Source organism: Corynebacterium sp. KPL2850 (assembly GCF_040225855.1).
Lineage (GTDB): Bacteria > Actinomycetota > Actinomycetes > Mycobacteriales > Mycobacteriaceae > Corynebacterium.
Window position 1 is genome coordinate 1 of sequence record NZ_JBEHFV010000015.1, and the last position, 57,151, is coordinate 57,151.

Genomic DNA, 57,151 nt, shown 5'->3' on the forward strand with positions numbered 1-57,151 from the left:
GAAGCCGCCGGATCAGCTACACTTACTATCGCATCTTGATTAAATCCCCGTGTCCACTTTCCGGGGTTCGGGCCCCATCAATTCCAAGGTCTTGGGCTACCGCGACAGTAAGCCGACCAATGTTATTTGGCTGGTCAACAACGACAAGGACCTTGTTGTTACCAGAGTAGAAATTCGAAAAGAGCGCGCGTAAAGCCTGCTCGTTTTGATTGATTCGTTTGGACAGGACCTGGGCGCCGTGGCTATCTAAGACGCACGCGTGGTGGAAGTATTTTCCAACATCCATTCCGATGACATAGTCGTAGACCATGTCAGACCTCCTAGCGAGTTGAATGAGTATGAGACTTCTTTCATCGCTGGTGGTCGGACATACTTCACGCTGGCATCCACATTACTTTGAGACCTCACACCGTTGATGTGGGTCAGGTTCCTATTAGCAGTTTGGAGTATGTCACTGCCTTCGGCGGCATCACCCCCCGGATCATTATCAGACAGGGACGAAAATAAGCCATACCGAAGCCAGCGACTAGTTCCACTGCTCCTGAAAAAGAAAAGCAAAAGGAACGCAGACAAACATAACCTGCCCCTGCACAGGGGCAGAGTTACGAATCCTGGGTAACCTCAAGCGGAACTGCTAACAACGTAATGGGTGCCGGTGGCGGAATACCCCGTGCGCCACGGAGAGCGACACGAGGTCGCGGGCGCGCAGGGGAAGGTCAGCGGGGAACATGCGCTGCTGGGGGATGAACCCGACCCGGCAGTTGACGTCGACGCGGCCGCTGGTCAGCGTGCGGGTGCCGAGGATGGTGCCCAGCAGGGTGGACTTGCCCACGCCATTGGGGCCTAAAACGGCGATAAACTCGCCGCGGTCCACGGCGAGATTAAGCTGCGACCACAGCGGGTCTACTGCGGCCTCATGGAATTCAACGAGCACTAGTGCTTCCCCAGCTTGCTCGTGACTTCGTCGTAGTATTCCCAGAACTTCTTGCCATCCGGCGGGGTTTCGCCGATTTCTACGATATCGACGTCGTTGTCCTCTGCGGCGGACTTGATGCGGCCGGCGGTATCGGTTTCGGTCTGGGGGTTGAAGATGAGGAGATCGACCTCGCCATCGTCGATGGCCTTGATGAAGGCGGCGACATCGGCAGTAGCGGGCTCGCCCTCGGAGATGGTGGCCTTGCGGTAGCCCTCGGGGGTGACGTCCTTGCCGTCGGTGTACTTCATGAGGTAATCGGCGATGGGCTCGGTTTGGGCGTAATTCAGGCCATCGGGAAGCTCCTTGAGCTTATCGCGCAGCTGGTCCACGTGGGAGTCGATCTTCTCGGTGGTGGCACCGGCGTCGGAGTACTTCTCGTTGATCTGGTCCGCGATGGATCCGGCGACCTCCTCCAGGGCGGCGGGGTCGTACCAGATGTGCTCGTTGCCCTCGATATTAGTGACCTTGTCCGGGTCATCCTTGGCGGTGGCCTTCGCGGCATCGATGGTCATGACATCGGGGTCCTCGTCCAGCTTGCCGTGGTCCGTCAGCGGCAGGGCGGAAATGATGTTGTCCTGATCGGAGACGGCCTGGTAGATCCAGGCGTCGTAGCCGCCGCCGTTGACCACGAGCATGTCGGCGTCGTTGGCCTTGGCTACATCGGCCGCGGTGGGCTCGAAGTGGTGGGGGTCGGTGTCATTGCCCTCCACGATGGGCTCGACCTCGATGTCGATGCCGGAGGCGGTATCGGCCACGGCCTGGGCAACATCGGCCCAGATGGAGGTAGAGGCGACGATGGAAATCTTCTTATCACCGGAGTCGCCGGAACCAGAGTCGGTTCCGGATCCAGAATCGGAATCTGTAGAGCATGCGGCGGTAAATAGGAGGCCACTTGCTGCGAGTAGGGCTGTTGTTGCGCGTAGTGACGTGTGCATACCCTCCAGTGTGCGTTTGCTGGCAATCATTGTCAATTGAACATGCATTGAAAATCCGGCGCCAGGGCGCAGGGTAAGGTAACAGGCATGGTTAAACGCAGCCCCACCCGGAAGACACTGGCCTCCCTCGCCGCGGAGTTGGGGGTTTCGCGCACAACCGTATCCAATGCCTATAGCCGCCCTGACCAGCTCTCCCCGGCAACGCGGGAGCGCATTTTGGCCGCCGCCAAGGCGCGCGGTTACCCGGGGCCTGATCCCACGGCGCGCAGCCTGCGCACCCGCCGCGCTGGGTCGGTAGGCGTGCTGCTGACCGAGCACCTGTCCTACGCCTTCGAGGACATGGCGTCGGTGGATTTCTTGGCGGGCATGGCGGAGGCATCGGCAGGCGCGCAGACTACGCTGACGCTGATTCCCGCCGGCCCAGAAGGCGAGGCGGAGGCGACCAGCCTGGTGGGTTCGGCCGTGGTCGATGGCTTCGTGGTCTATTCGGTCGCCGCGGGCGATGCCTACCTCGCGGCCGCGCGGGGCCGGGGCCTGCCGCTGGTGGTCTGCGATCAGCCCACGGACGCAGGCCTGCCGTTCGTGGGCATTGATGATCGCGCGGCGATTGCCCCGGCGGCACGTGCGCTTATCGATGCCGGGCATCGCCGCATCGGCATCCTCGCCATCCGCCTGCGCCTGCAGCGCCACGACGGCCCGATTTCCTGGCAGGAAGTCCAGGACGCGGAGATGCACGTGCAGCGCTCGCGGGTGATGGGCGCGCTCGACGTCTTCGCCGAGGCGGGCATCGCGCCCGAATCCGTGCCTGTGGTCACGCAGCACATTAACGATGCCCATACCACCCGCGCCGCCGCCGAGCTCTTGCTCGACGCGCATCCGGAGCTTACGGCCGTGCTGTGCACGACCGACTCCATGGCGCTCGGCGTGCTGGCCTATGCCCGCGAGCGCGGGCTGAGTGTGCCAGAAGACCTATCCGTGACCGGCTTTGACGGCATCGATGCGGCGCAGCGCCTCGACCTAGCTACCGTCATCCAGCCCAATAAGGCCAAGGGAGCCGCGGCCGGGCACATGCTGGAAAAGCTCATCGCTAGCGCGACAAGTGATTCTGCCGGTGCAGGCAGCGCGAAGGTCGGCGCCGAAGGAGCGGAGGAGGTGCCGCGGCGGGTGTTGCAGACGCGGTTCGCGCCGGGAAAGTCGGTTATTGCACCGCGGCCGCGCGGGCGGTAGCGAGCTCGGTGAGGAAGTGGGCGACGGCGTCGACATCGGCAAGCTGCACGGCGGCGATGGAATCGCCCTCGCCCACCTTGACGCCCACGTCCGGCGGCTGATGGAGGGCGCGGAAGCCGTGCTCATCGGTGACGTCATCGCCTAGAAAGACCATGGCGGTGGCGACGGTGCGCTCGCGGAGGGTCTCCAGCCACGTGCCCTTCGTGGCGGTGGTGGCGGAAAACTCGATGACGGACTTGCCGGCGGTGCGCGGGAAACCGGCGGTATCGAGCGCCAGGCCCGCCTCATAGGCGGCCGCGCCCTGCTCCGGGCTGTCCAGCTCCAGCGAGCGCAGGTGCAGCACGCGTTGGAAGGGCTTGACCTCGAGCTCCGCGCCGGGGAAGCGGTCTATGATGCCGCGGATTTCTTCCTCCTTGCGCGCAAGGTGCTCGCGCATGGCGGGGGTGAGCTCGGTCTGCTGCCAGGAGGACTCGGCGCCGTGGGAGCCACCGAAGAGGACGGGCTCGCGCAGGGGACACACGCGCTGCAGACCCTCGAGGTGGCGCCCAGACAGCACCGCGGCCGTGGTGCGCGGCAGGTGGGCCAAGTGGTTGAGGGCGCGGGCGGCATCGGCGTTGATTTCCACGTCATAAATGTCGGCGGCAATCGGGGCCAGCGTACCGTCAAAATCAGAAACCACGGCGAGCTCTTCTGCCGCGGCCAAGGCCTTAATGGTGGTAGAAAGCGTCATGGCATCCCATGCTACGCGCCGGAGACCAGCTTGATGGAGGGCGAATCTACCTCATCGGTATCGAGCTCCAAGATGAGCTGGTTATTGCTATTTACGGTGTAGATAAAATCATTATCCGAGGTAATGAGGTTGCGCAGCAGGTTATCAGCCCACACGGAACTGCCCTCGCAGTCCTCATCGGTGTCGTCGTATTTAACCTCATCGAAGTGCAACTTATTGCCATCGCGGATATTCTCGCGCTCGTCACCGGCGGTGTAGGTCAGCCGAGCCGCAAGCCGAGTGCAGCCGGTGGTGCCCACCATGGTGGACTCGCCGAAGCTAAATTCCGGCGCGTGAGGAATCGATTCCGGGATGGTGGATGCTGCGTCCGGCGCAGTATTGATGGAGACGACCTGCCAGTGTTTGTCCACAATCCGGTCATCACCCGCGGGCCGTGGGGCATCGTCCTCGGAACCGCAGGCAGCAAGCAGCGTGACGGCACCCAGTGTGGCCACGGCTGCGGCATGCCTGCCGATGCCTTTGTTCACAGCGGGTGTACCCGCACCGGCCGCTCCGGCCGTGCGTACGCGGGGGAGGGAAGGAGGCATTAGGAGTCCTTTCCGTGTGAGTCGGGAGCTTGCGAGGCGGTTTCGGTCCGGGTAGTACGCAGGCAGCCCAAAAAAGACTGCGACCACAGCCGCACATCGTGGCTCATGACCTGTTCGTGCATGGTGAGCATGCGCTGGGTCATGGTGAAGGGGGCATCGGCAAGCGCGCGCACGGCGTTGAGTAGGGCGCGTTTGACGGACTCGATGTCGAAGGGGTTGCACAGGTAGGCCTCATCGAGCTCCGCGGCGGCGCCGGCGAATTCCGAGAGTACCAGGGCACCGGAACCGTCATCGTGGCAGGCCACGAACTCCTTGGCCACGAGGTTCATGCCGTCTTTAAAGGGCGTGACCAGCATGATATCGGCCATGCGGTAGTAGCAGCGCAGCACGTCCTTGGGCACGCCGCGGTGCTGGTAGTGCACCACGGGGTGGCCCATGCGGGAAAAGCGGCCATTGATGCGGCCGACGGCCTCTTCCACCTGGGAGCGGGTGGCCTTGTAGTGGTCGAGGCGCTCACGCGAGGGCGTGGCCAGCTGCACCAAGGTGACCTCCTCCGGATCCAGGGCGCCGGTTTCCAAGAGCTCCTCGAAGGCGGTCAGGCGCTGCAGGATGCCCTTGGTGTAATCGAGGCGATCCACGCCCAAAATGATGCGCTTGGGGCTGCCCAAATCCTTGCGCAATTGGGCCACGCGGCGTCTATCCTCGTCGCTAAACTGGCCGAAATCCTGCGCGGCGATGGAAATGGGGAACGCGCCCACGCCCACGGTGCGGCCACCGGGGAGGCGGATATGGGCGGTGACATCGCGGGTGGTGGCCTCGCCACGCACCTCGAGGCCCTGGCGGCGGGCCAATTCCAAGAAATTGCGGGCATTGGCCTCCAAGTGGAAGCCGATCAGGTCTGCCCCCAAGATGCCGCGCACCGTTTCCTCCCGCCAAGGCAGCTGCCGGAAAAGATCGGGGGAGGGGAACGGGATGTGCAGGAAGAACCCAATGGTGAGATCGGGGCGCATTTGCCGCAGGATGCCCGGTAATAATTGCAGCTGATAGTCCTGCACCCAGACCGTCGCGCCTTCTGCGGCCACGTGGGCTACCTCGTCCGCGAAGCGGAGGTTGACCTCGCGGTAGGCATCCCACCAGTCGCGGTCATAGGTCGGGGTGACGATGAGATCGTGGTAGAGCGGCCACAGCGTGGCATTGGAAAAGCCTTCGTAAAAGGCCTCAAAGTCGGACTCGCTAAGCCTGACCGGGTGCAATAACACCCCGGCCTCGGTGCGGAAGGGCTCGGGCGCGGCATCGGCGACGCCGGGCCACCCCACCCAGCAGCCCTGGTGCGCTTCCAGCACCGGTGAGAGCGCGGTGACCAGACCGCCAGGCGAGGGCGTCCACTCCTGACTGCCATCGGCCGCGGTAGTTAAATCTACCGGCAGGCGGTTTGCCACTACTACGAAGTCATTGCCGCGCTCACTCATAGTCCAAGACTAGCTTAAGACTTCTTGGTCGACTTCTTTGTTGCTTTCTTTGTCGACTTCTTGGTGGACTTTTTGGCCGCCTTGGTGGTCTTCTTGGTCGACTTTTTAGTGGACTTTTTCGATGCCTTGGACGTCGACTTCTTGGTGGCCTTCTTCGTGGATTTCTTCGGCGCGGCATCGGCTTGTTCCGCCAGCACCTTCTTGTGCACCAAGCCCTTGGGCTCGACACCCAGCATGGACATCAAGGTCACGCCGTCCAAGAAATCTTGGGAGTAGGTGGCCACCACGCGGCGGGCGGCGCGGGCGGTTTCCTCTGCCAGGGCAATATCTTGTTCTGCCTGTGGGTGCGTGTCTTGGACCTTGGGTGGCACGGCGAGTCCTCCTGAATATTGGGAAAGCTATCAGGCTAAATATTGTACGCTACCGGCGGCGTTTAGGGCTCCTCGGGTTCCTCCCCGTCGGGCTTGGTGTGATCGGATTCCTCCGGCGCGGGTGATTTCTGGCCGGGCACCGTATAGGTGGTGCGCTCAGTTTCTTGCGGCTGGGCCGGCCACTGGGAATCTGCCGGCCACAAATCTTCCGCCGGAGTGGTCCCCGGCGCGTGCTGCTGAGCCTGCGCGTGTCGCGGTGGCTTTGGCCCCAGCGTGGGCGGCAATTCGGGGCGGTTGACGCGTGGGGCAAAGGGGGACATCGGCACACGCGGGATGCGCGGGGCCTTGCGAGCCAGGTGAGTTGCCTTGTGGAAGGAGAACCGGCCGATGCGCTTGAAGGCGGAGTACGGGCGGAAGTACTTCGGGCGGCGCAGGCGGCGCGCGACGCGCTCGCCAAAAACGACGCCGGCTGCTAGCGCGCCGGAGATGGCCAGCGCGGTAGCCAGGTTGGTAAAGCCGGTAATCATCTGCTCGTTGATGGAGGCATACATGCCGCGGTACAGCATGAGGCCTGGCAGCATGGGCGTATAGCCCACGATCATCGTAATGAGCGGCGGGATGCCCCACCGACGCGACATCAAACCGCCGGCTAGGCCCACCACGATGGCGGATAGGCCCGAGGCAATCACCGGGCCGACGCCGAAGGGCACGACCACGAAGTAGTAGAAGACCATACCGGCGGCCGCCGTGAGGCCTGAGAGGGTAATTTCTATCCAATTAGCCCCGCAGGCCAGCGCGAAGGCGGCCGAACCCGTGCCGCCGAGCAGCACCAAGAGGGGAATCTTGTGATAGACCGGCGGCGCCAAGGTACCCATTGGGGGCAGGTCAAAGCCCATGGCGGAGGCCAGCTGGATGCCCACACCCACGCCGGCGATGATCGCGCCCGTTGATAACAGCGCGGAGAAAAAACGCGCGGAAGAGGTTACGGGGGAGCGGGTGATGCCATCGACAAGCGATTGCACCAACGTCAGCCCCGCCACCAGCACGATGATTCCGGACGCAATAATCTGCGCCGGCGACATGCTAATGCCAAAGGCGGCGGCTACGTTATACAAAATCGCTGCTGGGAAGACGGCCAAGAAGCCGCCGACGACGTTTTGATAAAAGGGCGGCAGGCGGTAATTGGCCAACCAATCATTAAGCCCCATAATCAGCGCGGAAACCACGAAGGCAACGAGGCCGACGAGGAGATCGCCGCCGAGCATCATGGAAATCAGGCCACCCATGCCGCCCCAGCCAAGCATCACCGTGGACGGCTTATAGGGCGCTGGCATGCGGTCGATGTCATCCAGGCGCTTTTCCGCCATGGCGGGCGGCACCCTACCGGAGTGGATATCGCGGATGAGGCGGTCTACTTCCGAAAGCTTGGAAAAGTTCACGCCCACATCCGGCACCACGCGAAAGACGTGGAGGTTCTGGCGCTTATCGCCCGTGCCAATCGCGGTGTGGATGGTGATGGTATTCATCAAAATATCCACGTGGCAGTAGTGCAGGCCATACGACGACGCTGCCAGGTGGACCTGCGCGCGGGCATCCGAGTTGGCGGATCCTGCGCTAATGAGCAGCTCGCCGATGCGCGCGGCAATCTCCATCACGCCCGTGACCTGGGCGGCATCGGTCAGATCGACCGGGGCGAGTGGCGATGGTGGGGGTGCGGCTTTGGCCGCGTCAATGATGGCGACTTGGCCTGCAGATGCGCGCAGGCGCTCCCGCATAGCGGACAGTAGTGACACGAAAATAACCCTCGAAAAAGCGGTGGGACACTAGTAATAATTTCAGCCTGAACTCTAACCCTTGTGGGGCGCAAATGCATACAAGGGGGACCAGCTTTCCACTTGGGCGAGGTCCTCGGGTACCATGCAACGAGCGGAAGAAATTCCGCGGTGCTGGAGTGGCGCAATTGGTAGCGCAACGCACTTGTAATGCGTAGGTTGCGAGTTCAAGTCTCGTCTCCAGCTCAAAAAACTACCCCCTAGCTGCATAAACAGTTAGGGGGTAAAAGTTTACAAGTTAGCCAGGTGGCTATTTATCGGCTACTTTGCGCGGGCGCAAACAGTTCCAACACCGCCGTATGGTCACCAGCATCAGCCGCCCGCTTCACATAATACCGCCCCGTAATCGCCGGGGAAGCATGACCCAATTGCCTAGCGGCTTCCTCAACACCGTTCACGTTCTCAATAGCCGTCGCGACAGATGAACGGAAAGATTTAAACTTCACGTGAGAGAACACGTTTCCCCGCGCTTCCCGAAACTTTGTCCGCACATTCACAATGTCTAGGAACCCGCCCTGGTTATTCGGAAAGACAAGCACGCTCTCAGCGTTCACTAGACGCTCTATAAGCATGTCCCTGAACCAATCGGGGAGCGTAACCGTACGAAAGCCGCTATTGGTCTTTGTGTAGCCTTGACGGACTAGTTTGCCGTCTTGCCTGACAATCGCCCCCGAAAGCGTGGCCTTTGCCTTAGGCTTAGCGTCCAGCTCTAAATCTGCCCACTGCAGAGCCAACACCTCAGAGGGGCGGAAACCAGTAGCGATTAAAGCGCCCACTATGCCCACTAAATCGGTTTGCTTGTAGGGCGTTTGCCACGCCTGAACATTCTCCCAAATCTGGGGTTGCCCGCAAATCGTGGACACCTAGTCAAGCTACCTAGTGGTTAGGCAGCTATTTCTTCTTCGTTTCTGGTTTGGGTGGTGTGGTTTTCGAAATCGACGGGGCTGACCATCCCGAGGGCGGAGTGCCGGCGTCGACGGTTGTAGACCACTTCAATCCAGTAGGCAACGGCCTTGCGGGCAGCATCGCGGGTTGGCCAGCGCTTCCGGTCGTAGAACTCGGTTTTCAGCGTCGACCAGAACGACTCGGCCATCGCGTTATCGAAGCACACCCCGGTACGCCCCACAGACTGAACAACACCTAGGTTGCGGCACACCTCCCAGAGCTTCTCACTGGTATATTGCGTCCCCCGGTCAGCGTGAAACACCAGACCATCAGGAACGTCACCACGGAAGCGTGTGCGCCATCCGCAGTGCTCGTTCGACCAAACTTGTATCTTGCACACTATCCATAGCCCAGCCCAGTACCCTGCGGGAATGACCATCGCGAACTGCGCATAAGTACAACCAACCCTCGCCGGTGCGCAGGTAAGTAATATCTGACATCCACACCCGGTTAAGTTCACCGGTATCAAACATGCGCTTGACCAGGTCAGGAAGACTTGACTTACGCTTAGATTGAATCGTTGTCACCGGCACAAAAGCACGCGGTGAAATCCCTTCAATTCCCATCAGACGCATCCGCTTGGCCACAGTCTTACGATTTACACTGATCTGGTAGCGCTCGGCGAGTTCTGCGGTAATCCGCGGGGCACCATAGACCTCATCGGAGTCTTTCCAGATCTGATGAATTTTACGATCAACATCATCGTAAAAAGATATCCGATCATCTTTACCGGATAAGCGTTGCTGCTGCATATGGGCCCATTTGTAGTATCCAGACCGAGACACCTTCAACAAGCGTGCCATGCGCTTGATACTGAAATTCGCCTTCTCCTGCTGCATCAATTCGAACTTTTCTGATCGCGTTGCTGTGCGGCGAAGAAGGCTGTCGCTTTTGACAAAAACTCGTTATCCATCTTGGCTTCTGCCAGCTCACGACGCAGACGAGCATTCTCAGCACGAAGATCCGCCTCGCTTAACCCATCAGAGGATCCTCGGCGTTGACGCTCATTTTTCACCCACCGACCTAAAAGGCCAGGTGCGACACCAATCTCCTTAGCCACATGAGCAATCGGGCGTTCTGACTCGATTACCAGGTTCGCGGCTTCACGCCGGTACTCCGGCGTGTATTTCTGACGTTGTTGACTCACAATGAACATCCTCTCCTACGGACACAAAATCCGCACTAATCGGGTGTCCACCAAACGAGGGTAACCTCAATTATCAAACAGTCCGTGAACTGTATGACCAAGGCAGAAGCCGAAACGCCATCGCTAAAGAGATGGGCACAACTACCTACCAAGTCGATAAAGCCTGCAAAGAGCTAGGCATCTCATGGAACGGCAATATCCCCACCACGGCGGTAAGAGTCCGCTCACAACGCGCCGCCAATGAGCGCGCCGAAGTCGCCGCCAAGTTCCGCGCACTCGCACAACGAGAACTGGACAAGGCACTCAAGTCCGAAGAGCCAGACGCAGACATTCGCCACCACGTCACAAGCGCAGCAATCGCTGTCCAGCGAGACCTTGAAATTGCCACCCACGTCGCCGAAAACGACGAACACGCCGACCGCACACCCCAAGAACGCGAACAGGACAAAAGCCTGAGCGTCCTAGATTCCCTGAACACCTACGCCTAGGAGGAAACCAATGACCACATTCAATTTCAACAACCTAACGCCCCAACTCACGTTTCTCAGTGGTGAGATGGACAAGGCAATCACCTGGTACGCAAAGAACCCTGAATACTCAGACGAGGGCAAACGCAACCAACTCAAGCGAGTGGCTGACTCGCACGGTTACACAGCCGCTATCAGCAAGCTACGAACGGCCGTCGCCGCCCTACCTGAGGCAGTAGCCAAGGAACAGGCGGAGGAATACGCCAGGGTCTACCCACGGGCCAAAGGCTCCACTGAAGCTCTGGCCGCTGAGATGGCAACACAGCGCTACCTGCAGAGGACAGCTCTCACTGACCCCGACGATGACGGCAATCTAGAAGCCATTAGGGCGGTATTCAAAGAGATGGGGCCGTCTCCAGCGCGAACACTGCTATTCGAGGAACTGCAGGCCCGTGGAATCAGCCACAGGGAGATAATTCGAGGCTGTGAGACTGAAGAGAACCCGGCGCTAGAAAATGCAAAGAACACCGCCACGGCCGCCGAAACTACAGCCCGGCTCGTCAATGAGCAATTGGACGATCTGGAAGCCTCCCTGCAAAACCCCAGAATGAATACCGCAGGCGACACCACGAAGCTGGACCAGATTAAGACCTACCTTGCTAACTACTTCAGGGAGGACATGGAAACCGACAGCGTCATTAGGTTCGAAAAGCTACGCCCAGCACCTGCTTTCAATACCCCTGCCCCGACTGAATAGGAAACGTGAGAAAATGCGCACTATTGAACAGCTCGAAGCAATCGTTAAGAATATCCAGACGCAACTGTCTGAGCTAAAAGAAGATAGGTCTAAGGGCGTTGATGTTCCAGATTGGAAAGAAACGCAAGCTCACCGACAGCTAAAGAAATACACCGACGAACTCGAGGAGCGCCGCGAAGAAAAGGCAGCGCTAGATAAGGCTAAGGCCGAGGTCGAAAAGAGCCACGCCGAACAACAGGCCGCTGTCCTAGAGGCTGCAGAAGAAGCCTACACCGTGCTGAAAGAGACTACTGTCAGCGCCGCTGAGGCCCACAAGGCAGCGCTGCAGGGGCTACCTGCCTACCGTGAGGCACGGGCGATTGAGGCTTCGGCATATCGCAATCTACGCGGCCTGGTAGAGCAACTAGACGAACCAGAACATGACGATGACGGCAACGTTATTACCGACCGCATCCCGTTCTACAAGGATACTGTGGGCAATGTCATGCACCATGATGACATTGTCCCCGGTAAATATGGTCGCGCTTTAGACCGTATCTAGTCCGCATTACCGGGCCAAAGGCTCGCTATTCCGTTTTCCTTTTTGCGGAATGGCGGGCCTTTTCCGATCCGAAAAGTAACAGTGACTTAATAGCTCTGACCTGCACTAACTAACCGCGCTGGAGTTTTTAATACAACACAAGGGTGACAGCCCCCATACTTACGAACGCCCCGTGCCACAAGACCGCGAACCGTGCTTTCATCGACCCGGACAAAGTTCCACAACGGTCTATCGACGCAGCGATTCGTATGTGCGAACACTGCCCAATGCGTCAAGAATGCGCCCGTAGTGCGCTACAGGCTGGCAGTATGCTCACGGGGGAGGCGTTACCAGCAGACGGGGTAATCATGGCCGGGGTGGTTACACGTGGCAAGCAAACCGTACAGGCGCTCGAAGCGATAGCCGGAACGACAGCCCCGTGCTATACCGGCCGAGCTAAGAGGCGCGGAAGCGTCACGGGGAAGCCCTGCCTGAATTGCGGTCGAACCTTGCATAGCTGGACACGTGTCCCTGAAGAAATACCGGCCGGTATGGTCATGCACTACAGTCGCCAATTCTGTGTGGACTGCAGAACAGCCTTGTGCAAGTACCTTGCCTCTCTGCCTGAAGAAGAGCGCCGGGTGCGCCGTGGTCTACTGAAAGAAGTTGACCGTAAACGTCACCACAATGGCCGCACAGTCGCGTTGAAGCGCCATCAATATATTTCCACTAAGCGCAGAGAAATAGCCGCTGAGATGGGCGTCCCCGTTGAATACATCGTCCCTCTGAGAGAAGCAGCCGAGAGGCTGGGATGCAGCATCGAAAAGGCTCGAAGAAAAGCAACCGAGAAAGAGGCGCTCTGGAGAATAGACAAGTCCCCCTATTGCAAGACGGCGAACTTACACGTCAATCTAGGAGCGCTAGGGTATGAGTCCCCGCTAGTCCAGGGGCGTGAAGCGAAATCACGTTCTAAGGCCGCTGAGGAACTCTGTTTACCCGTGGCCAAAGTGGTGAATGTCGGGGATCTGGCAAAGAAGTGTGGTGTTCCAGATTCGGAGCTGTTGGCACGGTTGCATCGTCAAGGTGTGGAAGTGGTGAATAAATGGGGCCGCCATTGGCTAGCGGAGGCGGACGCTTCAAAGCTCTAAAAACCGGCGGGGAGGTGGCTATCTATCGGCTACTTTGAAAAAGTGTTCCCTTTTCATAACTGTTCAAAATAGTACAGTTATTGCAGGTGAAGCGGGTAAACTGCACGGAAAAACCAAATGCTACATTCATCGCATAACCAGCACAAACTTGCGACTTGCATAGCGTAGGTTGCGAGTTCAAGTCTCGTCTCCAGCTCAAAAACTACCCCCTAGCTGCGCAAACAGTTAGGGGGGTAAAAGTTTACAAGTCAGCCAGGTGGCTATTTACCCGCTACTTTGCGCAGACAGCGCCCCAGACTTCGGGTTATCGCGGAAGCACCAGGCGGTTAGTACCGCGAAGATGAAGGTGGTGCAGGCAAGCCCGCCGACGGTGAGGAAATACGCGGAATCATACGCCGCCGCGGCGGTGTCGTGCGTGGCGGGTGATAGGAGTGCGTCGGTGCCTTGCGGGGCGAGGGCATCGGGAAGCTTGTGCGTCATCAGTAGCGGTACGAGGGAGCCGGTTATGGCGATGGAAAGCAGCGTGCCGAATTCGTAGGAGACGGCTTCCACGCCAGAGGCCATGCCCGCCCGGTGGGACGGGGCGGCATTGATGATGGCGGTGGAAGAAACAGACATCGAGGAGCCAGCACCTAAGCCGGTAAGGATGAGGCCGGTAATAAATACCGCGAGGTTATCGGCGCGGTCGGCCCAGATGATGCCCAGCATGCCGATGGACATGCTCAGGAAACCGCCGCTGATGATGGGCAAAAAGCCCACGCGGTGCAAGATGGTGCCGCCCACAATGGCGGTGGGGATGGCCGCAACCGCCATGGCGGAGATGAAAAGGCCGGCGTCGAGGGGCGAGAGGGCATCGACAAGCTGGAGCTTTTGGGTGGTAAGCAGTTCAAGCCCCGTAAGGCCAAACATGGCGCCACCGGCGGTAAGCACGCCGCCGGTAAAAGTGGGTGAGTGGAAGATGTCAAAGGTTAAAAGCGGATCATTAAGCCGGCTTTGCCGGTGGGCAAAGGCTGCGGCGCCGAGTAAGAAAGCGGCAATGGAACAGGCCAGCAGCGCGACATTGATCTGGGTGGCCGCTGCGGTCTTAATAGCTAGGACCAGGCTGGACAGGGTGATAAGCGCATAGAACGAGGAGGGGAAATCCCAGTGCTTGTGCGGATTCGGCAGGTTGGGTGGGCTAAGTAGGAAGGTAAGGATGATGGCGAGGGCCACGATGGGCACGTTGATCAAAAAGACGGAGCCCCACCAGAAATGCTCTAGGAGGAATCCGCCCACGGTGGGCCCAGCGGCAGCGCCCACGACGGCGACAGAACTCCAGATACCGATGGCTTTATTGCGCTCTACCTCATTGGGGAAGGTCAGGCGGATAAGTGCCAGGGTAGAAGGCAGCATGATGGCAGCGCCCAAGCCCAATAAAGCCCGGCCGGCGATGAGCAACCAGGCATTGGGCGAATAAGCCGCAACGAGGGAGGCGGTGCCAAAGGTGGCCAGGCCAATGAGGAACATCAGGCGGTGGCCAATGCGATCGCCCAACGTGCCGGTACCGAGGAGCAAGCCCGATAAAACCAGCGTATAGGCATTGATGATCCACAATTGCTGCATGTCTGTCGCGTGCAGCTGCTGCGTTAGCTGAGGCAGTGCCGTATAAAGGATGGAATTATCCAGGCCCACCATGAGCAGCCCCAAGGACACCACGGCAAAGAAGGACCACCGCTGTGCTGGGGTGGAGGGCGCCGCGGCCGCGCGGTGCGGGGGCTTAGTGGCAGTATCAGGTGACTCGATGCTCATCGCTAGAAACCGTAGCGAATCAGTGTGTGATAATTCAGGTTAGTATTGCCTTCCTCACAGATAGGCCGGTGGTGTGAGTATGCAGGAATTGCTGGACTTTCCTGCACGTTTAGTAGCACAGTGGTACTAGAACAGTTAAAGAGTTAAGGATGATGTTTAATGGCACGCAATTACGCAGAACAACTTGTTGAGACGCTAGAAAAGCAGGGCGTCGAGCACATTTATGGCCTCGTGGGAGACTCCCTCAACCCGATCGTGGACGCGGTGCGCCGCTCCTCCATCGAGTGGATCCACGTGCGCAATGAGGAAGCAGCGGCCTTTGCCGCCGAGGCGGACTCGCTGACCACCGGCAAGCTGGCCGTTTGCGCGGCCTCCTGTGGCCCGGGCAATACCCACCTCATCCAGGGCCTTTATGATGCCAACCGCAATGGCGCCAAGGTGCTGGCCCTGGCATCGCACATTCCTTCCCGCCAGATTGGTTCCCACTTCTTCCAGGAAACGCACCCAGAGCAGATCTTCCAGGAGTGCTCCGGTTACTGCGAAATGGTCATGTCCGGTGACCAGGGCGGGGTAGTGCTCCACCACGCCATCCAGTCCACCATGGCCGGCAACGGCGTGTCCGTGCTGGTTATCCCTGGCGACGTTTCTACCGAAGAGGTTGATGATGACACCTTCGTAGAATCCAAGATCTCCTCCGGCCGCCCCGTGGTTTACCCGGACCCGGCCGAGGCCGCAGCGCTGACCCAGGCCATCAATGAAGCCGAGTCCGTCGCCTTCTTTGTCGGCGCCGGCGCGAAAAATGCCCGTGAGCAGGTGCTGCAGCTGGCGGAAAAGGTCAAGGCCCCCATCGGTCACGCGCTCGGCGGCAAGATGTACATCCAGTACGATAACCCGTTTGACGTGGGCATGTCCGGCCTTTTGGGTTACGGCGCCGCGCATGAGGCCACCCATGAGGCAGACCTGCTGATCCTCTTGGGCACGGACTTCCCATATAACGACTTCCTGCCTAAGGGCAATGTGGCACAGGTGGATATCAACGGTGCCCATATCGGCCGCCGCACCAAGATCTCCTACCCCGTGACCGGTGACGTTGCCGCCACCATCGACAACATCCTGCCGCACGTGGAGGAGAAGAAGGACCGCTCCTTCTTGGATAAGATGCTGAAGAAGCACTACGACAAGCTGGAGCACGTCGTGGAGGCTTATACCTCCAACGTGGAAAAGCACACCCCGATCCACCCCGAGTACATCGCGGATCTCATTGACCAAGAAGCCGACGATGACGCCATCTTCACCGTCGATACCGGCATGTGCAACGTCTGGGGCGCGCGCTACATCACCCCGAATGGCAAGCGCGAGCAGATCGGTTCCTTCCGCCACGGCACGATGGCGAACGCCCTTCCGCAGGCCATCGGCGCGCAGCAGGCTAATCCTGGCCGCCAGGTCATTACCTTCTCTGGCGACGGCGGGCTGTCCATGCTCATGGGCGAACTGCTGACGGTTAAGCTGCACCAGTTGCCGGTCAAGATGTTCGTGTTCAATAACTCCTCGCTGGGCATGGTCAAGCTGGAGATGCTGGTAGGTGGCATCCCGGAGCACGAGACCGACCACGAGTCCGTGGACTTTTCCAAGATCGCAGAAGCCGCCGGCATCAAGACCTTCCGAATCGAGGATCCGAAGCAGGCTCCGAAGCAGATCAAGAAGGCCTTGGCTTATAACGGCCCTGTGCTTATCGATGTCGTCACTGACCCCAACGCCCTGTCCCTGCCACCGACGCTGACCTTCGATCAGCTCCTGGGCTTCTCCAAGGCCGCTACCCGCACCGTCTTCGGCGGCGGCGTGGGCTCCATGCTGTCCATGGCCAAGTCCAACCTGCGCAATATCCCGCGCCCGCAGGACTTCTAAGCTATAACTGCCAAATAGCGCGCTATCCACGCTTCCTTTTTCTTACCGCGGATTCCGTTCCACGGTTGGGAAGGGGAAGCGTGGCTTTTTTGCTTTCACAGGTTTCAGTCAGAAACTTATCAGTAGGCTAGAAACTGGGTTTGCCATGATGGTTTAGTGAAGCTTGCACGCACGCAGGTGTGCAGATGACAGGAAGTAATAGGAGCTACAGGACGCATGGAAGACAATAAACTTGCCAAAGTCCTCGTCGTTGATGACGAGCCGAATATCGTGGAGCTTTTGACGGTATCGTTGAAGTTCCAAAATTTTGAGGTCTACAGCGCCAACTCGGGCAATGAGGCCCTGCGCGTGGCGCGCGAGGTCAACCCGGATGCCTACATTTTGGACGTCATGATGCCGGGGATGGACGGTTTTGAGCTCTTGGGCAAGCTGCGCCAGGAAGGCCTGGATGGCCCAGTGCTGTATCTGACCGCCAAGGACGGCGTGGATCAGCGCATTCACGGCCTGACCATCGGCGCAGATGATTACGTCACCAAACCCTTTAGCCTTGAAGAGGTCATCACCCGCCTGCGCGTGATCATGCGCCGCGGCGGTGCCGCCGAGGAGTCTTCTAACGACGCCACCATGAGCTATGCCGATCTGACCTTGAATGACGATACCCACGAGGTCACCAAGGGCGGCGAGCTCATTGAGCTTTCTCCCACGGAATTCAACCTCCTGCGCTACCTCATGCAAAACAAGGAAGTGGTGCTCTCCAAGTCCAAGATCCTGGACAATGTCTGGCACTATGACTTCGGCGGCGATGGCAACGTCGTGGAATCCTATATTTCTTACCTGCGCCGCAAGATCGATACCGGCGATACGCAGCTTATCCACACCGTGCGCGGCGTTGGCTATGTGCTGCGCACCCCGCGATCCTAAACTGACGTTTTATAATGGCAGATTCACAGGAGAACCCAGCTGCGGGAAGGACCGCGCAGTCCCAGCCCCAGCAGCCGCAGCAGCCGCCAAAGAAGTGGCATGAGCAGCTGGATCAGCTGCCGCAGCAGGGACAGGGAAAAAAGAAGCGCTCCAAGCGCGACTACATCAAGCAGATCCCGCAGGCGATGCCGCTTCGCACCTGGCTTGTGGTTCTCCTCGTGGTCATCTCCGGCCTCGGGTTGACGGGTTCGTCCTTTGCCGTGAACTCGATCATGCGCAACGTGCTGTATAACAACGTCGATAGCGAACTGCGCTCAGCGTCGTCTTCCTGGGCACGCGATGTGGGCAATGACTTCTTTTTAGGTGATCACACCAAGCGCCCGCCCACGGAATACGTGGTGCTCAATTACCTTCCGGATGGCACGATTCGCTATTCCGGTCCCACCTCCACCACCCCGGACGTGGAGGGCGTTCCCTTGGGCGGGTACCCCACGACGGTGGGCTCGATTGAAAATAACACCAAGTGGCGCGCGCTGGCCTTTGCGGATTCCAATGGCGTTATCACCGTCATTGCCAAGGACATGACCCATGAAAAGGAGATCCTGCACGGCCTTGCCATGGTGCAGGTATCCATTGCAGCGATTGCCTTGGCAGCCATGGCCGGCGTGGGCTTCTGGTTTATCCGCAGGGCGTTGCGGCCGCTGCGGGTGGTGGAATCGACGGCATCGGAAATCGCGGCCGGTGATTTGGACAAGCGCGTGCCTGAATGGCCGCTGCATACGGAGGTTGGCCAATTGGCCGCCGCGCTCAATATCATGCTGGGCCACCTGCAGCGCTCGGTCGTTACGGCGCAGGAAAAAGAGGAACAGATGCGCCGCTTTGTCGGCGATGCCTCCCACGAACTGCGCACCCCGCTGACCAGCCTGCGCGGTTACACGGAGCTCTATCGCTCCGGGGCGACAAACGATGTCGATCTGGTCTTTTCCAAGATCGATAAGGAATCCAAGCGCATGTCGCTGCTGGTAGAGGATCTGCTTGCGCTTACCCGCGCGGAAGGAACGCGTCTAGACCTGCGGCCGGTGGACCTTCTGGAGCTTTCCCTTTCGGTGGGATCGTCCGCGCGCGCTGCCTTCCCCGAGCGCGAGGTCAAGGTGGTCAATAATGCGCAGTCCATCCCCGTGGTCAATGGCGATGCAGACCGCCTCCACCAAGTTCTGCTCAACTTGATTACCAATGGGCTGCGCCACGGCGGCGAGGATGCCACGGTCACCCTGCAGTTGCGCCGCGACAACAAGGACATCCTCGTGGATGTCATCGATGACGGCAAGGGAATGTCGTCCGAGGACGCCGCCCACATCTTCGAGCGCTTCTACCGCGCGGATTCCTCGCGCACGCGCGATACCGGCGGATCCGGTTTGGGCCTTGCCATCGTGCATTCCTTGGTGGAACAGCACGGCGGCAGCATCAGCGTGGACTCCAAGTTGGGCCAGGGCACCACCTTTACGGTGCGCCTGCCCGCGCTGGAGGAACCAGAGGACTAGTCCTCGCGGTAGCCATCCTCGTTGGTGCCTAGGTGCTGGCGGATGCGCGCGGCCGCCTCATCCATGGCGGCATCGTCGGTGTCCTCGGCGGCATAGGCCTTGGAAAAGTCGTACTCTTCCATCTTCTCGGTGGGGAAGAGGTGGATGTGGGTGTGCGGCACATCGAAGCCGGCGATGACGTAACCGGTGCGCGGGGTGTCGTACGCGTTCTTGATGGCCTCACCGATTTCCAGGGCCACCTCGTTCAGGTGCGCCCAGGTCTGCGGATCCAGGTCGGTCCACTTATCCACTTCCTCTACGGGCACGACCAGGGTGTGGCCGTAGCGCAGCGGCTCGATGGAGAGAAATGCCACGCAGGTCTTATCGCGGTAGACAAAGCGGGCGGGTAGGTCACCAGTGATGATTTTGCTAAATACAGAAGCCATAGCTGCCAGGCTACCCCCAGCTATGATGGTGGGCATGCGCATTCTCGTAATTGGTTCGGGCGGCCGTGAACACGCCCTCGTGAAAGGACTGCACGCTGATCCACAGGCTACGGAGATCCACGTCGCGCCCGGCAGCGCGGCCATGGAACCGCTGGCTACCCTGCACCCGGAATACTCCCAGGTAGATGATCCAGAACGCATGGTGGAACTGGCCCGTGAGATCAATGCTGAGCTCGTGGTCATCGGCCCTGAGGTGCCGCTGGTCGCCGGCGTGGCGGATGCGCTGCGCGCAGCAGGCATCGCCGTCTTTGGGCCGAATAAGGACGCGGCCCAAATTGAAGGCTCCAAGGCCTTTGCCAAGGAAGTCATGGAAGCCGCTGGGGTCAAGACGGCCCGCGCGCAGCAGGTGCTACCAGGCGCTAGCGATACCGATATTGAGGCCGCGCTGGATAATTTTGGCCCGCAGTTCGTGGTCAAAGATGATGGGCTGGCAGGTGGCAAGGGCGTGGTAGTCACCGGCGAGCGGGCCGCCGCCCGCGCGCATGTAGATGCGGTCTTAGGCGCCGGCAATCCGGTGCTCTTGGAATCTTTCCTGGACGGGCCTGAGGTATCGCTATTTTGCCTTGTCGATGGCGAGACCGTCGTGCCGCTCTTGCCCGCTCAGGACCACAAGCGCGCCTACGATAATGACGAGGGCCCCAATACCGGCGGCATGGGCGCGTACACACCGCTGCCGTGGCTGGGCAAGGACGACGTGCAGCGCATCGTCGACGAGGTATGTACCCCGGTTGCCAAGGAAATGGTGCGCCGCGGCACCCCCTATTCCGGCCTGCTCTATGCCGGGCTAGCTTGGGGCGACGAGGGCCCAGCGGTGGTGGAATTTAACTGTCGCTTTGGTGACCCAGAAACCCAAGCGGTGCTCTCGCTCCTACAGTCCCCGCTGGCGCAAGCGCTCAACGCCACCGCCACTGGCACGCTGGCAGAACTCGAACCCCTTCAGTGGGAAGACGGCTATGCCATCACCGTGGTCATGGCGGCAGAGGGATACCCAGCCTCGCCCCGCAAGGGCGATGCCATCACGGGCGAGGGCCTCGAGGATCCAGAGCGCGTGCTGCACGCCGGCACGAAACGCTCCAATGGGGTATTCCAAAGCAATGGTGGCCGCGTGCTCAACGTGCTGGGCAAGGGCGACACGCTAGATGCCGCGCGCGAGAATGCCTACGCCACCGTCCAGGGCATTGAATTTGCGGGAGGGTTTGTCCGTGGGGACATCGGCAAGCGTGCGGCAGCCGGTGAAATTTCTATCTAGCAAGTAGCCACGGGGGAGGGCAGGCATGGAATAATAAGCCACGTGGCTGAGAAGAAGAATATCCCCAACGTCCTGTCCTCCCGTTATGCTTCTGCGGAGCTTGCCAATATTTGGAGCGCGGAGCATAAAATCATCCTCGAGCGCAAGCTATGGATCGCCGTGATGCACGCCCAGAAGAACCTGGGCGTGGACATCCCCGCCAAGGCCATTAGCGCGTATGAAGCCGTTATCGAGGACGTAAACCTCGAATCCATTGCTGAGCGCGAGCGCGTCACCCGCCACGATGTGAAGGCCCGCATCGAAGAATTCAATGCGTTGGCCGGCTACGAGCACATCCACAAGGGCATGACCAGCCGCGATCTCACCGAGAACGTGGAGCAGCTGCAGATCCACACCTCGCTGGAAATCATCCGGGATAAGGCCATCGCCGTGGTCTCGCGCATCGGCCGCCACGCCGCCGAGTACCAATCCCTGGTCATGGCCGGGCGCTCGCACAACGTGGCCGCGCAGGCCACCACGCTGGGCAAGCGCTTTGCCACCGCCGGCGATGAAATGCTGCTGGCCATCGAGCGCGTGGAAGACCTGCTGTCGCACTACCCGCTGCGCGGCATCAAGGGCCCCATGGGTACCTCGCAGGACATGCTGGATCTCATGGGCGGTTCCGAGGATAAGCTCGCCTCCCTAGAGACCAATATTGCGGATTACCTAGGCTTCCGCCGCATCTTCAACTCCGTGGGCCAGGTGTACCCGCGTTCGCTGGATTTCGATGCCATCTCGTGCCTCGTCTCCCTGGGCACCGCCCCGGCATCGCTTGCCACCACCATCCGCCTGATGGCCGGCAACGAGACCGTCACCGAGGGCTTCAAGGAAGGCCAGGTGGGCTCGTCTGCCATGCCGCACAAGATGAACGCCCGCTCCTGCGAGCGCGTGACCGGCCTGCAGGTCATCCTGCGTGGCTACCTCACCATGGCCGCAGGCCTCGCCGGCAGCCAGTGGAACGAGGGCGATGTCTCCTGCTCGGTGGTGCGACGCGTGGCGCTTCCCGATGCCTTCTTTGCCATCGACGGCCAATTCGAAACCTTCCTTACCGTGCTCGATGAATTCGGAGCCTTCCCCGCCATGATCGACCGCGAGCTGGAGCGCTACCTGCCCTTCCTCGCCACCACCCGCATCCTCATGGCGGCGGTGCGCGCCGGGGTGGGCCGCGAGACCGCCCACGAGGTCATCAAGGAAAACGCCGTGGCCGTGGCCCTGAATATGCGCGAAAACGGCGGCAACCAGGACTTGGTCCAGCGCCTTGCCGCAGATGACCGCCTGCCCATGGACGAGGCCGAGCTCGAAAGGGTCCTCGAGGATAAGCACGCCTTCATCGGCGCCGCCGAATCCCAAGTCTCCCAGGTCCTAAACCGCATCAAGGCCCTTGTGGGCGAGCACCCCAAGGCCGCGGCTTATACACCGGGCGAAATCCTTTAGCGCTGTGCGCGGGCTTACGTTCCCGCGCACGCCCGCGCGTTATGATGAAGACCATGCGTCCTGAGCTTTCTTCTTATACCCATGTAGCCTCCGGTAAAGTCCGCGATATTTACGATGTGGATGACACCACCCTGCTGATGGTGGTCTCTGACCGCATCTCCGCCTACGACTTTGCCTTGGAACCGGCCATCCCTGATAAGGGCCGAGTTCTCACGGCCACCTCGAAGTTCTTCTTTGATGCCATTGACTTTCCCAACCACCTCGCGGGACCGCTTGATGATGAGCGCATTCCGGAAGAATGCTTGGGTCGCGCCATGGTGGTCAAGAAGCTAGACATGCTGCCCTTTGAGTGCGTGGCACGCGGTTTCCTTACCGGCTCCGGCTTGAAGGAATACCAGGCCGACGGCACCGTCTGTGGCATCGAGCTGCCCGCAGGCCTTGTCGAGGCCTCCCGCCTGCCCGAACCCATTTTCACCCCTGCTACGAAGGCGGAGCAGGGCGATCACGATGAGAACGTCTCTTTCGAACACGTGGCAGATAAGCTCGGCCGCGAGCGCTCCGAGGAGCTACGCGCGGCTACCTTGCGCATTTACGCCAAGGCAGCCCAGCTGGCGGAGGAGAAGGGCATCATCTTGGCCGATACCAAATTCGAGTTCGGCCTCGATGCGGATGGCACGCTCGTGCTTGCCGATGAAGTCCTCACCCCCGATTCCTCCCGCTACTGGCCCGCAGATTCCTACGTGGAAGGCGAGGTCCAGCCCTCCTTTGATAAGCAGTACGTGCGCGATTGGCTGACTTCTGATGCCTCCGGCTGGGATAAGTCCTCTGAGACCACCCCGCCCGCGCTTCCCGATGACGTCGTTTCCGCCACCCGCCTGCGCTATATCGAGGCCTACGAAAAGCTATCGGGTGAGCGCTTCGCGGACTTCCTTGCGCCGCGTTCCTAGCCGCCCAGGCCGGTCTAGGCCGGATAGGGCAACCGCGCGTTAGCTGGTTGCCCACGGCTGTTGCCCGCCGCTGGGGCATAACCGGTGACGCGTACAGTGGTAGGGCATGAGTGATGAAAAGACGACCGCACCGGTAGCCCCAGTCCACCCCGTAAAGCGCGAATTTCACGGCCGCGAATTCGTGGATAATTACGAGTGGCTACGCGATAAGCAATCGCAGGAAACCCTGGATTACCTCAATGCCGAAAACGATTACACGGCGGCGCATACCGGGCACTTGGATGCGATGACGGAGAATATCTTCCAAGAGATTAAATCCCGCATTAAACAAACCGATATGTCCGTGCCAGCCCGCCGCGGTAAGTACTGGTACTACGGCCGCTCCGAGGAGGGCAAGAACTACGGCTATTCCTGCCGCATCCCGGTAGAAGAAGGCAGCGATCCCTGGACCGCACCGGTGATTCCGGAAGAAGGAAGCCCAGAAGGCGAAGAAATTATCTTGGACGCCAATGCCCTGGCAGAGGGAAGGGACTTCTTCGCCCTTGGTGCGGCCTCCATCTCAGATTCCGGCCGCTACTTGGCCTATTCCGTGGACTTCGCTGGCGATGAGCGCTTTGAACTGTCCATTAAGGACCTCGATACCGGAGAGCTGCTGGACGATCACCTCACCGGCATTTTCTACGGCGCTACCTGGGCAGGCGACGGCTATATCTTTTACTCCACGGTGGATGATGCCTGGCGCCCGGATGCGGTGTGGCGCCATAAGGTAGGCACCGAGCAATCCGCGGATGTGCGCGTCTTCCATGAGGAGGATGAGCACTTTAACGTGGGCATCGGCAGTGCCCGCTCCGATAAATACCTCTTCATTGGGGTGGGGTCGAAGATTACCTCGGAAGCCTGGGTGCTAGATACGGACAACCCAGAAGGCGAATTCCGCCCGCTGTGGACGCGCGAGACCGGCGTTGACTACGACGTAGACCATGCCGTGGTGGGCGGCGAAGACTACTGGATTGTCACCCACAATGCCACCGGCCCGAACTTCGCGGTGGGCTATGCCAAGGTCGATGAGGATCTTCCCGCCCTGCGCGAACTGCCGGAGCTTTTGGCACACGATGACACCACCCGAATCGAGGGCGTGGACACCTACCGCGACCACATGGTGGTGGGCTACCGCCGCGGTGGCATCGGCCGCGCCGCCATCATGCGCGTTGGCGATGACTTCGGGGAATTCGAAGAACTCAACTTCAACGAGGAACTCTTTACCGTCGCCGTGGACGGCAACCCGGAATGGGACGCGCCGGTAGTCCGCGTGAACTACGTGTCCTATATCCAGCCCGCGCAGCTTTTTGATTACCGCGTGGATACCGGCGAGTACACGCTGCTAAAGGAACAGGAAGTCCCCGGCGGCTATGTTCCGGATGATTACGTGGCCTACCGCATCTGGTCGACCGCCAGCGATGGCACCAAGATCCCAGTCTCCGTGGTGCACCGTTCTGACTTGGACCGCACCAAACCCAATCCGACGCTGCTGTATGGCTACGGCTCCTACGAGGCCAGCATGGACCCGTACTTCTCCGCGACCCGGCTATCGCTCATGGACCGCGGCATGATTTATGCGGTTGCCCACGTGCGCGGCGGCGGCGAGATGGGCCGTCAGTGGTACGACGACGGCAAGATGCTGCAGAAGAAAAACACCTTCACCGATTTCATCGCTGTGGCTGATGACCTCATCGAGCGCCGCGTGACCACCCCGGACCAAATGGTGGCCGAAGGTGGATCCGCCGGCGGCATGCTCATGGGCGCCGTGGCGAATATGGCACCTGACCGCTTTACCGCTATCCAAGCCGTGGTCCCCTTCGTGGACCCGCTGACCTCGATGCTCATGCCAGAGCTTCCCCTTACCGTTCCCGAGTGGGAAGAGTGGGGCGATCCGTACCACGATCCGGAATACTACGACTACATGAAGTCCTACTCTCCCTACGAGAATGTTGAGGCCAAGGACTATCCGGACATCTTGGCTATCACCTCGCTGAATGATACCCGCGTGCTGTATGTGGAACCGGCGAAGTGGATTGCGCAGCTGCGCGCTACCGCCACCGGCGGCGAGTTCCTGCTCAAGACGGAAATGGCCGCCGGGCATGGTGGCGTATCCGGCCGCTACGATAAGTGGCGCCAAAACGCCTTCGAATACGCCTGGACCATCAATAAGGCCACCGGTCTTACGGAATAACCGCGCAGCACGGTCACGCGCTGGCCGGCACCCTGGCCTGCGTTCTGGCCAGCGCGCGGATCTGGCGGTACTGTGCGATAATTTGAGCTATGACTAGCCACCTTCTGGTTTCTATCTCCAGTATTTTTGAGGACACTCGGAAGCAGGCTACAAGCTTCCTGTCGGTTCTGGACCGGGAGGAAATTCCCGTCTCCCTGCTCATCGCCCCGCACATTGATGGCAATTGGCACCTGGCCAAGGACAAGGACACTCAACAGTGGCTGAAGGATCAGGCGGCCGCGGGCCGTCCGCTTATCCTCAATGGTTTTGACCAGGCAGTCCAAGGCCGCCGCGCGGAGTTTGCCAATCTCAATTCCCACGAGGCGAAGCTGCGCCTAGCCGGTGCGACCCGGCAGATGGCGCGGATTGGTTTCGAACCAACCATCTTCGCGCCCCCGCGCTGGCGCATGTCTCCTGGAACTTTGCAGGTCCTGCCCAAATTCCCCTTTGAAGCGGCAGCTTCTACCCGTGGAATCCTGGAGGTGCCGACCGGGAAATTCCACCAAGCCCGCAACCTTTCTTTTGGTGAGGGCTTTGGTTCCGCCAAGTGGTGGCGCAAAAACATTATCCGCGCGGCAGAGCGCTCCGCCCAGCGCGGCAATACCGTGCGCCTTTCCATATCCGCTCGCAACCTGGATGACCGCAAGGTCATTAAGGACTTTGTAAAGGCTGCTCGCCGCGCCCTCGACGCGGGCGCTACTCCCGCTGATTACAGCATTTACCTGCCGCGTTAGTTCGGTTGACGCCTTATAGTAGATCACATGAAACGAACAGATGAACTAACAACGCAACAGGCGGCAGACTTTCTGAATGTCTCTCGGCCGCGTGTCATCGAGCTCATGGATGAGGGAACCTTGAAGGGGCATACAGAAGGCGCCTACCGCCATCTGTATGCCTCCAGCGTGCAGGGCTATAAACGCCAGAGAGACCTTGAGCAGCGTGCTGCGGCTGACGAGCTCGCGGTGCTCTCTGACGAGATGGGCTTATACGAGTAGGCGCTCCTACTTGCTTAGGCCGTTGATGAAGTCCTTCGCCTGCTGGGGGAGCATGCCCCAGATGCCAGCGGGGATGATCTTCTGCAGGTTGCCGGTGGCAGCCATGAAGCCGGGGATGGCAAGCAGGCCAGCCAGGATGGCGAAGCCGATAATGGCGCCGGTGCCAAGTGAGCTAGAGCCGAACCCGAAGCCTGGGCCATCGGTATTGTCGTCTTGGTTGGCATCGTTGCCCTGATCGCCGTCGTCGGTGGATTCATCCTCACCCAGGGTGAAACCGACCTTGACAGGGTCGTGGTCGGAGGCGCGGAACGGGGAGTCGTCGTAGAAATCCACGGCGTTGTAGTTGCGGCGGGAGTACTCAAAGGCAACGGGTTCGTCGGCGTTGATGTTCCACACTTGGGCATCGTCAAGCGCGCCCGAAGCAACCTCATTGGCTAGGACGTGGTCCAAGGTGCCGAGCAGGCCGCCGAACTGGTAGGAGGTATCGGCGCCGTACTTTTCCGCAGGCACGGTAAAACCATCATTGCGGAAGACATCGAGCGCGGTTTCGTGGGTGTAGGTATTGAAATCACCCAGGGCGAAAAGCGGCTTATCCTTCCAATCGTCCTGCTTGTGCAGGGCATCGAGCACGGCCTGGGCCTGGGCATTGCGGACGTTGGGGTTATTGCCCTGGCCATCGCCGGAATCCTCATCGCCCTTGGCCACCGAGCCCTTGGACTTGAAGTGGTTGGCCACGGCGACGAAGGACTCGTCATCGCTATTGAGCGGCTGGAATTCTTGGGCCAGCGGCTCGCGGGCGGTGCCGGAAAAGCGCGGATCCTGGAAGATGCGGGATTCGCCTACGGGCTTGACCACGTCCTTGTGGTAGATGAACGCGGTGCGGATAACATCGGGGTGCTCAGGGACTTGCTCCTTGGACGGGGAGGGAACGAATGCCCACTTCTCGGTGCCCGCGGCCTCGTTGAGTTTTTCGGTCAGGCGTTTCAGCGCCTTATCGCGCTGGCCAAATTCCCCAGTTACGGCGTAGCCATCTTCGATTTCGGAAAGGCCAATGACATCGGCATCCAGGCCATTGATGGCGGCGACGATCTTGCGCTCTTGGTCCTTTAACGCGGATTCGGTATAGGCGCCGCGGGTCTTGCCGCGGTTGACGGTGACCTTATTGCCCGCGCGGTCGGTATAGGCGCTGCCACCGAATTCCTCACCCAGGGAGGTGAAGTAATTCAGCACGTTGAAGGCGCCGATGGTGTATTCGCCCTTGACGTCATCAACGGCGTACAGCTCCGCATCGCGGGATTCTTCCCAGGAGATGGGGAGATCGGCGCTAGCGGTCTCACCTGTGACCGGCTCGGTGGGCTGGAAGCGCCACTGATCGTGGGAGTAGCCCACGATGACTGGGTGCTGGAATTCCACGGTATCGGTGGTGCGCAGGGACTTGATGGTCTTGCCGCCATCTTGGGCGATATAGGGCAGTGGGGTGTCCTTATCGGTCCTTAAATAATCGCGGGTGCGGCCATTATCTAAGGTAACGAGCTTTTCCGCGTTGTCCTTGGCCAGTTTTTGCAGATCGGAATTGGGGTCGGTGGAAGGGGAGTGGACATCGGAAGGCTGGCGGAAGGCCTCATCGCCCGGGGCGAGGCCGACCTCGCCGTATTGGTTGAGCGAGTAGTTATTGGTCACGGTGTGCGTGCCGGGCTGGATGAGCATGTGCTCAAAGGACTCGCGGGCGCTGTCGCCCTGGGGCAGCTCATCCACGGCGAGCGGGGTGACCTCCTCCAGCGCGGTATCGAGCTGCTTGAGGGAAGAAGCGCTGACCTGGGTGGCGCCGTAATACTCGGAAACCTGGCCGGTGACCTCTACGGAATCACCGATGCTGGGGTATTTATCGGCGCCCTTTTTACCCATGTGGACAAATAGCGCCTGGGAGGCATCGGTGGCTTCTTTGCCGGTGCCGCCGGTCTGGATGGTAAAGCCGTTGAGCCCGCCCTCGCTCCACACGCCGGTGACAACGCCCTGGGTAGCAACGTTTTGGCCCTCGAGCGGGGAGGTATCGCCGGGGCCTTGGATTTCCGCAATCGGGGTTATGCCTTCGGGCGCGGGAAGATTCTCAGAACCTGCGGAATTATCGGAGCCACCCGGCTGCGGGGCCGGGGACTCGTTGCCAGAGTTGGTAGGAGACGGTGCACCGATGGTGAAGTCTGCGGAGTTGTCATCGGTATCGGCGCCCGCCGCGTTGCGGGAAGCAGAGGTGTCATTAGACAGCGAGCCGGTGGCAGCTCCTTCAGACTTGGAGGCGGCGCCGTAACCTACTAGGTCAATGGTGTTGCCGGTGGCATCGGCAAGCTGCACCGAGCCCTTCGTGCCGGACATATTGACCTTGCCTTGCGCATCCGGGGTGGGAAGAGCCTGGGCCTGGCCATTGCCGGCCGCACCCTGCACCAGGTAGTAACCGTGGGGAGCAATGGTGCCAGACAGGGTTATCTTTCCGCCGCTATTGCCGTTGGAGGCGAAGTACTCCACGGACCAGCCGGTGAGATCGATTGCAGCATCGGTGGGGTTATAAAGCTCGATGAAATCATTGGAAAAGCTCGCACCCTTATTTCCGCCACCGCCGTAGACCTCAGAGATGACCGCGGTGGAATTATCCGGGGCGGCCAAGGCGGTAGGCACCGCGACGGATAGGGAGAGGGTGGAGAAACTGGCAGCGAGGGCTACCCTGCCAAGGCGGCGAAGAGCCATAGAAGTCACCTTAATCATAGAGAAAGTTGTCATGGACGCCTTATATTTTTACTCGCTGAACAATCGGTGTACCCAGGGTCGCAATCGGTGGGTTGTGCGCGAGCAGGCGGTGAAACCTGGGTGCCGCGCAAAATTCGTTTTCCTGTTGGTCGTAATTTACGCGGAGTTTGCATTACCGGGGTGAAAACCCTGCAGTGGGGGTATATCTAGGGATTGGGCGGGGGTATGACTACACTGAATCGGGCAGACCTAAGCCCCATACAGTAAGGCAAAAATTTCATGGCTCGTGTAGTTGTCAATGTCATGCCCAAGGCGGAAATTCTGGATCCGCAGGGCCAAGCTGTCGTCCGCGCATTGGGTCGCATCGGAGTATCCGGTGTCAGCGATGTGCGCCAAGGAAAGCGCTTCGAACTCGAGGTAGATGATTCCGTTACCGCAGAGGAACTGGATAAGGTGGCAGAAACGCTGCTGGCTAATACCGTCATCGAGGACTACGAGGTTACGCAGCTGGAGGTCAAGTAAGTGACCGCAAAAATCGGAGTAATCACCTTCCCCGGCACCCTGGATGATGTGGATGCCGCCCGCGCGGCCCGCACCGCCGGCGCCGAGGTCATTAACCTCTGGCACGCAGATGCTGATCTGCACGGCGTGGACGCGGTAGTCGTGCCGGGCGGTTTTTCCTATGGTGACTACCTGCGCTCGGGCGCTATTTCGGCGCTCGCCCCCGTCATGCGCAGCGTCATCGACCGCGCCAAGGCGGGAATGCCGGTGCTCGGCATTTGCAATGGTTTCCAAATCTTGACTGAAGCAGGCCTCTTACCGGGCGCATTGACCCGGAATAAGGGCCTGCATTTTCATTGCACCGATACTTACCTGGAGGTGGAGCACTCCACCACGGCCTGGACCAGCGAGTTTGAAAAGGGTCAAAAGATTTTGGTGCCCGCCAAGCACGGTGAGGGCCGCTTCCAAGCAGGCGATGACGATATCGCCCGCATCGAGGGCGAAGGCCGCGTGGTCTTCCGCTATACCGATAATTACAACGGCTCCATCAATGGCATTGCTGGGGTAAGCGATGAGACCGGCCGGATTGTGGGCCTCATGCCGCACCCCGAGCACGCCATTGACCCGCTGACCGGCCCATCCACCGACGGATTGGGACTATTCGTATCCGCCATCAAGGCCGTCGCGGAAGCGCCGGCGGTTTAAGGAGGCCACCTACATGACCGTTTCTAATGACACCGTAGACAAGGCGCAGTCCACCCCGGATGAGCAGCAGCCGTACGTTGAGCTCGGCCTGAAGGATGACGAATACCAGCGCATCCACGATATTCTGGGCCGGCGCCCCACCGACGCGGAGCTGACCATGTACTCCGTGATGTGGTCCGAGCACTGCTCCTATAAGTCCTCCAAGACGCACCTGCGCTACTTTGGTGAGACCATGACGGAGGAGATGGGGGAGAAGATCCTCGCCGGCATTGGTGAAAACGCCGGCGTGGTGGACATCGGCGATGGCAATGCGGTGACCTTCCGCGTGGAATCGCACAACCACCCCTCCTACGTGGAGCCCTACCAAGGCGCGGCCACCGGCGTGGGCGGCATCGTCCGCGACATCATGGCCATGGGTGCGCGCCCGATTGCCGTGATGGATCAGCTGCGCTTTGGGCCTGCCGATGCCCCCGATACCAAGCGCGTGCTACCCGGCGTCGTCTCCGGCGTGGGCGGCTATGGCAATTCTTTGGGTCTGCCCAATATTGGTGGCGAAACCGTCTTTGACGAGACTTATGCCGGTAACCCTCTGGTCAACGCCCTGTGTGTGGGCACGCTCAAGGTCGATGACCTCAAGCTCGCCTTCGCCTCCGGCACTGGCAATAAGGTCATGCTCTTCGGTTCCCGCACCGGCCTGGATGGCATCGGCGGCGTATCCGTACTGGCCTCCGATACCTTTGAAGACGGCGCGGAGCGCAAGCTTCCTGCCGTGCAGGTGGGCGACCCCTTCGCGGAAAAGGTGCTTATCGAATGCTGCCTGGACCTCTACCACGCCGGTGTTGTGGTGGGCATCCAGGACTTGGGCGGTGCCGGCCTGGCGTGTGCCACCTCTGAGCTGGCCGCGTCCGGCGATGGCGGCATGGAGGTCAACCTCGATGCCGTGCCGCTGCGCGCGGAAAACATGACCGCCGCGGAAATCCTCGCCTCCGAGTCCCAGGAGCGCATGTGCGCCGTCGTGGCACCGGAAAACGTGGAGAAGTTCCGCGAAATCTGTGAGCATTGGGAGGTCACCTGCGCCGAAATCGGTGAGGTTACTGAGGGTGACCACCTGGTCATCCGCCACCAGGGCGAGGTCGTGGTCGATGCGCCGGCTGGCACCATCGCGGATGAAGCGCCCGTCTACGAGCGCCCTTACGCCCGCCCCGAGTGGCAGGATGAGCTGCAGAAATACCAGGGCACGGACAAGCGCGGCCTGGTGGAATCCCTGCAGAAGCTCGTCTCTTCGCCTTCGCTGTGCTCGCGCGATTTCATCATGAATCAGTACGACCGCTACGTGCGCGGCAATACCGTCCAGTCCCATCACGCGGACGCGGGCGTGCTGCGCATCGATGAGGAGACCGGCCGCGGCGTCGCCGTTTCCGCCGATGCTTCTGGCCGCTACACCAAGCTGGACCCGAACATGGGCGCGCGCTTGGCCCTGGCGGAGGCCTACCGCAACGTCGCGGTCACCGGCGCCAAGCCCGTCGCGATTACCAATTGCCTGAACTACGGTTCGCCGGAAAACCCGGACGTGATGTGGCAATTCCGCGAATCCGTGCATGGGCTTGCCGATGCCGCCGTGGAACTGTCCATCCCCGTCTCCGGCGGCAACGTCTCCTTCTACAACCAGACCGGCTCCGAGCCCATCCTGCCCACCCCGGTCGTAGGCGTGCTTGGCGTTATCGACGATGTGCACCAGGCCATTGGCAATAACCTGGGCACCGTCAATGAGAAGGAAGTCCTCATCGCCTTGGGCGAGACCAAGGATGAGTTCGGCGGTTCCATCTGGCAGCTGGTGAGCGCCGAGGGCGCCGACAAGGACAGCCTCAACGGCCTGCCACCCCAGGTGGACATGGCCAATGAGAAGCGCCTCGCGGGCTTCTTCCACGGCAACGATCTGCTTACCGCCGCACACGATGTCTCTGAAGGCGGCCTAGCCGTCGCCGCCTTTGAGATGGCCAAGCGCGCCGGTGCGCTTGCCGATGCCGCCGGCCTCGGCCTCGACCTCGATCTCACCGCCGTGCACGAGGACGCCTTCACCGCGGCCTTCTCCGAGTCCGCTTCCCGCGCGCTCGTGGCCACCACCGCTGACCGCGCCGATAAGGTGCTTGCCCGTGCGGCAGAGCTCGGCATCCCCGCGGCCATCGTGGGCGAGACCACCGAAACCGGTGCCCTTACCCTGGGCGGCGAATCCGTGGCCATCTCCCAGCTGGTTGAGGCATGGTCTGCCACCTTGCCTGACCTCTTCGGTCACGCCGTGGGTGCCAACTCCGTTGTGGAGTAAGCCAGCCCCTGTCACCGCTTAGCTCAAGCCCGGCTTTGGCCGGGCTTGAGGAGCATTTAGACTATCTTCGGTGATCGGGGCCGTTGCCCAATGAGCATCGCCCTTTCTCTCTGTCTCGAATCGAAATTTTTATATTAGGAGTCCCATGAGCGCGCATTCCCGCCATCAAGCCTCCGCGCCCGCATCAACAGTGCTGCGGTGGTACCACCATTGTATTGGGCTGGTGTTTGGCCTCGTGGTTGCCGCAATTTCTGCCGGAAAACTGAATTACGGTGACTGGGGTGCGCTATGGATTGCTGGATTGCTCGTTCGCGATGGAAATCGGGAGCATCTATATAGAATCGATGAACGCGATTTCGCACTGCCACGTGGTGATGTGTGGTTAGACACCATCGCCCACTCTGATGTCACTGAGTTCCCGCACCCTTATGTTCACGTCCCATTTCTCGCGGATGTGATGAGCCTGGTCGTGCGGGTCATGAGTTTTGATGTCTCCGTGATTTTACTCGCGATTGCTTCCGGTTGGGCGTTGGTGGTGCTGATAGTCTCCGCCTGGTTCTTGTGGTTTGAAGAAGAGATACCAACCATGGCCTTGCTTTTTGGAATCCTCTTGGGCTGGGCATCGGTAGCTTTTCAATCATCGTTGCTACTTGGCCAGACGAGCCCGCTGATTTTTGCGGGAGTTGCCTACGGCCTTGCTGCTGCTCGCGTGCACCCAGTGCGCGCGGGAATTGCACTAGGGCTTGTATCTGCAGTGAAGCTAACCCCCATTATTCTCGTGCTCATCTGCGTGGTTTTCCCGCGGGCGCGGAAAGCGGGATTGGTAGCACTCGGGACAGGAGCCGTTGCTGTACTCTACTCAATCGTCGTTTCTGGCTGGGACGTGTTTACCTCTTGGTGGGATACCCTTCAGGACATCAAGGCGGCAATAATGGTCGCTCCTGTCAACGGATCGATTGCTTCCCAATTGAGCACCAACCGCGTTGAAGATGACAGCATTCTTGTCACCATCGTCCATGATCCTTCACTGGTTGCCAGCCTTATTCCGCCTTTTGTAGCCCTGGCATTGATTGCGCTGGTTATTGTTACCGCTTTGCGGTCACAGGAGCCGTGGCGCATTGCTGCCGTCGGCATCTTTACGGTTCTTACGGCTACCGCCAATATCTTGTGGGACCATTACGTCTTGTGTGCCGTATTGCCACTGCTAGGCGTTCTGGCCCGCGGGCAGAATCGCATCATTTATGTTGTGCCGGTCTTGGGGCTCTTCTTCTTCCCACCACTGGCCAAGGCAGATTCTGATATGTGGTTGTCGTGGTCCTCGTTGATCGTCTTGGTGGGTTTTGTCATCGCACTGTGTATCGCGGAGTTAAGCCGGAAGGACGCCCTGCCTCTGCGGGACCGCCGCCTTTCCTTCAAAAAGGCGAGTTAGTAGGCGGCTTTTCTCCACTAAATCCGCTACCACGCACCTCCGGAACCGAGGACTTGAAGATCGCTGCCCGGCTGCTATCCGCCCGATGATGGTGGCACCCACTCAGTGATGGTGTATATCCACGGCGGGCAGTTGGTGCTGAATGCGCTTGCCGATGCTGCCGGCCTCGGCCTCGATCTCTCCGCCGTGGACGAGGATGCCTCCATCGCGGCCATCGTGGGTGAGACTTCTGAAACCGAGGCGCTTTCCTTAGGCAGCGAATCCGTGGCCATCTCCCAGCTGGTTGAGGCATGGTTCTCCACCTTGCGTGAGCTCTTCGGCTACGCCGTCGTGGGCGCTAATTCTGTTGTGGGGTAAGCCGGCCTCTAGCATCGCCTAGCTCAAGCCTGGCTTTAAGCCGGGCTTTTTGCTTTCAAGCCTGTGCAACGTAGGTACTCAATCCGTCTTTACTTGTATCCCTCTGGTTGATACAAGTAAAGAAAGAGGCCAAGGGTAGAGGGGTTCGGTGCCGAAATGAAAGCTGTAGAAATTCTGGCGTGGCTAGAATCCTTAGCGGCAAATCAGTGGGGCATTATCACTACGGCTCAGGCTCAACGCGAAGGTATTTCTCGCCTCCACATAAATCGCTTGGCAGGGAGCGAGATCCTAACGCGCGCACGCAGGGGCATCTACCTTCTTCCCTCAGTTCAGCTTGGTCCATTAACGGATGTCAGGGAAGCTTGGATATCCCTTGAACCAAATCTATTTGCGGTAGAACGTATAGAAGCCGACAATAAGATCGTTGTGTCTCATGAGTCCGCAGCACTTATCCATAGCATTGGTGATTTGATTCCGAATACACAGACTTTCTCGGCTTCTTTGCGGAAACAAACCAGTCAGAATGATATCCACATTTATGACGATCGAGAGATAGAAGTCGGGGATATAGAAAATATCGACGGATTGCCCGTAACCTCAGTAGAAAAGACGGTGGAGGACTTGGCCTCCCAAATAATGGAATTCAATTATTTGGCGACTCTCGTCGTGGACTCCTTGCGAAAAGAAGGCGTTCGATTAAAGAGCTTGGCAAAGCGGCTGAACCCAGTGTCAGCAGCTTATGGATTCAATTCTGGTAACGATCTTTTGGCTGCGTGTTGGGAAGAAGCAGGGGCTGACGAAGATAATGAAGAGTTCCGAGATCGCTTCTTCATCAGCGCGGGCACTGGTGTGGAGACAAGGAGTTTTAGAGACTCTCGTTAGCCGCAGAGTGCAGTGAAACGGCATAGAAGAAAATGCGCCCACTGGAGCTGCAATCACCACCACGAATTCCCAGAAACGAGGACTAACGTTGCCGGTATGAAGATCGTTGCCCGGTTGCTGTCCGTCCCGCTTGCGCTTGTCGCTTTCCTCGCACTGTGGCTTGCGGTGGCGCCGTTTACGCCGCATATTCCCTATTGGGGCGCGGGTGCGCTCATCGGCCCGTAGTATGTCGGTCCGGTTGTTATCTTTTCCCTTATTCTTCTGGTCCTTGCGGCGCTTGGAAGGTTCGGCTCCCGCAGCTTCTACGTGCCAGGCGCGTTTGCGGCGGTTGCCCTCATTGCAGGCATAGCGCTCTTTGGGACGCAGATTCATGCCGCGAAGGAGCAGGGGACCGACGTGGATATTAGCGCCGCGTTTAGTTGGGCTGGTGTGGAAAGCACCGACGAGGGCCCTGATCACACGGTGGCCTACGATTCTTTCCATGGCGAGGACTTGGACATGGATATTTATAGGCCCAATGATGGCGGCACCCACCCGGTGATGATGTATGTCCACGGCGGCGGCTGGGATCAGATGAACAAGCACTCCCAGGCGTTCAATATGCGGCAGATGGCGCAACGCGGCTACCTCGTATTATCCATCGATTACACGCTGTCCAGCTGGGATCAGCCCACGTGGAAGGTGTCAGCGGGGCAGGTGGGATGCGCGATGAATTGGGCCCACGCCCACGCAGTGGATTATGACGGCGACCCGGAGCGCTTCTTTATGTACGGCGAATCCGCCGGCGGCCAGTTGGTGCTGAATGCGACTGCCGATGCCGCCGCGCGCCCCAACCAGCTGCCTTCCGCCGATTGCCCCGGCACGCCGGCCGTTCCCCGCGCCGTGTATGTGGATTCACCGGCCCTCGATGTCCGCCACATCTATGATTCTGACGATCCCTATGCCGCGCAGGGTTCCCGCGATACCGTGCAGAAATACCTGGGTGGAACGCCGGAGGAATATCCAGACCGCGCGGATTTCGTTACCTCGGCTACGCACCTTACTTCGGACATGCCGCCCATCAAGATTGTCCGCAGTGACAACGATCGCCTCGTCCCGCCGGAAAGCTATGACGACTTTCGCCGCATAGCGCATGAAAAGAACATCGACCTGAGCGAGTACGTGCGTCCTCACGCTGACCACGCATCCGCCCTCAGCGCCCATGGAGTGTGGAATCAGCACTTGCTCCAGGCGATGCCCCAATTCTTCGCCGAGCACGATCCGCAAGCTTCTTAGGCTCCCGAAACCCCTGGGGTTATGCGTGGCTTACTTGACTGACCTTGAAGTGCTCGGAAGCGGTTTTGACGGCTCCAAAAGCAGCCCAAGTGACGTGGAGGAGAAGCAAAACAAGCAAGGCGGCGCTGACAGTATCCATCCAGCCCAGGCCCCACGCCAGCGCCGCGGGCTGCGTGGACAGGGTGTGAGTGTCGAGGCAGCAGGTGCCCACGGGGAAGGTGCTGGCCCACCAGCTGGGGTTAAAAGACATTGGGGTGTTTCCAAGAGCGGTACCCCAATGCTTGGCGATGGCATAGACCGACAGCGGCACGCCGAAGCTCAGCATCACTACACCATAGATCATGGCGCGGAAATGCCATTGGTCACCGGCGAGTAGCTGTGCTGCCGCGGTGGACTGGCCGACCAACCCCAGTGGAATCCAAGCGGTGGCGGCGAAGTTAATGGGAACCTTGGGGAAGGTACGCCGGTAAACGAAGGCGAATATCGGCATTCCCGTAACCCAAGCCAAGACGAAGCAGAACACGCCGATGCCGTGGATGACCGAGCTCCACTCGCCAGCGTGCGTTGCCAGCTGTGCCGAAGCAGTGGCGGAAACCATAGGTGCCACCAGCGGAAGCCCTAAGGCAAAGGCGGGATTAGTGGGATGATTGAAGAGAAGATACTTTACATACTTTAAGCAGGTAATCACGCTGAGGACGGTTCCCACGGCCCAACACACAGCGTGAATTGACCAGGCATCAAAGATGAGGGAGTAGGCGCTGCCCAAGGCAAGGATGCCCATGGAAACCATGCCCCATGCAGGCATGTCGTCGGAATGAAAACCTGGATTTCGGTACTTAATGAATCCCGCCGTGAGCGCCAAGAAGACAAGAGTCGCCACGCCGAGCATGATTTCGGCAGGGAGGCGCCCAATCACCGGGCTTAAGTGCGTATCGATGAGGGATGAGGAGATCGATAGTCCCATGAGTGCTCCCGCCCAGGCAGGCCCTAGCGGAGGAATTTTCATGTCATTCCGAACTTTTAACATTTCAGGTTATTTGCTTCCTCATGCTCGTGGGAGACTGCGCAATCCGAACGGAATTCCAATGAATAAATATACTCCTACAAGGGTCGATGATGGAGATCGGGCTTTACCCATGCGTTAATGGAAACCATGTGGCTCGTAGATGGGATGGATTCTGGCGAAAAGGATTAGATTCTCCTTTTCCTTGAAGCTCTTTACTCCCCTCAGTAGACTTACGGTAACGTAACTTAGCTCTGGTGGGAGAAAGAAGTATCGCTGTGGCTCAGATACATGCTGAAGGAACAAAAGAGGCGGGGGAGCATCCCTTGAAAGAAGGCTTGGTGCAGCGCACCTATTGGATGGCGGATCGCGGCGAGCGGCCGCTGACCCGTGGATGGGGTCATGCGCTGGCGGCGTTGCTATCGGTAATCGCCTCCACCGTGCTCATCACGTATGCGTGGATGACGCTGCACTGGTGGCAGGGGCTAGGCGTTACCGTCTATGGCCTAGGATTGGTAGGGCTTTTTGGCGTCTCGGCGCTGTACCACCGCTATCCGTGGCCTAGCCCCCGAGCGGTGCAATGGTGGCGGCGGGCGGACCACGCCACGATTGCGGTATTCATTGCCGCCACATACACCCCGTTGTGTTTGATTGCGTTATCCCCAGCGCAGGCAGCATGGATGCTCGCCATTGCGTGGGCGGGCGCGATCTTGGGCGTGATTTTGAACCTAGTGTGGATTGAGCACCCGCGGTGGCTCGATGTTGTGGTGTACCTAGCGCTGGGCTGGTTGGTGCTGCCGCTACTACCCACGCTGTGGAGTGATGCCGGCGCAGCAGTGGTCTGGCTATTGCTGGCCGGCGGCGTGGTTTACTCCGTAGGTGCGCTGGTCTATGGCTTTAAGTGGCCTGGGCGCAATGCGCGCTACTACGGCTATCACGAGCACTTCCACACCGCGACCATCGCGGCGGCAGTGGTGCACCTCGTGGCGGTATGGCAAGTGGTCGTTGGCGCTGCCTAGACCGTAATTGCCGTGTTATTGAACAGGGCGGCATGCGCCAGGATGATCAATCCTTGCCGCAAATCCGTCTGGTTAACGGTCAGCGAGAATCCGGAAAGTCTCCCACCAGTCTTGTTCGATTTCCTTGGCCTGTGGTGTGGCTAAAACTTCATCCACATCCCCGTTGAGGTCAACATTAGGCAAAAGAACTTCTGCTGGTTGTAGCGGAGGTCGCGGGGTGGGCTCGCCGGAGATCATCGCCTGGGAGAACTCTTGGAGGAGCTCGTTCCAGGCAAGGCCATGACTCAAGTCAGAAAGCCGGGTCGATTCAACTCCGCCGTAAAACGCGATGATGCTATCTACTACTGCACGTTCGTATGTGCTGAGATTGTCGGACAGGCCACCGGGAACATAGGGGACCGGCCAGGGCTCTTTGGTCCCTGCTACCTGCCAGGTTTGAGTGCGCAGTTCGCGGGAAACAGGGCCATGTCGCCACGCTTGAAACTCCGCTTGGAATAACGGTCGGCCCGTCCACGCCAGATGCCAGCCTTGGGAGAAGTAGCACAGCTTGTACAGCTTGAGCTTGTCCACATTGGGAATGCGTTCAGTTATGTACTGCCCAACGTCAAAAATTTCAGCCATGCTTTCCTCCTTTCAGTTTCGCGTTAAAGTATACGGCCTCATTTTGCAGTGGGAAAGAGCTTTTGTGCATCCGTTCCCGTGGCAACTGCGGCTGCGAGCAGCATGCGGGCTTGGGGTGCGCGGAGGTTGCCGGAGGGGATGACGCCGGCATCGGCAAGCGTGGCACCGCCACCGGCGCCGCCGTAGATGCCCTCAACGGGCCCGTGATCCACGCGGGTAGTAAGCACGACGGGAACGGACTTGGCGGCTTCCACGGCGGCATTAGCCAGATCGGGGCCGATATTTCCTGAACCCATGCCCTCAATGACGATGGCCTGTGCGCCCTTGGCCAAGGATCGCTCAATGAGATCCGCTGGGGCGCCGGGGTAGGCGGCGATGATGTCCACGCGGACATCGCCAAGCGGAGCGTACTTCAGCGGATCGGGGCGTTCTGGGAATTTCTCCTGGCTGTTGGTAGCAAAGCCATCGGCCTTTTCCGTATCAGATTTGAACGCGCCGCGGGCGGGGATAACCTTGCCGCCAAAGGCGATGAATGCGCCGTGGCCGGCATAGTCCGGGTTGGTGACAGTCTCTACCGCGGTAGCGAGGTTTTCTGGGCCGTCTGGATCATCGTCATCGAACGGGCGCATTGCGCCGGTGAGTACGACGGGTTTATCGCTGTCGTGGAAAGTATCGAGCGCAATGGCGGTTTCTTCCATGGAATCGGTGCCGTGGGTGACGATTACGCCATCGACGTCATCGCGCTCTAGCTGCTCTTGTACGGCGGTGATGATTTTATCGGTATCGGCCAAGGTCATCGCGGAAGAATCCAGGTTGGCAATGTCTTTGACCTCAAGTTCCAACTTGTCTTTGTTGAACTCGGAGTACAGCGGGTCCACCAAGTCAGAGCCCTTGACGGTGGGCACCACCGCGCCCTTGTCATCGTGGGCGCTGGCAATGGTGCCGCCGGTAGAAAGCACCACCACATGCCCCTCGATTTCGGAGCGCTGCTTGGCATGGGAGCCGCTCGGCTTGGCGGAAGTGGTGGAAGAGCTTGTGGCGGAGCTGCTGGCGCTGTTGGAGCTGGTTGCGGAACTAGAACTCGATGCCGTGGAAGATGCTTCTGAGGTCTTTTCCGCGGAAGTAGAAGAAGAGGTAGTCGTCGGCGTAGCCGAAGCCTCATCTTTATCCTCCTGGTTGGCCGGGTTCTGGCAGGAGGCCAGCAGCACTGCGGAGGCAACTAATGCGGCGGAGTACTGCATCCTGCGGCGCAGGCGTGGGTTAGACATCTCAACTCATTTCTCTAGCGTGGTTTCTGTTACCTATTTAATACCACGCTAGGGCAGAAGTACTGCGCAAAAGAAAATGTGCTGAAAATTTAATCCACGTGTTGGTAGTGCGGCGCCACGATGAGTGGCTTCGGGGAATATTCGCCGCGCAGCTCGCGCAAGATATTGGCATGCTCGGCCAAGCGGATGTCTTCTTCCGTCTGTGGGGTAAAGGTGCGCGCGGTCAGCGGCTGCCCGTCGCGGTCCAGGGCAATGTAGGCCACGGTGGCGTGAATGGCGGTCTTGAGGTTATCGCGGCCGCCGCGGGGATCGCCGGCGCGGACGTGGATGGACATCTGCATGGAGCGGCGGTCCGTGCGCATCATGCGGGCATCGACCTCAATGAGATCGCCGATGGAAATGGGCTTATAAAAGCGGATGCCACCGGCATAGACGGCGACGGTGCGCTCGCCGGACCACTCCATGGTGCAGGCGGTGCCAGCCTCATCGATCCACTGCATCGCGGTGCCGCCGTGCACCTTGCCGCCCCAGTTGACGTCGGTGGGCTTGGCCAGGAAGCGGTTGACCATGCGTGGGGCATCGGAAGGCCCATCGTAGGTCTGCTTGTCCATCTCCAGCTCGATGGCCTTGCGCAGCTCGATGCGGGATTTCGCGGCCTCGGCCACGCGCAGGTGCTCATCGGTATCCGGTACGAAGGTGGGAACCGGGGTGGTCTTATCGCTTTCGGGGTCCTTGGCCACGAAGATGACCAGGCAATCGCAGGCGCGGGTAAAAATGCCCTCGCGGGGATCGGCAGAAAGCACCTCGTTGATGATGTGCATGGAAGACCGGCCGGTCATCGCGATGCGCGAGCGCACCTCCACGATGTGCCCGGAGGGAATGGGCCGGGTGAAGTGGATATGGCCCACATAGGCGGTCACGCAGTACTGCCCGGACCACTGTACGGCGCAGGCGTAGGCGGCCTTATCGATCCACTCCAGCACGCGCCCGCCGTTGATGCCGGGGGCGCCGGCCATGGTGACATCGGTTGGCGATGCCATAAAGCGCAGCGTCAGGGTAGGGGACTTTTGGGTTTCCGCAGCAGCGTCAGTAGGTGACATAAACAATAAGATAACAGTAGCTATGCTGTGGCTATGCCTAAACCCGTAGATCCCGCCGCCACGCGCGCGGCAGTCATCGCCATCAAGGATTGGATTCAGGACCCGGACGGGCAACAAAAGCCAGGCAGGGCCCTGCTTGCCGATGCCGTCCGTCGCACCGCCCGCACCCTCGAGGCCGACGCGCCGGGGCACTCAGTGGAGCTGCGCGTACCCCCATTTGTTGCGGTGCAGTGCATTGAAGGCCCTCGTCACACGCGCGGCACCCCACCCAATGTGGTGGAAATGGATGCGGAGACTTGGCTGCGTTTGGCCACCGGTGTTACGGACTGGGACGAGGTCAAAAACACAGGTCGCGTCGATGCTTCCGGGTCGCGTTCAGGGGAGATTGCGCAGTGGCTGCCCATCATTCCGTTAGTTTTCGACGGCCCAACGCGCTAATATAAACGCCGTGGTAGAAGTACATACTCCTAGTATCACTGACCTTGACGATCGTAACGAGGAGGAACCCCGCGAAGAGTGTGGCGTCTTTGGCGTCTGGGCTCCCGGGGAAGAAGTCTCCAAACTTACCTACTTTGGCCTTTTTGCTCTCCAGCACCGCGGTCAAGAAGCCGCCGGAATTGCGGTGGGCGATGATGACCGCATCGTCGTCTTCAAAGACATGGGCCTGGTGGCCAATATTTTCGATGAATCGACACTTTCTGCCTTAACCGGCAATGTCGCGGTGGGCCACACGCGCTATTCCACGGCCGGCGGCAAGGAATGGTCCAATGTGCAGCCGATGTTTTCCACCTCTTCGACCGGCGTGGACATTGCCTTGGGCCACAACGGCAACCTGGTCAATTACCTCGAGCTGCGCGCAGAGGCCGTCGAGCGCGGCCTGATTAAGCCGCACGAAGAATCGGTTTCTGACTCGATGTGTCTGTCCATGCTGCTTGCCGATGGCGTCGATGACACCACCTCCGTCTTCGATTCCGCCCGCGAGCTTCTACCGCGGGTGAAGGGCGCATTCTGCTTGACCTTTACTGATGGCCACACCATGTACGCCGCGCGCGACCCGCAGGGCGTGCGCCCGCTGGTGCTGGGCCGGCTGGCCAAGGGCTGGGTCGTTGCCTCTGAAACCTGCGCGCTGGATATCTGCGGCGCGCAATTTATTCGCGAAATCGAGCCGGGCGAGCTCGTCGCCATCGATGAGGCCGGCATCCGCTCTGAAAACTTCGCGCCTGTCAAGCGCAGCAGCTGCGTTTTCGAGTACGTGTACTTGGCCCGCCCCGATAGCGATATCAAGGGCCGCTCCGTCAACGCCTCCCGCGTGGAGATCGGCCGCCGCCTGGCCCGCGAATACCCGGTTGAGGATGCAGACCTGGTCATCCCCGTACCGGAATCCGGCAACCCGGCCGCGGTGGGCTACGCCCGCGAATCCGGCATCACCTTCGCCCACGGCTTGGTGAAAAACGCGTATGTAGGCCGCACCTTTATTCAGCCCACGCAGACCCTGCGCCAGCTGGGTATCCGGCTAAAGCTCAACCCGTTGCGCGAGGTCATCGACGGCAAAAAGCTCGTCGTGGTGGATGATTCCATCGTGCGAGGCAATACCCAGCACGCGCTTATCCGCATGCTGCGCGAGGCCGGCGCCGCCGAGGTCCACGTGCGGATTGCCTCCCCGCCGGTGAAGTGGCCGTGCTTTTACGGCATCGACTTCGCTTCGCCCGGCGAGCTCATTGCCAACGCCAGTCCGTCCGATGACCCGGAAGAGATTTGCTCCACCATCTGCGAGACCATCGGCGCTGACTCTTTGGGCTTTGTCTCCATCGATGAAATGGTCGCCGCCACCGAGCAGCCTCGCTCTGAGCTGTGCACCGCCTGCTTCTCCGGCGATTACCCCCTTGGCCTTCCCGCCGGAAACCCCAATGCCGATGCCGTGCGCACCCTGCTCGGAACCCAATAAAAACTTCTAAGGAACTTTCAAAAACATGAGTGACAACACCTACGCCGCAGCCGGCGTCAATATCGAAGAAGGCGACCGCGCGGTAAGCCTATTTGCCCCACACGCCAAGCGCGCCACCCGCCCGGAGGTCATGGGCGGCCTCGGCGGCTTTGCGGGGCTATTCAAGCTGGGCGATTACAAGGAACCCATCCTCGCCGCCGGCTCCGATGGCGTGGGCACAAAGCTCGCCGTTGCGCAGGCCATGGATAAGCACGACACCATTGGCATCGATCTGGTGGCGATGTGCGTCGATGACTTAGTCGTCTGCGGCGCCGAGCCGCTATTCCTGCAGGACTACATCGCCGTGGGCAAAGTCGTGCCGGAAAAGGTGGCCGAGGTGGTCAAGGGCATCGCAGAGGGCTGCGTGCAGGCAGGCGCTGCGCTGCTCGGCGGCGAGACCGCGGAACACCCAGGCATGATGGGGGAGAATGAATACGATGTCTCCGCCACCGCCGTCGGCGTGGTTGAGGCCGATGGCGTGTTGGGCCCAGACAACGTGCGCGAGGGCGATGTGCTCATCGCCATGGGCTCGTCCGGGCTGCACTCCAACGGCTACTCGCTCGCGCGCCACGTCCTACTGGAGCAGGCGGGCATGCCGCTAGACGGTTATGTGGAAGAGCTCGGACGTCCGTTAGGCGAAGAGCTTTTGGAACCCACCCGCATCTACGCCAAGGAATGCCTGGCGCTGGCGCAGGAATGCTCCGTATCCACCTTCTGCCACGTCACCGGCGGCGGGCTGGCCGGCAACTTGGAGCGCGTCATCCCAGAGGGCCTGAGCGCTGAGGTCAACCGCTCCACGTGGAATCCGGGCCAGATCTTTAAGCTCATCTCGTCCATGGGCAAGGTCGAGCTGGCGGAGATGGAAAAGACCTTCAACATGGGCGTGGGCATGATTGCCGTGGTCAATCCGGAGGACCGCGACCGCGCCTTGGCCATGCTCACCGCCCGCCACATTGATGCGTGGGAGCTGGGCAGCGTCCGCGAAGCAGACGGCGAAGAACCGCGCGTTATCATGCAGGGTGAACACTCAAACTTCTAGGTACAAGAGGAAGGCCTTAGGTTAAAAACCTAAGGCCTTCTGTGGATTTATCCGGCGAGCGGAAGATTAGCGCTCGTCGTCGTTGTCCTCATCCCATTCGTCGACATACTCGGCGTAGGGATCATCCTCTTCGTAGTCGTGGGAGTCACCCTCCTGCTGAGCAGCGAGTTCCCGCTGAAGGGACTCGATATCCATCTCGGGTGAGTTGTACTTGAGCTGGCGTGCAACTTTGGTCTGCTTTGCCTTAGCGCGTCCGCGTCCCATGTGCATGACCCCCTTGGGCTAGTAGGGCGCTCCAGGGATTCTTGGGCGCCCCATCGGCTTGTCAATTGTGTATCTTCCTGTAAGACACAATAGCGCGTGTGACGAAAAAATTCCGCACCGGCCCCCCGATGAGTGGAAAATCTACCGCCCGCGCAGCCGGTTTACCGCCTCGCGCCCGGCCTTGGGGCCCTCATCTTTGGGGATGGAGGATGCATCAATCGACGCCGCGGTATCGCCGATTTCCAATGTGCCTGCATCCAGCGCAGAACGCTTTACTAGACCCAAGGCGATGGGGCCGAAGTCGCAGTCATCCACGATGGTTCCAATGCGACCTACCTTACGGCCATTGAATGTAATGTCATCGCCCACATTCGGCCTCTCCGGCGCGGATCCGTCCAAGTGGAGGAGCACCAAGAGGCGAGGAGAGCGGCCCAGGTTCTCCACGCGGGCCACGGTTTCCTGGCCGCGGTAGCAGCCCTTATTCAGGTGTACGTGGGCGGGGTTAGCATCGCTGCGGCTAATCCACTGCGGAACCTCGTGCGGGATGGATTTCTTATCCAAATCTGCGGCGAGCTCCGGCTCGCGGGCGCGCACGCGCTCGGCGGTAAAGGCCATGAGCCCGGCAAGCCGCGCGCCCTCTGCCTCTAGGGCGGCCATGGATTCCACCAACTGTTCGCGCGGAATGCCCAGGTCAATGCGCCTGATTCCCGGCCACTGCACCTCGCGGGAAAAGACTACGGTGGGTGGGGTGGGAATATCGGGTTCACCCAGCAATGTCACGATCGCGATATCTGCTTCTTCGACCGTGACCTCAGACCAAAAGACCATCTTGGTTAAAAAGTCTTGGGCAGACTCGAGCTGCGCGGCGGGCAGGTCGAGGTAGAAGTCCTCGCCCGCGCGGGTGATATCCATGTGGTGCAAAATGTGGCCTTGGATATCCAGGTCGAGGGCACCGGCGGAGAAGCCGGAGGGGGCATCGTCAAGCTTCTGCGAGAGCAGGTTATTAAGAAACCCCGGCGCATCAGCACCGCTGACGCGCAGCACGCGGCGCTGCGAGCGGTCGATGGCTATGGTCTCGGTCTCGGCCGCACGCTGTTCCCCGAGGGGATTGCCATAGTGCCAGGCCACACCTTGGGCATCGAGTACAGTCGCGTCCTGGTGCTCGGCGGCACCGGCGCGTTGAAGAAGTGGCGAAGAATAACTCACATCTACCGATGGTAGGGCATAATCGAATCTATGAAACCCTCCCCGCGAAAAGAGCCGGTCATCTACGTCGTGGAACCTTTTGGTGGGTCGGTGCGCAAGCATTCGCCCTCCCTGCCGCTGGTCTATGCTGATGATGCCGCCGTGACCCGCGGCGATGGCATCTTTGAATCGCTTTTGGTTCGCGACGGTAAGGCGGCCAACCTTGCCCGCCACGCGCAGCGCTTCCGCGATTCGGCGCGGGCGCTCGACTTACCGGAGCCGCCGATGGATAAGTGGGAAGAGGCGACCCGGCTGGCGATTGCGGATTATTGCGGCGCCGATGCCGAGCTTCCCGATGCCAAATGCACCTGGACCTATACCCGCGGCCGGGCTTCGACCGGCGTGCCCACAGCGTGGGTGACGGTGCAGCCGCTTGGCGATGCCCCGCTTCGCCAACGCACCACCGGCGTCACCGTCATGACGAGCCCGCGCCTGTGGCACGTGGCCGAAGAGCTACCGGCCAAGACGCTCAACTACGCCGCGACGATGGCGATGCTGCGCATGGCCAAGGACAAGGGGTACGATGATCTCATCCTGACGGATCCGGATACCGGCGAAATCTTAGAGGGCGCTACCTCTACCGTGGTGGCGGTGCGGGGAAAGAAGCTGCGCACTGCCGCCGGCCGCGGCATTTTGCCCGGCACCACGCAGGCAGCGCTCTTTGATTACGCCCAGGATCGCGGCTATCGCTGCAAGGCCAAGCCGCTGACGGTGGAGTACTTAGAAAAATCCGACTCGGTGTGGTTGGTCTCTTCCGTGCGCGTAGCGGTGCGGGTGACCAAGCTGAATGAAAAAACGTTAAAAGCCCCGGATAACGAGGAAGAAATCCGGGGGCTTATTGATGCCGCGCTAGGGGCCTAGCCAGCTGCTTAGCCTGCGATGCGGGTGAGCTCGGCGGACATATAGGGGCGCATCTCGCCATCGACCATGCGCTCGTCTACCCAGCCCAGGTTGTTATTGGGCATGAGTCCGTACATGCGCTTGCCGGGGCCCAGGTTCTTCGGGCCGGTCTCGGTGACCATGGTGGAGGCGGATTCGAGCTGCCAAGCGCGCTCGTTGAAGGGCTCGCCGTAGAAGATTTCCACGATGCCGGTTGAAGAGGTGTAGGTGACCTCGATTTCATCCTTGGCGGAGATGCGCCAGAAACCGGTCTCGCGGGTAGACGGGCCCTGCGGCTTGCCCTCGGTATCGATCTTCCAGGTGCGCGAGCTAAAGGTCAGGTAATTCTCGCCGTCGTGGGCGACGACCAGCTGCTGACCAAAGGTGTATTCGCTGCCATCGGTGTCGTGGGCTTGGCCCTCGCCCTGCCAGACGCCGACGAGGGGGAGGAGTCCTAGCAATCCATCGTGCAGCGACGGGCCCTGGCGCAGGTTGGCGGTATCGGCGGGAACGGGGGCATCGCCAAGCTCGATGGCGGGGATATTGTGGCTGGCCGCATCCTTCCACTGCTCGGCGGCCTGATTGACCGCATCATTGCCATTGAGCGCGCCGGAGGTGTTTTCCGGGTGGGACGCAGCGGCGGTCTCGACGTTCGGGGTATTGGTATTCTCGTTATTTTCGCTCATGGGCGTCCAGCCTAGTCGTGCCGGGGGTGCTTTAACTACTAGACTGGTCCGTTGTGCATGCGCTGATGATTTCCAATCCCAATTCGACCTCGCAATCCAACGGGCTCTTTCGCCAGATCGTGCCCGCCCTGCGGGCCGTAGAAGGCATGCACCTATTGGTGAAATTCACCCATTACCCAGGGCATGCAGAAGACATCGTTCGGGGGATAACCAGGGATGATTATGATGTCATCATTGCCGTGGGCGGCGATGGCACCGTCAATGAGATTGTCAATGGCCTGCTGGGCCCAGCCAGTGAAGATATCCCCAGCCCGCACGAGGTGCCGGCGCTCGCCGTCATCCCCACCGGATCCGCGAATGTCTTCGTCCGTGCCCTCGGCTTTCCCAATACGCCGGTCGAGGCCACCCACGTTTTGGCCCGCATGCTAGAGCGCGATCTGCGCCGCACCATTTACCTGGGCACCTGGAACGAACGCTGGTTTGCCGTCAACGCCGGTTTTGGCATGGATGCGGACGTCCTCGCGCGCGTGGACCGCGCCCGTGAACAAGGCTTTTCCGCCACCCCGTTGCGCTACCTCAACGTGGCCATTCGGGCTTGGTTGCGGGCTCGCCGCAACCCGCCACAGATCACGGTGCACGCGGAATCCCGCTTGGGGCAGACGCTTCATAAGAAGGATTTCCCACTCTTGTTTACGTCTAATACCAACCCCTGGACTTTCTTGGGCCCCTTGCCGGTGGTGACCAACCCGCGCAATTCCTTTGATGAGGGGCTGGCGCTTTTCGGCCTGGAAAAGCTCAGTGGCGTGCGTGGGGTCATCGGCCTGCTGCACCTCTTTGGTGCCGATAAGCACGGCTGGCTCAAGCGGCTGGTGAAGGAGAAGACCCTAGGCTTTGATGATGCCAAGCGCGTCGAACTCGATTGCCATTCCCCGCAGCGCTTCCAGGCCGATGGCGAATCCGAGGGGACCTTCCGCCACGTGACGCTGACCTCTGTGGCCGATGCCATCGAGGTCTACGCGCCGCAAGACAGGCGGCAGGTGGCCCAGCGCTCCGTGCAGGAAGTGCTGCGGGACTTTATTCGCCTTCGTTAGGATTCGTCCTCATCTGGGGCAGGACCTACCTTATTGGCGGTATCGGCCGCCTTCTTTTCGGCCTCTTCAACGGCCCGTTGCTCCGAACCCTCGATTTCCAGCGGGGATAGCTGAGCCATCTGGACCTTGATATTGCGGCGCTGGACCTCAAAGTAAAGGGTTCCGCCCTGCAGCCTTACCATCGTGGCCTGCGCCGGCAGCGGGAGCTCGCGCGTATCGAAGTTGAGGGAAAACGCCTCCTTGAGGCGCGGATCATCGGTGCCGTAGACCTCCATGCGAAACTCCGGGCCCACTAGCCGCAGCGTGACCATCGCGGTGGACTTTTCCTTATCGCCGGGCAGGGTGCCGGTAAGCTCTGCCTCGGCAGAAACGCCGCCGGAGGGCGAAATATCATCCGGGTTGGCAATGGAGAGATCGGTAATGCCCAGAAGGCGCCCTAACGCCACGCCGTCCAGGGAAATGCCGCGCGAATATGTGGATACGGGCGCGCCTTCAATATCGCCGTTTACTACCTGCTCAGGGGTAACGGTGATATCGCGCAGCACGGTCGAGGCATTGACCATGCCCAGCTTGGGAACCTCCACGTCGAGCGCCTTGACCTGCAAGTAGGGGATTTCTTTAGAGCCTGCCGCCAACAGGTACGGGGTGCCGCCGATATACACCTGGGGGGAGTTTTCCAGCCGCGAGTTCTCCTTTACCTCCTGGGCAATCTTGTGCTCAGAATGCATGGCCACGCAGGCATCGGCCACCCATGCGGCAAAGACCACGCCCACCACGATGAGGACGTGGACAATGCGCCGGTCGACTTTGACTACACTCACGCCTTCAAATTTAGCCTACGTATTATGGACACCATGAATATCACCGAAGAAAACCTCCCCGCCTCCCCAGAGCTGGCGGGCAGCCTGGAAGAACTGGCAGCGCACGCGGAAAAGGCCGATGGTATCGCCCCGCTTTCGGAGCAATTCCTCAACGGCCTGCGCGATGAGCGCCTGCACCATAAGCACTTGGTTGCCTGGCTGGACGGCGAACCCATTGGCGTATCGAGTCGCGAGGATTCCACCGCGGAACTTTTTATTGCCCCAGACTATCGCGGCACGGGCTATGGCACCGCGCTTTACGATGCCACCGCTAACGCCACCACCAATCTCGAGACCTGGGCACATGGCAATGGCAAACCGGCTCAAGCCTTGGCTGAATCCCGCGACTTGAATGTCACCCGCACCCTTGTGGTCATGGGCATCGATGGCAGCGATCTAGATAGCGCGGCGCACGTAGGCGAGCTGCCGCTGCAGGCCGCTAATTACAGCGAGGCGGTGGACAAGTGGGGCAAGGACACCGTGGAAAGCGAGTGGCTGCGCGTTAATAACGAGGCCTTTTCTTGGCACCCAGAGCAAGGCGGCTGGGATTTAGAGCGCCTGCACCGCGGCATGGAGGCCGAGTGGTTTGATCCCCGGGATGTCTTGTTCTTCTGGGACGAGAAAGAGCAGGGGCACCCGACCCTGGCCGGTTTCCACTGGACCAAGTGGCACGAGGAGGAAGATCCCGGTTTTGGCGAGGTCTACGTGGTGGGCCTTGCGGAGGCGTACCGCGGCCAAAAATTAGGCGGACCATTGCTGCAGATTGGCCTGCGCCGCATGGTAGAAAAGGGAGCTCAGCGGGTTATTTTGTACGTGGAAGCGGACAATGAACCGGCACTGAAGGCCTACAAGCGCCTAGGCTTTTCCGTTGATGAAGAGCATGTCGTCTGGGGCTAGTGTGATTAAGGTTATGTCAACTTTCTAGCTTGTTCATTAATTGTTTACCTCACGGCACCCTGCTGGTTAATTCCTCCGGTTAGCTTTACTGATTGTGAGAAAGCCGCACCTGCGCACCTGCACCCCGCTTCCGAAGAGCGGACGTGGGATGTAAGTTCCCCTTTTTTATGGGGATGCGGTTTCCTCGGACAATCAATCTCTGATCTGCACCGGAAAGGGTTTTCCCGTGATTCGCAACTTCAAGCGCTCTGCCGCTATCTTCGGCCTCGTGGTCGCTACCTCTACCGCTCTCGTAGCTTGTTCTGAGGACACCTCCTCTGACTCCTCGGGTTCCTCCGACGGCAGCGGCGTCTCTGGCGAGCTTGTTGGTGAGGGCGCATCCTCCCAGCAGAACGCCATGTCCTACTTCGGCACCGCCTTCGCAGAGGACAACCCAGACGCAAACCTGTCCTACACTGCTTCCGGTTCCGGCAAGGGTGTTGAGGCTTTCATCAACGGCCAGGCAGACTTCGCTGGTTCTGACTCCCCGTTGAAGGAAGACGACGGCCAGATTGAGGCTGCCAAGGAGCGTTGCGATGGCAACGACGCATGGCACCTGCCTTCCACCATTGGCCCGGTTGCTATTGCTTATAACCTGGGTGACCAGGAGATCAACCTCTCCACCGATACCCTTGCCAAGATCTTCAAGGGCGAGATCAAGAAGTGGAATGACGAGGCCATCGCCGCTGACAACGAGGGCGCAGACCTGCCGGACACCGACATCCACGTCATCTTCCGTTCTGACGAGTCCGGTACCTCCGATAACTTCCAGAAGTTCCTGAGCGCCTCCACCGGTAACTGGGACGGCGAAGGCAAGCAGTTCCCAGACGCTGTGGGTGAGGGTGCAAACGGTTCCTCCGGCGTTGCTGACCAGGTAGCAAACATTGAGGGTGCTATCACCTACGTTGAGGCCGGCTTCGCTGACCAGAAGGAAGCTGACGGCGTCAAGAAGGCCAAGATCGACTTTGGCAACGGCCCGGTTGAGCTGAATGACGACACCGTCAACAAGGCACTGGAGAACCTGGAGTTCAAGGACACCGCTTCTGAGAACGACATGGTCGTTGACTCCAAGGCTCTCTTCGCTTCCGATGTTGAGGGTGCATACCCGCTCATCCTGACCACCTACAATATCGTCTGCTCCGCTGGCTACGATGACGAGACCGCTGAACTGGTCAAGACCTTCTTCAACGACGTTCTGGATCACCAGGATGACCAGTTGGCAGAGCAGGGCTTCATCCCAGTTAAGGGTGACCACCTTGACCGCCTGAAGAGCGCTGTTGACGCACTGCAGTAACGCATAAACCCCGCTTTACCTCGCGAAATAACATTCCGCCCGCCCCCACTGCCGCCCTCGAGACGCGCTTTGGGGGCGCAGGCATGTACATCGCATGTCCCTTTGTTTCACTTCAAATAAGGATTAGTACGTCTCATGGCAGACAATAATCTCACCCAGGCATCGACCTCGGAGGCCCTTCCCGTCTCTGGCGCCGAACAGCCTCATACCCGTGGCGATAATGAGACTGACTTGGCTACCTCCAGCTCCGGTAGCTCCGTCAAGCGCCCCGGTGACCGCATTTTCGAATTCCTCTCCACGGCCTCTGCCACGCTGATTACCGTGATGATCGCGGCGATTGCCGCCTTCCTCATCTGGCGTGCCGTCCCCGCGCTCAGCGTGAACGAGAATGGCCTACTGGGCTTTTTCACCCACGGTGAACGCTGGGAGACCACCGATACTTCTGCGATGAAGTTCGGTATCCCGACCATGTTCGGCACCACCGTCCTCATCTCGGTATTCGCGCTGATTCTGGCCATGCCAGTCGCGCTTGCGATTGCCATCTTCTTGTCCAACTACGCCCCGGCCCGCTTGGTTAAGCCACTGGGTTTCTTGGTGGACATGCTGGCCGCAGTGCCGTCCATCGTCTACGGCCTGTGGGGTTGGCAGGTCCTTGGCCCAGCCCTGTCCAGTTTCTACACCTGGATGGAGTCCTGGGCCGGTGGGTTCTTCCTGTTTACTCATTACGATAATTCGCCCGCCTTTGCTACCGGCCGCAACCTCTTCACCGGTGGCATCGTGCTCGCCGTGATGATTTTGCCGATTATCGCCGCCACCGCCCGCGAGGTCTTCGTGCAAACGCCTCCGGGCCAGATCGAGTCCGCCTTGGCACTGGGCGCTACGCGCTGGGAAGTCATCCGCATGACCGTCCTGCCCTTCGGCATGTCCGGCTACGTCGCCGGCTCCATGCTGGGCTTGGGCCGCGCTCTGGGTGAGACCATGGCGCTGTACATGGTGGTCTCGCCCCTGGTGGACTTCCGCTTCTCGCTTTTCGATGGCGGTACCACTTTCGCCACGGCCATCGCCCTCGCGGCCGCCGAGTTCGGTAACGAGACGCGCGCCGGTGCCTATATCGCCGCCGGTTTGATGCTGTTCTTGCTGACGTTTGTCGTCAACGCCATTGCCCGCGCCATCGTGAAGAGCAAGTAAGGAAGGACAACAATGACTACTACGACAAATAACAAGCCCGCCTCCGCTGGTGGGGCAACCTTCCTGGAAATCTCCGGTTCCCGCAAGGCGGCCAATAGCATTGCCACCGTCGTTGTATGGGGCGCTATGGCTTTGGCGATGGTCCCTCTGATCTGGGTGCTGTGGGAGCTCATTGCTCGCGGTAGCGGCGTGATTTTCTCCGCTGACTGGTGGACGCTGTCCCAGCGCGGCGTGATGAATAGCGCCGAAGGCGGCGGTGCCGCCCACGCCATCGTCGGTACCTTCGTGCAAACCGCCCTGGCTTCCATCCTCTCCATCCCGATCGGTATCTTCACCGCCATCTACTTGGTGGAATACTCCAAGGGTGGCTGGCTCGGCCGCATCACCACCTTCATGGTGGACATCCTGTCCGGCGTGCCCTCCATCGTGGCCGCGCTGTTCATCTTCGCCATGTGGATCACGCTCTTCGGCTTTGGACGTTCCGGCTTTGCCGTCGCCCTGTCCTTGGTCCTATTGATGATCCCCATCGTGGTGCGCAATACCGAAGAGATGCTGCGCGTGGTTCCCATGGACCTGCGCGAAGCCTCCTATGCCCTCGGCGTGCCCAAGTGGAAGACCATCGCACGCATCGTGCTGCCGACAGCCCTGTCCGGCATCGTGACCGGCATCATGCTGGCGATTGCCCGTGTGATGGGTGAATCCTCCCCCGTGCTGGTCTTGGTTGGTTCCTCCTCGGTCATCAACTGGGACGCGTTTAAGGGCTCGCAGTCTTCGCTGCCGCTGATGATGCTTGATATGTACAAGGCCGGCGCGCAGCCTGCCGTGCTGGATAAGCTGTGGGGCGCAGCGCTGACGCTGGTTATCCTCATCGCCATCCTCAATATTGCGGCGCGAGTAATTTCCGCGAAGTTCTCGGTCAAGAAATAGCCGCACACGATTCCGCTACTTATACACCCCTTTAGAGGAGAAACCTCCACAATGTCTAAGCTCGAGCTCAATGACGTCGATATTTTCTACGGCGATTTTCACGCCGTACAGAACGTAAATATGCAGATCCCGGCACAGGCCGTGACCGCCTTCATCGGCCCGTCCGGCTGCGGTAAGTCCACCGTGCTGCGCACCTTGAACCGCATGCACGAGGTCATCCCTGGTGCATCCGTCAAGGGCGAGATCCTGCTCGATGGCACCAATATCTACGGGCCCAAGGTCGACCCAGTTTCCGTGCGCAATACCATCGGCATGGTATTCCAGAAGGCTAACCCATTTCCCACCATGTCCATCGAGGACAACGTGGTTGCTGGCCTGAAGCTGTCTGGTGAAAAGAATAAGAAGAAGCTCAAGGAAGTAGCCGAACAGTCCCTGCGCGGCGCTAACCTCTGGGACGAGGTCAAGGACCGCCTGGATAAGCCGGGCGGCGGCCTCTCCGGTGGTCAGCAGCAGCGTCTGTGCATCGCCCGCGCGATTGCCGTGGAGCCAGAAGTCCTGCTGATGGACGAGCCCTGCTCCGCACTGGACCCGATTTCCACCTTGGCCGTGGAGGACCTTATCCACGAGCTGAAGGAAAACTTCACCATCGTCATCGTGACCCACAACATGCAGCAGGCCGCCCGCGTGTCCGATAAGACCGGCTTCTTCTCCCTAGAAGCTACCGGTAAGCCGGGCCACCTGGTGGAGTTCGATGAAACCACCCGCATCTTTGAGAACCCTTCCCAGAAGGAGACCGAGGATTACATCTCTGGCCGCTTCGGCTAAAAGTAGACTCTGATTGTCCGAAAAGGGCGGTACCTCCAGCGCAGGGAGGTACCGCCCTTCTGGCAGTTTTATTAGCGTTTATTAGCGGCGGAATTGGCGCTCTAATTCGCTCATGCGGGCCTCGAACTCGGCATCCTTTTGGTCCTCTTGGAGCTTCTTTTCAAACTCTTCCGGCAATAGGCCGGTGGCAAAGTAAATGATGCGTCCAGCCACGGAGACGCAGTGATCCGCGTAGCGCTCGTAGTAGCGGGTAATCTGCGCCGTCTCTACGGCCTCGCGCACCGTTCCGCCCCATTCGCGCTGCGTGAGAATGCGCAGCAGGTGGTGGTTAATATCGTCCACCGCATCATCATCGGAACGCAAGTTAACGGATAGCTCGGCATCTGGGGTGACCAAAATATCGTGTACCACCGAGCCCATTTCCTGGGTTAAGCGGAACATCTCTTCCATGAACCCGAGGTATTCAGCGGGTACCACGGCCTCTGGGTGGCGGCGGCGCGCGGCATCGGCAATGTGCTGGGCCAGCTGGCCCATGCGGAAGAGGTCTTCGACAATGTAGATGGAAGAGACCACTTGGCGCAGGTCCTGGGCCATGGGGTTTTCCAGCGCCAAAAGCTTTACCGCGCGTTCTGAACAGCGTGAGCGGATGTCATCGAGTTCCTCGGTGAGGCTGAGTGCATCCTCCGCGGGTTCTAGGGCGCGGTCAAGCAGCGCCTGGGAGGCCTTATCCATGATGGTGCGGACGGTATCGCACATGACGATGAGGTCGTGCGAGAAGTTGTCCAGATGCTCACGGTAGGCAGTACGCATGCAGAAAATGATAGCTCACAAACCGCGCGAATGCTTGCTGAGTCACACCTGCGCGATTTTAGCCGCCGGAGTTATAAATATCGGCGCCGACCGGAACGAATTCATCCTCGGGGTCATCGAGCCAGCCATCGGGAAGCGCGACCTTGGAGGGCGAGCCCTGGCGCCCGCGCGCACCATCGGCATCGGCAGCCAAAGCGTCAGAATCCGCCCAGGGAGCCAGCAATTCGCGCAAGCTGTCTAAGGAATCCACCTTGGCCAAGCCGGCACGCACCTGCCCGCCGACGGGGAAGCCGCGCAGGTACCAGCCAATGTGCTTGCGGATGTCCCGGGATGCGTGATCTTCACCCTCGTGCTGCGCGAGCAGCTCCGCGTGGCGCAGGATAACCTGGGTGACCTCGCCCAAGGTGGGCTCCGCGGGGATGGATTCGCCGCGCAGGGCAGCGCCCAGCTCCGCGAAAAGCCACGGCCGGCCCAGGCAGCCGCGGCCCACCTGCACGCCATCACAGCCGGTGGCCTCCATCATGCGGCGGGCGTCATCGGCGCGGAAAATATCGCCATTGCCCAGCACCGGAACGCCGGTGTCCGCGAGGTGCTCCTTGAGCCGGGCGATCTCATCCCACCTAGCATTGCCGGAATAACGTTGCGCGGCCGTGCGCCCGTGCAAGGTAACGGCGGCGGCGCCGGAATCCACGGCAATGCGCCCGGCGTCGAGGTGCGTATGGTGCTCGTCATCAATGCCCACGCGCATCTTCACCGTGACGGGGATATTCGTGCCCTCGGTGGCCTTGACGGCGGCGGAGACGATATTGCCAAAGAGACGGCGCTTATAAGGCAGGGCAGAACCGCCGCCACGTCTGGTTACCTTGGGGACGGGGCAGCCAAAGTTCATGTCGATGTGGTCAGCCAAATTCTCATCCACGATGATCTTGGCTGCTTTATAGGTGTATTCCGGATCCACCGTATAAATCTGCAGGGAACGCGGATCTTCCTCCGGGGCAAAGGTGGTCATGTGCATGGTTTTCTCGTTGCGCTCCACTAGGGCGCGCGCGGTGACCATCTCGCAGACATACAAGCCCGACACCGTTCCGGTGCGGGCCAGCTCCTGTTCCCGGCACAACGTGCGGAAGGCGACGTTGGTTACCCCCGCCATGGGGGCGAGGATGACGGGGGAGGAGAGGTCATAGTTTCCAATGCGCAAATTCACGCCCTAATTGTGC

At 60.0% G+C, this 57,151-nt stretch carries 53 protein-coding genes, 1 tRNA gene and 3 pseudogenes; 34 read left to right on the plus strand and 23 right to left on the minus strand.

The window, feature by feature from the left end:
- Positions 1-61: 61 nt before the first annotated feature.
- From ABRP93_RS06345 to ABRP93_RS06355, 3 genes and pseudogenes are all read right to left on the minus strand, one after another.
- Positions 62-310, minus strand: a pseudogene (locus ABRP93_RS06345) (IS110 family transposase); the annotation flags it as partial.
- A 330-nt stretch (positions 311-640) separates the two neighbouring features.
- Positions 641-934, minus strand: a pseudogene (locus ABRP93_RS06350) (ATP-binding cassette domain-containing protein); the annotation flags it as partial.
- Positions 934-1,959 (minus strand): metal ABC transporter solute-binding protein, Zn/Mn family, encoded by a 1,026-nt coding sequence (locus ABRP93_RS06355; protein WP_023023889.1) that lies wholly within the window; start codon positions 1,957-1,959, stop codon positions 934-936. The gene ABRP93_RS06355 and the pseudogene ABRP93_RS06350, both read right to left, overlap by 1 nt.
- A 39-nt stretch (positions 1,960-1,998) precedes the next feature.
- On the opposite strand from ABRP93_RS06355, the gene ABRP93_RS06360 reads away from it, so the two are divergent.
- On the plus strand, positions 1,999-3,138 hold the full coding sequence (locus tag ABRP93_RS06360) for a LacI family DNA-binding transcriptional regulator (protein WP_349887312.1): 1,140 nt from the start codon (positions 1,999-2,001) through the stop codon (positions 3,136-3,138).
- On the opposite strand, the gene otsB is transcribed toward ABRP93_RS06360, so the two are convergent.
- From otsB to thrE, 5 genes are all read right to left on the minus strand, one after another.
- Positions 3,110-3,868 carry a trehalose-phosphatase gene (otsB, locus tag ABRP93_RS06365; RefSeq protein ID WP_023023885.1) on the minus strand — a complete coding sequence of 253 codons (759 nt, stop codon included), beginning with the start codon at positions 3,866-3,868 and terminating at the stop codon, positions 3,110-3,112. The genes ABRP93_RS06360 and otsB overlap by 29 nt on opposite strands.
- A gap of 11 nt (positions 3,869-3,879) precedes the next feature.
- On the minus strand, positions 3,880-4,455 hold the full coding sequence (locus ABRP93_RS06370; protein ID WP_349887313.1) for an META domain-containing protein: 576 nt from the start codon (positions 4,453-4,455) through the stop codon (positions 3,880-3,882).
- The gene (locus ABRP93_RS06375) at positions 4,455-5,924 is read right to left on the minus strand and encodes an alpha,alpha-trehalose-phosphate synthase (UDP-forming) (RefSeq protein WP_349887314.1); all 1,470 of its coding nucleotides are present in this window, start codon (positions 5,922-5,924) and stop codon (positions 4,455-4,457) included. The genes ABRP93_RS06370 and ABRP93_RS06375 overlap by 1 nt, the downstream gene beginning before the upstream one ends.
- 14 nt (positions 5,925-5,938) lie before the next feature.
- On the minus strand, positions 5,939-6,295 hold the full coding sequence (locus tag ABRP93_RS06380) for a hypothetical protein (RefSeq protein ID WP_023017948.1): 357 nt from the start codon (positions 6,293-6,295) through the stop codon (positions 5,939-5,941).
- Between the two features lie 62 nt (positions 6,296-6,357).
- Positions 6,358-8,088, minus strand: coding sequence for a threonine/serine exporter ThrE (gene thrE / locus ABRP93_RS06385; protein WP_349887315.1), 1,731 nt, complete (start codon positions 8,086-8,088; stop codon positions 6,358-6,360).
- Positions 8,089-8,240: 152 nt separating this feature from the next.
- Between thrE and ABRP93_RS06390 the strand changes: the two genes are divergently transcribed.
- A tRNA-Thr gene (locus tag ABRP93_RS06390) sits at positions 8,241-8,313 on the plus strand.
- Between the two features lie 68 nt (positions 8,314-8,381).
- Here the strand turns inward: ABRP93_RS06390 and ABRP93_RS06395 are convergent.
- Positions 8,382-8,990 carry a tyrosine-type recombinase/integrase gene (locus ABRP93_RS06395; protein WP_349887317.1) on the minus strand — a complete coding sequence of 203 codons (609 nt, stop codon included), beginning with the start codon at positions 8,988-8,990 and terminating at the stop codon, positions 8,382-8,384.
- 20 nt (positions 8,991-9,010) lie between these two features.
- A pseudogene (locus ABRP93_RS06400) lies at positions 9,011-10,228 on the minus strand (IS3 family transposase).
- Between the two features lie 122 nt (positions 10,229-10,350).
- Here ABRP93_RS06400 and ABRP93_RS06405 point away from each other — a divergent pair.
- From ABRP93_RS06405 to ABRP93_RS06420, 4 genes are all read left to right on the plus strand, one after another.
- Entirely contained in the window at positions 10,351-10,707 is a 357-nt protein-coding gene (locus tag ABRP93_RS06405; RefSeq protein WP_349887318.1) for a hypothetical protein, read from the plus strand.
- A gap of 10 nt (positions 10,708-10,717) precedes the next feature.
- Positions 10,718-11,443: a hypothetical protein gene (locus tag ABRP93_RS06410; RefSeq protein WP_349887319.1), complete on the plus strand. Its 726-nt coding sequence runs from the start codon at positions 10,718-10,720 to the stop codon at positions 11,441-11,443.
- Positions 11,444-11,456: 13 nt separating this feature from the next.
- Positions 11,457-11,984, plus strand: coding sequence for a hypothetical protein (locus tag ABRP93_RS06415; RefSeq protein ID WP_349887320.1), 528 nt, complete (start codon positions 11,457-11,459; stop codon positions 11,982-11,984).
- A 143-nt stretch (positions 11,985-12,127) separates the two neighbouring features.
- Positions 12,128-13,111 (plus strand): WhiB family transcriptional regulator, encoded by a 984-nt coding sequence (locus tag ABRP93_RS06420; RefSeq protein ID WP_349887321.1) that lies wholly within the window; start codon positions 12,128-12,130, stop codon positions 13,109-13,111.
- A 264-nt stretch (positions 13,112-13,375) separates the two neighbouring features.
- Here ABRP93_RS06420 and ABRP93_RS06425 read toward each other — a convergent pair whose 3' ends face one another.
- The gene (locus ABRP93_RS06425) at positions 13,376-14,899 is read right to left on the minus strand and encodes an MFS transporter (protein ID WP_349887322.1); all 1,524 of its coding nucleotides are present in this window, start codon (positions 14,897-14,899) and stop codon (positions 13,376-13,378) included.
- Positions 14,900-15,058: 159 nt separating this feature from the next.
- Between ABRP93_RS06425 and ABRP93_RS06430 the strand changes: the two genes are divergently transcribed.
- From ABRP93_RS06430 to ABRP93_RS06440, 3 genes are all read left to right on the plus strand, one after another.
- On the plus strand, positions 15,059-16,804 hold the full coding sequence (locus ABRP93_RS06430; protein WP_349887323.1) for a pyruvate dehydrogenase: 1,746 nt from the start codon (positions 15,059-15,061) through the stop codon (positions 16,802-16,804).
- Positions 16,805-17,020: 216 nt separating this feature from the next.
- Positions 17,021-17,725 carry a response regulator transcription factor gene (locus ABRP93_RS06435; RefSeq protein WP_005279568.1) on the plus strand — a complete coding sequence of 235 codons (705 nt, stop codon included), beginning with the start codon at positions 17,021-17,023 and terminating at the stop codon, positions 17,723-17,725.
- A gap of 14 nt (positions 17,726-17,739) precedes the next feature.
- Positions 17,740-19,266, plus strand: coding sequence for a sensor histidine kinase (locus ABRP93_RS06440; protein ID WP_349887325.1), 1,527 nt, complete (start codon positions 17,740-17,742; stop codon positions 19,264-19,266).
- On the opposite strand, the gene ABRP93_RS06445 is transcribed toward ABRP93_RS06440, so the two are convergent.
- Positions 19,263-19,691 (minus strand): HIT family protein, encoded by a 429-nt coding sequence (locus ABRP93_RS06445; RefSeq protein ID WP_023023872.1) that lies wholly within the window; start codon positions 19,689-19,691, stop codon positions 19,263-19,265. The two genes, ABRP93_RS06440 and ABRP93_RS06445, sit on opposite strands and share 4 nt — an antisense overlap.
- A 34-nt stretch (positions 19,692-19,725) precedes the next feature.
- Between ABRP93_RS06445 and purD the strand changes: the two genes are divergently transcribed.
- From purD to ABRP93_RS06475, 6 genes are all read left to right on the plus strand, one after another.
- On the plus strand, positions 19,726-21,000 hold the full coding sequence (gene purD, locus ABRP93_RS06450; RefSeq protein ID WP_349887326.1) for a phosphoribosylamine--glycine ligase: 1,275 nt from the start codon (positions 19,726-19,728) through the stop codon (positions 20,998-21,000).
- Positions 21,001-21,033: 33 nt separating this feature from the next.
- A complete protein-coding gene (gene purB, locus ABRP93_RS06455) occupies positions 21,034-22,473 on the plus strand; it encodes an adenylosuccinate lyase (protein WP_349887358.1) in 1,440 nt (479 codons plus the stop codon).
- 53 nt (positions 22,474-22,526) lie between these two features.
- Positions 22,527-23,420, plus strand: coding sequence for a phosphoribosylaminoimidazolesuccinocarboxamide synthase (locus ABRP93_RS06460; protein WP_198010514.1), 894 nt, complete (start codon positions 22,527-22,529; stop codon positions 23,418-23,420).
- A gap of 106 nt (positions 23,421-23,526) precedes the next feature.
- On the plus strand, positions 23,527-25,650 hold the full coding sequence (locus ABRP93_RS06465; RefSeq protein ID WP_023023864.1) for a S9 family peptidase: 2,124 nt from the start codon (positions 23,527-23,529) through the stop codon (positions 25,648-25,650).
- Positions 25,651-25,739: 89 nt separating this feature from the next.
- Positions 25,740-26,423 (plus strand): DUF2334 domain-containing protein, encoded by a 684-nt coding sequence (locus ABRP93_RS06470; protein WP_349887328.1) that lies wholly within the window; start codon positions 25,740-25,742, stop codon positions 26,421-26,423.
- Positions 26,424-26,450: 27 nt separating this feature from the next.
- A complete protein-coding gene (locus ABRP93_RS06475; protein WP_349887329.1) occupies positions 26,451-26,684 on the plus strand; it encodes an excisionase family DNA-binding protein in 234 nt (77 codons plus the stop codon).
- Positions 26,685-26,690: 6 nt separating this feature from the next.
- On the opposite strand, the gene ABRP93_RS06480 is transcribed toward ABRP93_RS06475, so the two are convergent.
- The gene (locus tag ABRP93_RS06480; RefSeq protein WP_349887331.1) at positions 26,691-29,423 is read right to left on the minus strand and encodes an ExeM/NucH family extracellular endonuclease; all 2,733 of its coding nucleotides are present in this window, start codon (positions 29,421-29,423) and stop codon (positions 26,691-26,693) included.
- A gap of 279 nt (positions 29,424-29,702) precedes the next feature.
- Here ABRP93_RS06480 and purS point away from each other — a divergent pair, with 279 nt between their 5' ends.
- From purS to ABRP93_RS06520, 8 genes are all read left to right on the plus strand, one after another.
- Positions 29,703-29,945 (plus strand): phosphoribosylformylglycinamidine synthase subunit PurS, encoded by a 243-nt coding sequence (gene purS, locus ABRP93_RS06485; protein WP_005279580.1) that lies wholly within the window; start codon positions 29,703-29,705, stop codon positions 29,943-29,945.
- Positions 29,946-30,629 (plus strand): phosphoribosylformylglycinamidine synthase subunit PurQ, encoded by a 684-nt coding sequence (purQ, locus tag ABRP93_RS06490; RefSeq protein ID WP_023023855.1) that lies wholly within the window; start codon positions 29,946-29,948, stop codon positions 30,627-30,629. It begins immediately after the preceding gene.
- A 13-nt stretch (positions 30,630-30,642) separates the two neighbouring features.
- Positions 30,643-32,952, plus strand: a complete 2,310-nt coding sequence (purL, locus tag ABRP93_RS06495; protein WP_349887332.1) for a phosphoribosylformylglycinamidine synthase subunit PurL — start codon at positions 30,643-30,645, stop codon at positions 32,950-32,952.
- A 145-nt stretch (positions 32,953-33,097) separates the two neighbouring features.
- Entirely contained in the window at positions 33,098-34,381 is a 1,284-nt protein-coding gene (locus tag ABRP93_RS06500) for a glycosyltransferase family 87 protein (RefSeq protein WP_349887333.1), read from the plus strand.
- Between the two features lie 105 nt (positions 34,382-34,486).
- Positions 34,487-34,738 (plus strand): hypothetical protein, encoded by a 252-nt coding sequence (locus tag ABRP93_RS06505; protein ID WP_349887335.1) that lies wholly within the window; start codon positions 34,487-34,489, stop codon positions 34,736-34,738.
- Positions 34,739-34,894: 156 nt separating this feature from the next.
- A complete protein-coding gene (locus ABRP93_RS06510) occupies positions 34,895-35,620 on the plus strand; it encodes a type IV toxin-antitoxin system AbiEi family antitoxin domain-containing protein (RefSeq protein ID WP_349887337.1) in 726 nt (241 codons plus the stop codon).
- Between the two features lie 96 nt (positions 35,621-35,716).
- On the plus strand, positions 35,717-35,845 hold the full coding sequence (locus ABRP93_RS06515; protein ID WP_349887339.1) for a hypothetical protein: 129 nt from the start codon (positions 35,717-35,719) through the stop codon (positions 35,843-35,845).
- A gap of 81 nt (positions 35,846-35,926) precedes the next feature.
- On the plus strand, positions 35,927-36,895 hold the full coding sequence (locus ABRP93_RS06520) for an alpha/beta hydrolase family protein (RefSeq protein ID WP_349887340.1): 969 nt from the start codon (positions 35,927-35,929) through the stop codon (positions 36,893-36,895).
- 19 nt (positions 36,896-36,914) lie between these two features.
- On the opposite strand, the gene ABRP93_RS06525 is transcribed toward ABRP93_RS06520, so the two are convergent.
- The gene (locus ABRP93_RS06525) at positions 36,915-37,922 is read right to left on the minus strand and encodes a TDT family transporter (protein WP_349887342.1); all 1,008 of its coding nucleotides are present in this window, start codon (positions 37,920-37,922) and stop codon (positions 36,915-36,917) included.
- Between the two features lie 335 nt (positions 37,923-38,257).
- On the opposite strand from ABRP93_RS06525, the gene trhA reads away from it, so the two are divergent.
- Positions 38,258-38,917 (plus strand): PAQR family membrane homeostasis protein TrhA, encoded by a 660-nt coding sequence (trhA, locus tag ABRP93_RS06530; protein ID WP_232208563.1) that lies wholly within the window; start codon positions 38,258-38,260, stop codon positions 38,915-38,917.
- 72 nt (positions 38,918-38,989) lie between these two features.
- On the opposite strand, the gene ABRP93_RS06535 is transcribed toward trhA, so the two are convergent.
- The 3 genes from ABRP93_RS06535 to ABRP93_RS06545 all read right to left on the minus strand — a co-directional run bounded on the left by ABRP93_RS06535 (position 38,990) and on the right by ABRP93_RS06545 (position 41,906).
- Positions 38,990-39,538: a Panacea domain-containing protein gene (locus ABRP93_RS06535; RefSeq protein WP_349862550.1), complete on the minus strand. Its 549-nt coding sequence runs from the start codon at positions 39,536-39,538 to the stop codon at positions 38,990-38,992.
- Positions 39,539-39,576: 38 nt separating this feature from the next.
- A complete protein-coding gene (locus tag ABRP93_RS06540) occupies positions 39,577-40,806 on the minus strand; it encodes an asparaginase (protein WP_349887344.1) in 1,230 nt (409 codons plus the stop codon).
- 89 nt (positions 40,807-40,895) lie between these two features.
- Positions 40,896-41,906: an acyl-CoA thioesterase gene (locus ABRP93_RS06545; protein ID WP_284782715.1), complete on the minus strand. Its 1,011-nt coding sequence runs from the start codon at positions 41,904-41,906 to the stop codon at positions 40,896-40,898.
- Positions 41,907-41,939: 33 nt separating this feature from the next.
- On the opposite strand from ABRP93_RS06545, the gene ABRP93_RS06550 reads away from it, so the two are divergent.
- From ABRP93_RS06550 to purM, 3 genes are read left to right on the plus strand one after another with little or no spacing between them, the layout of a single operon-like run.
- The gene (locus ABRP93_RS06550; protein ID WP_023023837.1) at positions 41,940-42,344 is read left to right on the plus strand and encodes a sterol carrier family protein; all 405 of its coding nucleotides are present in this window, start codon (positions 41,940-41,942) and stop codon (positions 42,342-42,344) included.
- Positions 42,345-42,354: 10 nt separating this feature from the next.
- On the plus strand, positions 42,355-43,851 hold the full coding sequence (gene purF / locus ABRP93_RS06555; protein WP_349887345.1) for an amidophosphoribosyltransferase: 1,497 nt from the start codon (positions 42,355-42,357) through the stop codon (positions 43,849-43,851).
- Between the two features lie 25 nt (positions 43,852-43,876).
- The gene (gene purM / locus ABRP93_RS06560; RefSeq protein ID WP_023023832.1) at positions 43,877-44,929 is read left to right on the plus strand and encodes a phosphoribosylformylglycinamidine cyclo-ligase; all 1,053 of its coding nucleotides are present in this window, start codon (positions 43,877-43,879) and stop codon (positions 44,927-44,929) included.
- A gap of 66 nt (positions 44,930-44,995) precedes the next feature.
- Here the strand turns inward: purM and ABRP93_RS06565 are convergent, their stop codons facing one another.
- Both ABRP93_RS06565 and ygfZ read right to left on the minus strand, forming a co-directional pair.
- Positions 44,996-45,193, minus strand: coding sequence for a DUF3073 domain-containing protein (locus ABRP93_RS06565; protein WP_023023830.1), 198 nt, complete (start codon positions 45,191-45,193; stop codon positions 44,996-44,998).
- Between the two features lie 141 nt (positions 45,194-45,334).
- Entirely contained in the window at positions 45,335-46,399 is a 1,065-nt protein-coding gene (gene ygfZ, locus ABRP93_RS06570) for a CAF17-like 4Fe-4S cluster assembly/insertion protein YgfZ (RefSeq protein ID WP_349887347.1), read from the minus strand.
- 30 nt (positions 46,400-46,429) lie between these two features.
- Here ygfZ and ABRP93_RS06575 point away from each other — a divergent pair, with 30 nt between their 5' ends.
- Positions 46,430-47,299: an aminodeoxychorismate lyase gene (locus ABRP93_RS06575; protein ID WP_284772268.1), complete on the plus strand. Its 870-nt coding sequence runs from the start codon at positions 46,430-46,432 to the stop codon at positions 47,297-47,299.
- Between the two features lie 8 nt (positions 47,300-47,307).
- Here the strand turns inward: ABRP93_RS06575 and ABRP93_RS06580 are convergent, their stop codons facing one another.
- Positions 47,308-48,003, minus strand: coding sequence for a heme-binding beta-barrel domain-containing protein (locus ABRP93_RS06580; RefSeq protein ID WP_023023824.1), 696 nt, complete (start codon positions 48,001-48,003; stop codon positions 47,308-47,310).
- Positions 48,004-48,056: 53 nt separating this feature from the next.
- Between ABRP93_RS06580 and ABRP93_RS06585 the strand changes: the two genes are divergently transcribed.
- Positions 48,057-49,094 carry a diacylglycerol/lipid kinase family protein gene (locus tag ABRP93_RS06585; protein ID WP_349887348.1) on the plus strand — a complete coding sequence of 346 codons (1,038 nt, stop codon included), beginning with the start codon at positions 48,057-48,059 and terminating at the stop codon, positions 49,092-49,094.
- On the opposite strand, the gene ABRP93_RS06590 is transcribed toward ABRP93_RS06585, so the two are convergent.
- Positions 49,091-49,915, minus strand: coding sequence for an LmeA family phospholipid-binding protein (locus ABRP93_RS06590; RefSeq protein WP_349887349.1), 825 nt, complete (start codon positions 49,913-49,915; stop codon positions 49,091-49,093). The genes ABRP93_RS06585 and ABRP93_RS06590 overlap by 4 nt on opposite strands.
- Before the next feature lie 33 nt (positions 49,916-49,948).
- Here ABRP93_RS06590 and mshD point away from each other — a divergent pair, with 33 nt between their 5' ends.
- The 5 genes from mshD (at position 49,949) to pstB (ending at position 55,124) form a co-directional block, all read left to right on the plus strand.
- A complete protein-coding gene (gene mshD, locus ABRP93_RS06595; RefSeq protein ID WP_284772272.1) occupies positions 49,949-50,851 on the plus strand; it encodes a mycothiol synthase in 903 nt (300 codons plus the stop codon).
- Positions 50,852-51,077: 226 nt separating this feature from the next.
- A complete protein-coding gene (gene pstS / locus ABRP93_RS06600; protein ID WP_349887351.1) occupies positions 51,078-52,184 on the plus strand; it encodes a phosphate ABC transporter substrate-binding protein PstS in 1,107 nt (368 codons plus the stop codon).
- Between the two features lie 135 nt (positions 52,185-52,319).
- Positions 52,320-53,372 carry a phosphate ABC transporter permease subunit PstC gene (pstC, locus tag ABRP93_RS06605; protein ID WP_023023813.1) on the plus strand — a complete coding sequence of 351 codons (1,053 nt, stop codon included), beginning with the start codon at positions 52,320-52,322 and terminating at the stop codon, positions 53,370-53,372.
- A 12-nt stretch (positions 53,373-53,384) separates the two neighbouring features.
- Entirely contained in the window at positions 53,385-54,299 is a 915-nt protein-coding gene (gene pstA, locus ABRP93_RS06610) for a phosphate ABC transporter permease PstA (protein WP_239268321.1), read from the plus strand.
- Positions 54,300-54,350: 51 nt separating this feature from the next.
- A complete protein-coding gene (gene pstB / locus ABRP93_RS06615; protein WP_005279626.1) occupies positions 54,351-55,124 on the plus strand; it encodes a phosphate ABC transporter ATP-binding protein PstB in 774 nt (257 codons plus the stop codon).
- A gap of 81 nt (positions 55,125-55,205) precedes the next feature.
- On the opposite strand, the gene phoU is transcribed toward pstB, so the two are convergent.
- Entirely contained in the window at positions 55,206-55,934 is a 729-nt protein-coding gene (phoU, locus tag ABRP93_RS06620) for a phosphate signaling complex protein PhoU (RefSeq protein ID WP_349887353.1), read from the minus strand.
- Between the two features lie 58 nt (positions 55,935-55,992).
- Complete coding sequence (gene dusB, locus ABRP93_RS06625) at positions 55,993-57,138, minus strand: tRNA dihydrouridine synthase DusB (RefSeq protein ID WP_349887355.1); 1,146 nt, start codon at positions 57,136-57,138, stop codon at positions 55,993-55,995.
- Positions 57,139-57,151 lie beyond the last annotated feature (13 nt).

Coding starts and splice junctions, on each gene's coding strand:
- ABRP93_RS06355 (WP_023023889.1), bottom strand. CDS start 1,959: ATGCATGTTCAATTGACAATGATTGCCAGCAAACGCACACTGGAGGGT.
- ABRP93_RS06360 (WP_349887312.1), top strand. CDS start 1,999: ATGGTTAAACGCAGCCCCACCCGGAAGACACTGGCCTCCCTCGCCGCG.
- otsB (WP_023023885.1), bottom strand. CDS start 3,868: ATGACGCTTTCTACCACCATTAAGGCCTTGGCCGCGGCAGAAGAGCTC.
- ABRP93_RS06370 (WP_349887313.1), bottom strand. CDS start 4,455: ATGCCTCCTTCCCTCCCCCGCGTACGCACGGCCGGAGCGGCCGGTGCG.
- ABRP93_RS06375 (WP_349887314.1), bottom strand. CDS start 5,924: ATGAGTGAGCGCGGCAATGACTTCGTAGTAGTGGCAAACCGCCTGCCG.
- ABRP93_RS06405 (WP_349887318.1), top strand. CDS start 10,351: ATGGGCACAACTACCTACCAAGTCGATAAAGCCTGCAAAGAGCTAGGC.
- ABRP93_RS06410 (WP_349887319.1), top strand. CDS start 10,718: ATGACCACATTCAATTTCAACAACCTAACGCCCCAACTCACGTTTCTC.
- ABRP93_RS06415 (WP_349887320.1), top strand. CDS start 11,457: ATGCGCACTATTGAACAGCTCGAAGCAATCGTTAAGAATATCCAGACG.
- ABRP93_RS06425 (WP_349887322.1), bottom strand. CDS start 14,899: ATGAGCATCGAGTCACCTGATACTGCCACTAAGCCCCCGCACCGCGCG.
- ABRP93_RS06430 (WP_349887323.1), top strand. CDS start 15,059: ATGGCACGCAATTACGCAGAACAACTTGTTGAGACGCTAGAAAAGCAG.
- ABRP93_RS06435 (WP_005279568.1), top strand. CDS start 17,021: ATGGAAGACAATAAACTTGCCAAAGTCCTCGTCGTTGATGACGAGCCG.
- ABRP93_RS06440 (WP_349887325.1), top strand. CDS start 17,740: ATGGCAGATTCACAGGAGAACCCAGCTGCGGGAAGGACCGCGCAGTCC.
- ABRP93_RS06445 (WP_023023872.1), bottom strand. CDS start 19,691: ATGGCTTCTGTATTTAGCAAAATCATCACTGGTGACCTACCCGCCCGC.
- purD (WP_349887326.1), top strand. CDS start 19,726: ATGCGCATTCTCGTAATTGGTTCGGGCGGCCGTGAACACGCCCTCGTG.
- ABRP93_RS06460 (WP_198010514.1), top strand. CDS start 22,527: ATGCGTCCTGAGCTTTCTTCTTATACCCATGTAGCCTCCGGTAAAGTC.
- ABRP93_RS06465 (WP_023023864.1), top strand. CDS start 23,527: ATGAGTGATGAAAAGACGACCGCACCGGTAGCCCCAGTCCACCCCGTA.
- ABRP93_RS06470 (WP_349887328.1), top strand. CDS start 25,740: ATGACTAGCCACCTTCTGGTTTCTATCTCCAGTATTTTTGAGGACACT.
- ABRP93_RS06475 (WP_349887329.1), top strand. CDS start 26,451: ATGAAACGAACAGATGAACTAACAACGCAACAGGCGGCAGACTTTCTG.
- ABRP93_RS06480 (WP_349887331.1), bottom strand. CDS start 29,423: ATGGCTCTTCGCCGCCTTGGCAGGGTAGCCCTCGCTGCCAGTTTCTCC.
- purS (WP_005279580.1), top strand. CDS start 29,703: ATGGCTCGTGTAGTTGTCAATGTCATGCCCAAGGCGGAAATTCTGGAT.
- purL (WP_349887332.1), top strand. CDS start 30,643: ATGACCGTTTCTAATGACACCGTAGACAAGGCGCAGTCCACCCCGGAT.
- ABRP93_RS06500 (WP_349887333.1), top strand. CDS start 33,098: ATGAGCGCGCATTCCCGCCATCAAGCCTCCGCGCCCGCATCAACAGTG.
- ABRP93_RS06510 (WP_349887337.1), top strand. CDS start 34,895: ATGAAAGCTGTAGAAATTCTGGCGTGGCTAGAATCCTTAGCGGCAAAT.
- ABRP93_RS06515 (WP_349887339.1), top strand. CDS start 35,717: ATGAAGATCGTTGCCCGGTTGCTGTCCGTCCCGCTTGCGCTTGTCGCT.
- ABRP93_RS06525 (WP_349887342.1), bottom strand. CDS start 37,922: ATGTTAAAAGTTCGGAATGACATGAAAATTCCTCCGCTAGGGCCTGCC.
- trhA (WP_232208563.1), top strand. CDS start 38,258: ATGGCGGATCGCGGCGAGCGGCCGCTGACCCGTGGATGGGGTCATGCG.
- ABRP93_RS06535 (WP_349862550.1), bottom strand. CDS start 39,538: ATGGCTGAAATTTTTGACGTTGGGCAGTACATAACTGAACGCATTCCC.
- ABRP93_RS06540 (WP_349887344.1), bottom strand. CDS start 40,806: ATGTCTAACCCACGCCTGCGCCGCAGGATGCAGTACTCCGCCGCATTA.
- ABRP93_RS06545 (WP_284782715.1), bottom strand. CDS start 41,906: ATGTCACCTACTGACGCTGCTGCGGAAACCCAAAAGTCCCCTACCCTG.
- ABRP93_RS06550 (WP_023023837.1), top strand. CDS start 41,940: ATGCCTAAACCCGTAGATCCCGCCGCCACGCGCGCGGCAGTCATCGCC.
- purM (WP_023023832.1), top strand. CDS start 43,877: ATGAGTGACAACACCTACGCCGCAGCCGGCGTCAATATCGAAGAAGGC.
- ABRP93_RS06565 (WP_023023830.1), bottom strand. CDS start 45,193: ATGGGACGCGGACGCGCTAAGGCAAAGCAGACCAAAGTTGCACGCCAG.
- ABRP93_RS06575 (WP_284772268.1), top strand. CDS start 46,430: ATGAAACCCTCCCCGCGAAAAGAGCCGGTCATCTACGTCGTGGAACCT.
- ABRP93_RS06580 (WP_023023824.1), bottom strand. CDS start 48,003: ATGAGCGAAAATAACGAGAATACCAATACCCCGAACGTCGAGACCGCC.
- mshD (WP_284772272.1), top strand. CDS start 49,949: ATGAATATCACCGAAGAAAACCTCCCCGCCTCCCCAGAGCTGGCGGGC.
- pstC (WP_023023813.1), top strand. CDS start 52,320: ATGGCAGACAATAATCTCACCCAGGCATCGACCTCGGAGGCCCTTCCC.
- pstA (WP_239268321.1), top strand. CDS start 53,385: ATGACTACTACGACAAATAACAAGCCCGCCTCCGCTGGTGGGGCAACC.
- pstB (WP_005279626.1), top strand. CDS start 54,351: ATGTCTAAGCTCGAGCTCAATGACGTCGATATTTTCTACGGCGATTTT.
- phoU (WP_349887353.1), bottom strand. CDS start 55,934: ATGCGTACTGCCTACCGTGAGCATCTGGACAACTTCTCGCACGACCTC.